General features: G+C 67.7%; 37 protein-coding genes. 21 read left to right on the top strand and 16 right to left on the bottom strand.

The genetic code is table 11. The annotated features are described in order from the left end of the window. Positions 1 to 564 (bottom strand): DUF47 family protein (locus LWW89_RS16855; protein WP_293266282.1); only part of this gene is annotated, 564 nt, incomplete at its 3' end. 288 nt (positions 565 to 852) lie between these two features. Between LWW89_RS16855 and fabI the strand changes: the two genes are divergently transcribed. From fabI to LWW89_RS16840, 3 genes are read left to right on the top strand one after another with little or no spacing between them, the layout of a single operon-like run. Continuing rightward, complete coding sequence (fabI, locus tag LWW89_RS16850) at positions 853 to 1,620, top strand: enoyl-ACP reductase FabI (RefSeq protein WP_293266280.1); 768 nt, start codon at positions 853 to 855, stop codon at positions 1,618 to 1,620. Between the two features lie 43 nt (positions 1,621 to 1,663). Further along, positions 1,664 to 3,082 carry a bifunctional enoyl-CoA hydratase/phosphate acetyltransferase gene (locus LWW89_RS16845; protein WP_293266278.1) on the top strand — a complete coding sequence of 473 codons (1,419 nt, stop codon included), beginning with the start codon at positions 1,664 to 1,666 and terminating at the stop codon, positions 3,080 to 3,082. Further along, a complete protein-coding gene (locus LWW89_RS16840; RefSeq protein WP_293266276.1) occupies positions 3,079 to 4,296 on the top strand; it encodes an acetate/propionate family kinase in 1,218 nt (405 codons plus the stop codon). Before LWW89_RS16845 ends, LWW89_RS16840 begins: the two co-directional genes overlap by 4 nt. 404 nt (positions 4,297 to 4,700) lie before the next feature. On the opposite strand, the gene LWW89_RS16835 is transcribed toward LWW89_RS16840, so the two are convergent. Next, positions 4,701 to 5,441, bottom strand: coding sequence for an ABC transporter ATP-binding protein (locus LWW89_RS16835; protein WP_293266274.1), 741 nt, complete (start codon positions 5,439 to 5,441; stop codon positions 4,701 to 4,703). A 10-nt stretch (positions 5,442 to 5,451) separates the two neighbouring features. On the opposite strand from LWW89_RS16835, the gene LWW89_RS16830 reads away from it, so the two are divergent. After that, positions 5,452 to 6,213 (top strand): arylesterase, encoded by a 762-nt coding sequence (locus LWW89_RS16830; RefSeq protein WP_293266272.1) that lies wholly within the window; start codon positions 5,452 to 5,454, stop codon positions 6,211 to 6,213. Between the two features lie 679 nt (positions 6,214 to 6,892). Here the strand turns inward: LWW89_RS16830 and selD are convergent. Further along, positions 6,893 to 7,948 carry a selenide, water dikinase SelD gene (selD, locus tag LWW89_RS16825; protein WP_293266284.1) on the bottom strand — a complete coding sequence of 352 codons (1,056 nt, stop codon included), beginning with the start codon at positions 7,946 to 7,948 and terminating at the stop codon, positions 6,893 to 6,895. Positions 7,949 to 8,027: 79 nt separating this feature from the next. On the opposite strand from selD, the gene mnmH reads away from it, so the two are divergent. Beyond that, the gene (gene mnmH / locus LWW89_RS16820; RefSeq protein WP_293266270.1) at positions 8,028 to 9,107 is read left to right on the top strand and encodes a tRNA 2-selenouridine(34) synthase MnmH; all 1,080 of its coding nucleotides are present in this window, start codon (positions 8,028 to 8,030) and stop codon (positions 9,105 to 9,107) included. 258 nt (positions 9,108 to 9,365) lie between these two features. On the opposite strand, the gene LWW89_RS16815 is transcribed toward mnmH, so the two are convergent. Together LWW89_RS16815 and LWW89_RS16810 are read right to left on the bottom strand one after the other, a co-directional pair. Beyond that, positions 9,366 to 10,241 carry a DMT family transporter gene (locus LWW89_RS16815; protein ID WP_293266268.1) on the bottom strand — a complete coding sequence of 292 codons (876 nt, stop codon included), beginning with the start codon at positions 10,239 to 10,241 and terminating at the stop codon, positions 9,366 to 9,368. A 261-nt stretch (positions 10,242 to 10,502) separates the two neighbouring features. Beyond that, positions 10,503 to 11,078, bottom strand: a complete 576-nt coding sequence (locus LWW89_RS16810; protein WP_293266266.1) for an SAM-dependent methyltransferase — start codon at positions 11,076 to 11,078, stop codon at positions 10,503 to 10,505. A gap of 309 nt (positions 11,079 to 11,387) precedes the next feature. On the opposite strand from LWW89_RS16810, the gene LWW89_RS16805 reads away from it, so the two are divergent. Continuing rightward, complete coding sequence (locus LWW89_RS16805) at positions 11,388 to 14,075, top strand: bifunctional acetate--CoA ligase family protein/GNAT family N-acetyltransferase (RefSeq protein WP_293266264.1); 2,688 nt, start codon at positions 11,388 to 11,390, stop codon at positions 14,073 to 14,075. Between the two features lie 478 nt (positions 14,076 to 14,553). Then, a complete protein-coding gene (locus LWW89_RS16800; RefSeq protein WP_293266262.1) occupies positions 14,554 to 15,033 on the top strand; it encodes a VOC family protein in 480 nt (159 codons plus the stop codon). Positions 15,034 to 15,270: 237 nt separating this feature from the next. Here LWW89_RS16800 and LWW89_RS16795 read toward each other — a convergent pair whose 3' ends face one another. From LWW89_RS16795 to LWW89_RS16785, 3 genes are all read right to left on the bottom strand, one after another. Beyond that, positions 15,271 to 15,555: a hypothetical protein gene (locus LWW89_RS16795; RefSeq protein ID WP_293266260.1), complete on the bottom strand. Its 285-nt coding sequence runs from the start codon at positions 15,553 to 15,555 to the stop codon at positions 15,271 to 15,273. Between the two features lie 84 nt (positions 15,556 to 15,639). Next, complete coding sequence (locus LWW89_RS16790) at positions 15,640 to 16,869, bottom strand: hypothetical protein (protein ID WP_293266258.1); 1,230 nt, start codon at positions 16,867 to 16,869, stop codon at positions 15,640 to 15,642. Between the two features lie 392 nt (positions 16,870 to 17,261). Continuing rightward, positions 17,262 to 18,695, bottom strand: a complete 1,434-nt coding sequence (locus tag LWW89_RS16785; protein WP_293266256.1) for a PLP-dependent aminotransferase family protein — start codon at positions 18,693 to 18,695, stop codon at positions 17,262 to 17,264. A 105-nt stretch (positions 18,696 to 18,800) separates the two neighbouring features. On the opposite strand from LWW89_RS16785, the gene LWW89_RS16780 reads away from it, so the two are divergent. After that, the gene (locus LWW89_RS16780; RefSeq protein WP_293266254.1) at positions 18,801 to 19,238 is read left to right on the top strand and encodes a carboxymuconolactone decarboxylase family protein; all 438 of its coding nucleotides are present in this window, start codon (positions 18,801 to 18,803) and stop codon (positions 19,236 to 19,238) included. A gap of 297 nt (positions 19,239 to 19,535) precedes the next feature. Here LWW89_RS16780 and LWW89_RS16775 read toward each other — a convergent pair whose 3' ends face one another. The 7 genes from LWW89_RS16775 to LWW89_RS16745 all read right to left on the bottom strand — a co-directional run bounded on the left by LWW89_RS16775 (position 19,536) and on the right by LWW89_RS16745 (position 27,347). Further along, complete coding sequence (locus tag LWW89_RS16775) at positions 19,536 to 19,760, bottom strand: hypothetical protein (RefSeq protein ID WP_293266252.1); 225 nt, start codon at positions 19,758 to 19,760, stop codon at positions 19,536 to 19,538. 132 nt (positions 19,761 to 19,892) lie between these two features. Next, positions 19,893 to 21,161: a PepSY-associated TM helix domain-containing protein gene (locus LWW89_RS16770; RefSeq protein WP_293266250.1), complete on the bottom strand. Its 1,269-nt coding sequence runs from the start codon at positions 21,159 to 21,161 to the stop codon at positions 19,893 to 19,895. Between the two features lie 12 nt (positions 21,162 to 21,173). Next, positions 21,174 to 23,318, bottom strand: coding sequence for a TonB-dependent siderophore receptor (locus LWW89_RS16765; protein ID WP_293266248.1), 2,145 nt, complete (start codon positions 23,316 to 23,318; stop codon positions 21,174 to 21,176). A gap of 244 nt (positions 23,319 to 23,562) precedes the next feature. Continuing rightward, entirely contained in the window at positions 23,563 to 23,766 is a 204-nt protein-coding gene (locus tag LWW89_RS16760; protein ID WP_293266246.1) for a DUF3460 family protein, read from the bottom strand. 95 nt (positions 23,767 to 23,861) lie between these two features. Further along, positions 23,862 to 24,098, bottom strand: a complete 237-nt coding sequence (locus LWW89_RS16755; protein WP_293266244.1) for a DUF3567 family protein — start codon at positions 24,096 to 24,098, stop codon at positions 23,862 to 23,864. 118 nt (positions 24,099 to 24,216) lie between these two features. Then, the gene (locus LWW89_RS16750; RefSeq protein WP_293266242.1) at positions 24,217 to 24,927 is read right to left on the bottom strand and encodes an exonuclease; all 711 of its coding nucleotides are present in this window, start codon (positions 24,925 to 24,927) and stop codon (positions 24,217 to 24,219) included. A 92-nt stretch (positions 24,928 to 25,019) separates the two neighbouring features. Next, positions 25,020 to 27,347, bottom strand: a complete 2,328-nt coding sequence (locus LWW89_RS16745; protein WP_293266240.1) for a TonB-dependent receptor — start codon at positions 27,345 to 27,347, stop codon at positions 25,020 to 25,022. Between the two features lie 350 nt (positions 27,348 to 27,697). Here LWW89_RS16745 and LWW89_RS16740 point away from each other — a divergent pair, with 350 nt between their 5' ends. The 13 genes from LWW89_RS16740 (at position 27,698) to LWW89_RS16680 (ending at position 40,352) form a co-directional block, all read left to right on the top strand. Continuing rightward, positions 27,698 to 29,065: a sialidase family protein gene (locus LWW89_RS16740; RefSeq protein WP_293266238.1), complete on the top strand. Its 1,368-nt coding sequence runs from the start codon at positions 27,698 to 27,700 to the stop codon at positions 29,063 to 29,065. A gap of 20 nt (positions 29,066 to 29,085) precedes the next feature. Then, the gene (locus LWW89_RS16735; RefSeq protein WP_293266236.1) at positions 29,086 to 29,637 is read left to right on the top strand and encodes a hypothetical protein; all 552 of its coding nucleotides are present in this window, start codon (positions 29,086 to 29,088) and stop codon (positions 29,635 to 29,637) included. A 193-nt stretch (positions 29,638 to 29,830) separates the two neighbouring features. After that, the gene (gene siaA / locus LWW89_RS16730; RefSeq protein ID WP_293266234.1) at positions 29,831 to 31,873 is read left to right on the top strand and encodes a biofilm regulation protein phosphatase SiaA; all 2,043 of its coding nucleotides are present in this window, start codon (positions 29,831 to 29,833) and stop codon (positions 31,871 to 31,873) included. A gap of 34 nt (positions 31,874 to 31,907) precedes the next feature. Then, positions 31,908 to 32,450 (top strand): biofilm regulation protein kinase SiaB, encoded by a 543-nt coding sequence (siaB, locus tag LWW89_RS16725; protein ID WP_293266232.1) that lies wholly within the window; start codon positions 31,908 to 31,910, stop codon positions 32,448 to 32,450. A gap of 2 nt (positions 32,451 to 32,452) precedes the next feature. Beyond that, on the top strand, positions 32,453 to 32,836 hold the full coding sequence (siaC, locus tag LWW89_RS16720) for a biofilm regulation phosphoprotein SiaC (protein ID WP_293266230.1): 384 nt from the start codon (positions 32,453 to 32,455) through the stop codon (positions 32,834 to 32,836). Between the two features lie 3 nt (positions 32,837 to 32,839). Then, positions 32,840 to 33,640: a biofilm regulation diguanylate cyclase SiaD gene (siaD, locus tag LWW89_RS16715; RefSeq protein WP_293266228.1), complete on the top strand. Its 801-nt coding sequence runs from the start codon at positions 32,840 to 32,842 to the stop codon at positions 33,638 to 33,640. A 156-nt stretch (positions 33,641 to 33,796) separates the two neighbouring features. Next, the gene (locus LWW89_RS16710) at positions 33,797 to 34,333 is read left to right on the top strand and encodes a flavin reductase family protein (protein WP_293266226.1); all 537 of its coding nucleotides are present in this window, start codon (positions 33,797 to 33,799) and stop codon (positions 34,331 to 34,333) included. A gap of 225 nt (positions 34,334 to 34,558) precedes the next feature. Next, on the top strand, positions 34,559 to 35,494 hold the full coding sequence (locus LWW89_RS16705) for an AraC family transcriptional regulator (protein ID WP_293266224.1): 936 nt from the start codon (positions 34,559 to 34,561) through the stop codon (positions 35,492 to 35,494). Between the two features lie 139 nt (positions 35,495 to 35,633). Continuing rightward, complete coding sequence (locus LWW89_RS16700) at positions 35,634 to 36,206, top strand: carboxymuconolactone decarboxylase family protein (protein WP_293266222.1); 573 nt, start codon at positions 35,634 to 35,636, stop codon at positions 36,204 to 36,206. Between the two features lie 2 nt (positions 36,207 to 36,208). Then, entirely contained in the window at positions 36,209 to 37,036 is an 828-nt protein-coding gene (locus LWW89_RS16695) for an ABC transporter ATP-binding protein (RefSeq protein WP_293266220.1), read from the top strand. A gap of 10 nt (positions 37,037 to 37,046) precedes the next feature. Then, positions 37,047 to 38,276 carry an ABC transporter substrate-binding protein gene (locus tag LWW89_RS16690; RefSeq protein ID WP_293266218.1) on the top strand — a complete coding sequence of 410 codons (1,230 nt, stop codon included), beginning with the start codon at positions 37,047 to 37,049 and terminating at the stop codon, positions 38,274 to 38,276. Continuing rightward, a complete protein-coding gene (locus LWW89_RS16685) occupies positions 38,273 to 39,103 on the top strand; it encodes an ABC transporter permease (RefSeq protein WP_293266216.1) in 831 nt (276 codons plus the stop codon). Before LWW89_RS16690 ends, LWW89_RS16685 begins: the two co-directional genes overlap by 4 nt. A gap of 43 nt (positions 39,104 to 39,146) precedes the next feature. Beyond that, the gene (locus LWW89_RS16680) at positions 39,147 to 40,352 is read left to right on the top strand and encodes an acyl-CoA dehydrogenase family protein (RefSeq protein ID WP_293266214.1); all 1,206 of its coding nucleotides are present in this window, start codon (positions 39,147 to 39,149) and stop codon (positions 40,350 to 40,352) included. A 221-nt stretch (positions 40,353 to 40,573) separates the two neighbouring features. Here the strand turns inward: LWW89_RS16680 and LWW89_RS16675 are convergent. Beyond that, on the bottom strand, positions 40,574 to 40,756 hold a 183-nt coding region (locus tag LWW89_RS16675; protein WP_293266212.1), incomplete at its 5' end, for a hypothetical protein.

Below are 40,756 nucleotides of genomic sequence, written 5' to 3'. Positions count from 1 at the left end.
TTCGTAGATGGCCTTGAGCTTGATCAGCTGGCGCACGTCCGGCTCGTCGCGGAACAGCCGCGAGATGGCGCCGCGCATGACCCGGTCGGCGTCGGATTCGAGCCGGTCGATTTCCTGGCAGGTCTTGAGAATGGCCTGGCCCTGGTCGAGGGTGGGCAGAAGCGACACGGCGTGGCGCACCCGCTCGCAACAGGACAGGCAGATCTCGGCCAGCTGCTTGGCTTCCGGCGTGCCGCGGCGGATGTCGTAGAGGGTCAGGGTCTGGGCGGCGTCCTGGATCAGATCGAGGATGTCGTCCATGCGGGTGATCAGCTGGTGGATCTCGTCCCGGTCCAGGGGGGTGATGAAGGTCTTGTGCAGCAGCGAGACCGTCTCGTGGGTGATCTTGTCGGCCCGGGTCTCGGCGATGTCCACCGCCTCGGCGTTGGCCCGGGTTTCCTCTTCGGACTTGCCGAGCTGGGTCATCAGCCCGACCAGCGCTTGGCCGCCCTGGACGATCAGCTCGGCGTGGGCATTGAACAGGTCAAAAAATTTGCCCTCTTGGGGCATGAAGCGACCGAACATGGGGGGTGTCGTGAAATAAAAAAGAAATATTTTACACCCTCCCCCACCGCCCTCGCTTCCCTCTGCCTGACTTTTGTTGAAATCGAAAAGCGGGACGGGCAAAAACACCGTATCGCGTTTCTTTGCCAACCGACTTCATGCCCTTGTCACCGTAATCGCTTATGATCAAGTTATTCTGCATTGCAAACTTCGATGTGGAATGTGCCTTGATCAATATCAAACCGGTCATGTTGCACTGCAACTAAAGTAGCCGAATAACCCCCGGACCATTTTCATAAGGGATACTCCATGTTTAACCTGAACGGAAAAAAAGGCCTCGTGGTTGGCGTCGCCAACGATAAAAGCATCGCCTACGGCTGCGCCAAGGCCTTTCGGAGCTGCGGCGCCGAAATTGCCCTGACCTACCTGAACGCCAAGGCCGAACCCCATGTTCGCCCCCTGGCCGAATCCCTGGGCGCAAGCCATTTCCTGCCCCTCGACGTGGAACAACCCGAGCAGATGGAGGCGGTTTTCGCAGCCCTCGAAGAAAGCTGGGGGAAACTCGACTTTCTCGTCCACTCCATCGCCTTCGCCCCGCAAAACGACCTGCACGGCCGCGTGGTGGACTCCAGCCGCGAGGGCTTCCTGCGCGCCATCGACATCTCCGCCCACTCCTTCGTGCGCATGGCCAAGCTGGCCGAGCCCCTGATGAAGGACGGCGGCTGCCTGCTGACCATGAGCTACCTGGGCGCCGACGAAGTGGTCGAAAACTACGGCATCATGGGTCCGGTCAAGGCCGCCCTGCAGTCCGCCACCCGTTACCTGGCCTCGGAGCTGGGCCCCCAGGGCATCCGCGTGCACGCCATCTCCCCGGGTCCCCTGCTGACCCGGGCCGCCTCCGGCATCGCCCACTTCGACCACCTGATGCAGGACGCCATCGAGCGCTCGCCCCTGCACCGCCTGGTGTCGATCGACGACGTGGGCGCCCTGGCGGCCTACCTGGTCAGCGACGTGGCCACCACCCTGACCGGCGGCACCATCTATATTGATGGCGGTTACAACATCGTCGGCGGCTGACGCCGCACAGCACCCGCTCCCGACCCCCTGACCCGGAGGCCCCATGCACAGCCAGAACCAAGACGACTTCATCGAGAACCGCACGTACGACGAGATCAAGGTGGGAGATTCCTCCCACCTGGTGCGGACCCTGCGTCCCGAGGACATCCAGCTCTTCGCCGTGATGTCCGGCGACGTGAACCCCTCGGTGGTGGACCCGGAATTCGCCGCCAGCGGCCTGTTCCGCGAAGTGGTGGCCCACGGCATGTGGTCGGGAGCACTCATTTCCACCGTGCTCGGCACCCAGTTCCCCGGCCCGGGCACCATCTACATCGACCAGACCCTGCACTTCTCCCGGCCGGTGACCATTGGCGACACCATCACCATCACCATCACCGCCCAGCAGAAGTTCGATCACAACAAGCACATCCTGTTCGACTGCGTCTGCATCAACCAGGAAGGCCTGCAAGTGGTGCGCGGCACCGCCGAGGTGCTGGCCCCCACCGAAAAGATCCGCCGGCCGCGCATGCACCTGCCGCAGATCACCATCGCCGACAAGGAAGCCCGCTACCAGGCCCTGATCGCCCGGGCCCGGGGCGACAAACCGGTGGAGGTGGCGGTGGCCCACCCCTGTGACCCCGAATCCCTGAAAGGCCCGATCCAGGCCGCCCGGGAAGGGCTGATCGACCCGATCCTGGTCGGCCCCGAAGCCAAGATCCGCCAGCTGGCCGAAGAACTGGGCCTGGACATTTCGCCCTACCGCATCGTCAACACCCGCCACAGCCACGAATCCGCCGCCCTGGCGGTGACCCTGGTGCGCAACGGCGACGCCGAGGCGCTGATGAAGGGCAGCCTGCACACCGACGAGTTGATGGGCGAGGTGGTGGCGCGCACCACCGGGCTGCGCACCGAGCGGCGCATCTCCCACGTCTTCTACATGGACGTGCCGACCTACCACAAGCCGATCATGATCACCGACGCGGCGATCAACATCGCCCCGACCCTGGAAGACAAGGTCCACATCACCCAGAACGCCATCGACCTGGCCCACGTGCTCGGCATCGAGCAGCCCAAGGTGGCGATCATGTCGGCGGTGGAAACGGTCAATCCCAAGATCCAGTCCACCCTGGAGGCCGCCGCCCTGTGCAAGATGGCCGACCGGGGCCAGATCAAGGGTGGTCTGCTCGACGGCCCCCTGGCCTTCGACAACGCCGTGTCGATCGTCGCCGCCAAGACCAAGGGCATCAAGTCCGCGGTGGCCGGCGACGCCGACATCCTGATGATGCCCGACCTGGAGTCCGGCAACATGGTGGCCAAGCAGCTCGAATACCTGGCCAACGCCCTGTCCGCCGGCATCGTGCTGGGCGCCCGGGTACCCATCGTGCTCACCTCCCGGGCCGACACCGCCGAGACCCGCACCGCCTCCTGCGCCATCATGGCCCTGATGGCCCAGGCCGCCCGCAAGAAGGGAGACGCTGCATGAGCCTGCCCCCGTACTATCCCGACAACGAGAAGCCCTGCGTCCTGACCCTCAACGCCGGCTCCTCGTCGATCAAGTTCTCCCTGTTCGAACTCAACGCCACCGCCCCGGCCCTGGTCGGCCAGATCGACGGCATCGGCGCCCAGCCCCACATCAAGGCCAAGGACGGCGCCGGCAACAAGCTCGACGATGTGGACCTGGACATCACCGGCTCCCAGGAGCGCCAGCACCACCAGGCCCTGCTCTACCTGGTGAAGTGGCTGCGCAGCCACGGCGAAGGCTGGAAGGCCAAGGGCGTCGGCCACCGGGTGGTGCACGGCGGCGAAAAGTACGCCGCCCCGGTGCTGCTCACCCCGGAAATCCGCCGCGAACTGGCCTCCTTCGTGTCCCTGGCGCCCTTGCACCAGCCCCACAACCTGGACGGCATCGACGCCATCGGCGAGATCCTGCCGGACGTGCCCCAGATCGCCTGCTTCGACACCGCCTTCCACCGCAGCCAGCCGGTGCTGGCCCAGACCTTCGCCCTGCCCCGGGCGCTGACCGACGAGGGGGTCAAGCGCTACGGTTTCCACGGCCTCTCCTACGAGTACATCGCCCGCAGCCTGCCTGCCCACACCGACCGGGCCGACGGCCGGGTGGCGGTGGCCCACCTGGGCAACGGCTCCAGCATGGCCGCCATGGTCGGGCGCAAGAGCGTCGCCTCGACCATGGGCTTCACCGCGGTGGACGGCCTGATGATGGGCACCCGCACCGGTAACCTGGACCCGGGCGTAGTGCTCTACCTGCTCGAAGAAAAGAAGATGGACGCCGCCGCCATCACCAAGCTGCTCTACAAACAGTCCGGGCTGCTCGGGGTTTCCGGCATCTCCCAGGACATGCGCGAGCTGCTGGCCTCGGACCACCCCCACGCCAAGGAGGCGGTGGACCTGTTCTGCTACCGCATCTCCCGGGAACTGGGTTCCCTGGCGGCGGCGGCCGGCGGCCTGGACGTGCTGGTGTTCACCGCCGGCATCGGCGAGCACGCCGCCCCGGTGCGCGAGCAAGTCTGCGCCCAGGCCGGCTGGCTGGGCATCAAACTCGACCGAGAGGCCAACAACGCCCCCTCCAAGCTGCCGCGCCGCATCAGCGCACCGGACAGCGCAGTGGAGGTGCTGGTGCTGCCCACCGACGAGGAATGGATGATCGCCCACCACACCCAGCACCTGCTCGGGCTGTAAGGGCAGCGCCCCCGTTGGGGACGCACCGCGGGGGCCGCCGGCGCAATCAGCCGGCGGCCCCCGCGTCGTTTACAGGAAGTGGGGCGGGCTGGCGGCGGGCCCGATGCACCGGGGGATTCAGCGGATTGGGGGGACTCGGAACGCTTTCGGCTGTCGCGCATGGTAAAGCCCATCCGGGCAGCGCTGCCGAACCGGGCCCCACGACGGCGCATTGCGACGCGAGGAAGGGCGAGCCTCATCGTCAAACCCCGCGCCAGTAGCCGATCTCCAGGCAACCGCTCTGCGCATCGAGCATCGGCGCCACTTTCCGAATGCCATGCCCGAAGGTCCGCGCCCCGCCTAGGTTTCCGGGCAGCGGCAAATTGGGGGAACAGCGGGCGGAGGCAACGAAAGCCCGCCCCGGTTCAGCCTTCCAGCCGCCCGGCGTTGAGCTTCAACACCCGGGAGCAGCGGGCCGCCAGGTGTTCGTCATGGGTCACCAGGATCAGGGTAGTGCCCTCGTCGGCGTTGAGGGCGAACATCAGGTCGATGATCTTCTCGCCGGTGGCCGCGTCCAGGTTGCCGGTGGGCTCGTCGGCCAGCACCAGCCGGGGCGAGGTGGCGAAGGCCCGGGCGATGGCGACGCGCTGCTGCTCGCCGCCGGACAGGTGCTTGGGGGTGTGGGAAAGGCGCTGCTCCAGCCCCACCCGGGCCAGCCAGCCCCGGGCCACCGCCGCGGCGTCGCGCCGGCCGGCCAGCTCCAGGGGCAGCATCACGTTCTCCAGGGCCGACAGGGCCGGCAGCAGCTGGAACGACTGGAAAACAAAGCCCAGATGCTGGCCGCGCAGGATCGCCCGGCGGTCCTCGGACAAGGGCGCCAGGTCGGTGCCGGCCAGGCGCACCTGGCCGCCGCTGGGGGTGTCCAGGCCGGCCAGCAGGCCGAGCAGGGTGGACTTGCCCGAGCCGCTCGCCCCCACCACCGCCACCGTTTCCCCCGGCCTCACGGCAAAGCTGATCTCGTGCAGAATGGGCAACGGCGCGCCTTCGGCGGTGGTCACGGTCTTCGACAACACCACCGCCTCGATCACCGGGGCCGGCGCCGACGCCGATGCTTCAGCCGCGCCGGAAGGCGTGGCGGCTTCCAACAGGGAACTGGCAGTAACCATGGATAAGGACATGAAGAGGATGAACGGCGGGGCGGATCGCCCCTCGGCCCGGAGCGGGCGGAACCCCGGCATTATCGCCCGGATCGGGCGCCGGCTGGCAGACGAGGCCGAGCGCCCCAGGCCGGGCCATTCCGCCCGCCGCGCCGCGCTGCGCCTGATCCTGCTGGCGGCCCTGCCCCTGATCGGAATCGCCCTGCCCGCCCCCGCCCTGGCGACGGGGGCCGCGCCGCGCACCGTGCTGGTGTTCGGCGATTCCCTGTCCGCCGGCTACGGTATCCGCCAAGATGCGGCCTGGCCGTCCCTGTTGGCCAAGCGGCTGAAAACCAAGGCGCCGGGCTACACCGTGCTCAACGCCAGCATTTCCGGCGAGACCACGGCCGGCGGCGTATCGCGTCTGCCGCCGCTGCTGGCGAAACACAAGCCGGCGGTGGTGGTGATCGAGCTGGGCGCCAACGACGGCCTGCGCGGCCTGCCAGTGGGCGAGATGAAGAAGAACCTGGTGACCATGACCCGGGCGGCCAAGGCCGCCGGCGCCAAGGTGCTGCTGGTGCGCATCGAGCTGCCGCCCAACTACGGGGCCTACGCCCGCACCGTGGGGGCGGCCTTCGATGAGGTGGCCAAGGCGGAAAAATTGCCGGTGCCGCCCTTCTTGCTCGATCAGGTGGCGAGCGACCGCCGCCTGTTCCAGGCCGACGGCCTGCACCCGGTGGCCGAGGCCCAGGGCCGGCTGCTCGACAACGTCTGGCCGGCGCTGGCGCCCCTGCTCAAATAAGGGAACGACATCCTTGCCTCGGGCGAGGTAAAGGCGAGGCGAACCGCCAGGACACCGAGGGGTACCACGTCGAACGGCGAATCGGCTTTCCTTGGTGTCCCGTGGTGCCCTAGTGGTTCGCTTTTCAGCGTTGCCCTCACCTGGCGCCGGCACAATCTGAACCGCCGGGTTTCGCCTGACGGCGAGCTACTTTCTGTCCGGCGACAGAAAGTAGCCAAAGAACGCCGTGCCCGCTTCCCCGCCCCCAGCAAAAGCGCTGGGGGTCCCCTGCGCTACTCGCCCGGGACGGGGGCTGCGGAACTCGGCCTGCGGCCTCAAACAGTCCTCGCCCTTTTCCGTCCCGGCCTGCGTTGCTCGGCGGGGGAGAAGGGCACATGGGGGCGCCTGGGTTGAGGCACTGCCCGGAAAGCCACGACTGGCGCGGCGTTTGAAGGTATGCCGGCCGAGAGCCTCGCCGGTATTGGCTTAGCGGGAAGGTGCCTTGTAGATCGAGTATTGGCGCGCCTTTCCAGGCCGGGCACAAAAACTGACCACTGCATAGACACCTGCCTTCCCGCCGCGCCTCTGCAACGCTGGTTGCTCGCGGTTCAGCCGGTTTCCCTGGTGCCCCCTTGGCGTCCTGGGTGCTCTGGTGGCGCGCTTTTCAGCGCTGGGCACGTCCAGCAGAGGCTTCCCTCAGTCAAACAAGCCGCAGCCGCGGCGCGTCGCTTGCCGTAGCGGCCAGCTCGCCGATGGCGGCGGCCTCGGCGAAGCCGGCCTCGCGGAAGGTTGCCAGCACCGCTTCGACCTGGTCCGGCGCGCAGGCCACCAGCAGGCCGCCGGAGGTCTGGGGATCGGTCACCAGCTTCTGTTCCCAGCCGTTGGCGTCCATGCCCGGGGCCAGTTCCACCTGGTCGCCGTAGCCGGCCCAGTTGCGGGTGGAAGCGCCGGTGGCAATGCCGTCCTTGACGTGGGTCACGGCCTCGTCGATCAGGGGCAGGTCGGCGAAGCGTACCCGGGCATCCAGCGTCGAGCCGCGGCAGATTTCCAACAGGTGGCCGGCCAGGCCGAAGCCGGTGACGTCGGTCATGGCATGGACCGCGTCCAGCCCGGCCAGGGTGGCGCCCACCTTGTTGAGAGTGGTGGTCCAGCGCACCATGGTCTGGTAGCCCTCGGGAGTCAGCTTGCCCTTCTTCAGCGCAGCCGAGAGGATGCCCACGCCCAGGGGCTTGCCCAGGATCAGCACGTCGCCGGCTTGGGCCCGGTCGTTGCGCTTGACCCGCTCGGGATGGACCACACCCAGGCCGACCAGACCGTAGATCGGTTCCAGCACGTCGATGGAGTGGCCGCCGGCCACGGGAATGCCGGCCTCGCGGCAGATGCTGGCGCCACCTTCGAGGATGCGCCCGATCACGTCCAGGGGCAGTTTGTCGAGGGGCATGCCCACCAGGGCCAGGGCCAGCACCGGGGTGCCGCCCATAGCGTAGACGTCGGACAGGGCGTTGGTGGCGGCGATGCGGCCGAAGTCGTAGGGGTCATCGACGATCGGCGTGAAGAAGTCGGTGGTGGCCACCAGGGCCTGGCTGTCGTTGAGCCGGTACACCGCCGCGTCGTCGCTCGATTCGGTGCCCACCAGCAGGTCCGGGGGAATCACCCCGGGAGGCATGGTGGCGAGGATTTTTTGCAGGACGGCGGGGGCGATTTTGCAGCCGCAGCCGCCGCCATGGGAAAATTGCGTCAGTTTGACTTCCATGATGTCCTCTCCCGGGCGTCCCACCGAGCCGAACCAAGTCGGCCACGTAATTGGCGGGCTTCACGCCACGGAATCTAAGTCCATGAAAAACGGGGTTGCCACCGTAGCACAGCTTGCGGAATTCGACGAAATCATCGACGTCCGCTCCCCCCTCGAATTCGCCGAAGACCACATCCCCGGCGCCATCAACTGTCCTGTGCTGAACGACGAGCAGCGGGCCGAGGTGGGCACCCTGTACAAGCAGGTGTCTCCCTTCGAGGCCAAGAAGCTCGGCGCCGCCTACATCTCGGCCAACATCGCCGCCCACCTGCGCGAACGCTTCCTCGACCGGCCCAAGGGCTGGAAGCCCCTGATCGCCTGCTGGCGGGGCGGAATGCGCTCCGGCGCCATGGTCACCGTGTTCCGCTCCATCGGCTGGAACGCCCAGCAACTCGAAGGCGGCTACAAGGCCTACCGTCACATGGTGGTCGCCGACCTGGAAACGCTGCCGCCGCGCTTTGCCTGGAAGGTGGTGGCCGGCGCCACCGGCAGCGGCAAGAGCCGGGTGCTGCACCACCTGGCCGCCGCCGGCGCCCAGGTGCTCGACCTGGAAGCCCTGGCCTGCCACAAGGGCTCGGTGCTGGGCGTGCTGCCCGGCGCCCCCCAGCCCAGCCAGAAATGGTTCGAGACCGGGCTGCGCCAGGCCCTCCAGGGGTTCGACGCGGCCCGGCCGGTGTACGTGGAGGCCGAATCGCGCAAGATCGGCAAGGTGCACGTGCCCGAAGCCCTGATCACCGCCATCCGCGGCGGCGCCTGCCGGGTGGTGTCGGCCAGCGTGCCGGCCCGGGTGGACTTCCTGCTGCGCGACTACGACTACTTCCTGGCCGATCCGGAATGGCTGGTGCAGCGCCTGGGCGGCCTCAAGGCCCTGCGCGGCGGCGAGACCATTGCCCGCTGGAGCGAGCTGGCCCGGGCCGGCAACTTCCGCGCCCTGGTGGAAGAACTGCTCACCGGCCACTACGACCCCCTCTACGCCGCCTCCCAGGACCGCAACTACACCGGCCTGGCCACCTCCCGGGAATTCGCCACCGACGACCTGTCGGAAACCGGCATCGCCGCCCTGGCCGCCAGCATCCTGGCGGCCGACACCCAGGACGCTGCGGACGCCACGGTCACGGCCTGACGCGGGTCGGATTGTTCTAGCAGGCGCCACCAGCTGCCGCTGCGTCCGCCACCGTGGCTTGCCCAGCAGCCCACGTTCACCTGAAGGACAGGGGGAGCGGCAGGCCCACCCCGCCAAAGTCCGCGCCAGGCGCTGACTTTCAGGCAGGCATCGTGGAACGCAAGAGCTGGCGCGGCTCTCCAGCCATGCCATGCGGAAAGCCAGGCTGGGCGCGGGGTTTCAGAATCAAGGCAATCCGCACGCCCGATCCCCCTTCCCTCAGGCCGCCGCCAGCCGGGCCGCCTGGCGCCGCCGGCCCCAGGCATTGAGCGCCAGGGCCGCCCCCATCACCGCGCCGCCGGCCAGCAGCCGGCCCAGGTCGGTTTCGTGGCGCCACACCAGCAGGCTCAGGGCCAGGCCGGCGGGGATGTGCATGTTGTTCATGATGCCCAGGGTGCCCGCATCCACCTGGCAGGCGCCCTTGTTCCAGAAGTAGAAGCCCAGGGCCGAGGCGCCCAGTCCCATGAAGGCGAGCACGCCCCATTGCAGGCCGGTGGCGGGCAGTTTGGCCGGATTGCCGAAGATCAGGAACGACGGCAGGGCCACCGCCAGGGCGCCAAGGAAGAAGAAGCCGAAGGTGCGGTAGGCCGGCCAGGGGCTCGGATAGCGCGCCACCACCCGGCGGTAGCCCACCTGGCCGGCGGCGAAGGTCAGGTTGGCCAGTTGCAGCAGGAAGAAGCCGGTGAGGAAGTGGCCGCTCAGGCCACCGTAACGGATGATCAGCGCTCCGCCCACCGCCACCAGGGCGGCGAGGCTGGCCCAAGGGTTGAAGCGCCGTGCCAGCAGGTCGTCGAGCAGGGTCACGTAGACCGGGGTGAAGATGGTGAACAGCAGTACCTCGGGCACCGTCAGGTAGCCGTAGGAACGGTACAGACACAGGTAGGTGACGCCGAACTGGAGCGCCCCGGCGGCCACGGTGCCCCACAGCAGGGGCGCCGGCACGCCGCGCCAGCGGGTGAAGGGCAGGAAGGCGGCGCCGGCCAGCACCACCCGGGTGAGCACGGCGAAGTCGCTGTCCACGCGCCCGGCGATGAATTCGCCGATCAGGTTGAAGGACAGGGCCCAGACGAAGGTGATGAAGATCAGGTAAGGCATGGCGGCAGACGATGGAGGCCGAGTGGAGACCGAGTGGAGGCCGAGGTGCAGGCGCCGGCCGGAGCAAAGCCGGCCATTATCCTCCTTCTGGCAGGCCGTCCTTGCCGGGGAGCAACGTGGGCAACGGGAACGACCAGAGCAACCGGGACGGGCGAAGCAAGCGGGGGGCGGCGGGATGCCGCGCCGAGGGGTTTCCCGGATAGGCGGGCCCGCCGGGAAGCGCTATCGTCCCGCCCCGTGGCTACGGAACCGGTGGGCAGGCTACAGCCGCACCGCCACCTCGCCGGCCACGGCGCACAGGCGCTGCACCACGGCCGGGCGCTGGCCCGCCGCGCCTCCTACCTCCCCCTCCTCGAAGGCCACCACCCGCCAGCCCAGGGCCTGGGCCCAGGCCAGCAGTTCCTGGGAGCGCAGCAGGAAATCGGGGCGGGACGGCTTGCCGTGGCGCTCGTTGCCTACCATGAAGGTTTCGTAGATGAGTACCCCGGTGGCGTCGAGCAGGGCCGCCAGGTCCGGCAGGCGCGGACGGTGCAGGTAGTTGGCGACGACGATGCCGGCAAAGCGCCGCCCGGCCAGGGGCCAGGGCGCATCCAGCGGGCCTTCCAGGTCGGCGGCCAGGGTCGTCACCCCCGCCACGCCGGCCAGGGACGCCAGGGCTGCGGCGTCCCGATCCACCGCCAGCACCGGGTGGCCCAGGCCGGCCAGGAGGCGGCTGTGGCGGCCGCCGCCGCAGGCCAGGTCGAGGGCGGTGCCACCGGCCGGAACGAGCGGGGCGAAGCGCGCCACCCAGGGCGAGGGCGCCGTAGCGGCGGCAGGAGAGAAATTATCCGTAATCATTGGCACAATCCGAAATTCAAACCACTTTCGAGCCGACGGTCGGGCCCGGCAGCGGCCCACGGCGGGAACCCCGCCCCGAAGCACGACTGAAACCCCAACCCGCCGGAAACAGGGGGCGGATTATGACAGTCCCGCGCCTCTTGATCTGGCGCAAACAAAACGACGTCATGGCCCGTTGCCCTATTCCCCGGTTATGGTAGATTGCTGCAACGCACAATTCCCATTTTCCGGGGCTTGGGCGGGCAGCGCCGACAATAATCAGCGCCCCTCGCACGACGGGCGTTCCGTGGAAAAGCTCAGAGTTCAGCTATGGTCGAAGAACACTATCTCACCCCCCTATTCGAACCCAAATCGGTAGCCGTGATCGGCGCCTCGGACCGGGAAAACTCGGTGGGCAGCGTGATCTTCCGCAACATGATCGGCGCCGGTTACAAGGGACGCCTGTTCGCCGTCAATCCCAAACACGCCGAGGTGCACGGCACCCCGTGCTACAAGACCATCGAGGACGTGGGCGTGCGGGTGGACCTGGCGGTGATCGCCACCCGGCCCCAGACCGTGCCGGGCATCATCGAGCAGTGCGGCCGCGCCGGGGTGAAGTTCGTGGTAATCATCACCGCCGGCTTCTCCGAGGCGGGCCACCAGGGCGCCGCCCTGGAGCGCAAGATGCTGGAGATCGCCCGCAGCTACGGCGTGCGCATCCTCGGCCCCAACTGTCTGGGCCTGATCCGCCCCACCCTGGGCCTCAACTCCACCTTCGCCAACGTCAATGCCAAGCCCGGCAACCTGGCCCTGGTGTCCCAGTCCGGCGCCCTATGCGCGGCCATTCTCGACTGGGCCAAGGTCAACGACGTGGGCTTTTCCTCGGTGGTGTCCCTGGGCAGCTCGTCGGACATCGAGTTCGGCGAGATCCTCGATTACCTGGTCTACGACAACCGCACCCACTACATCCTGCTGTACGTGGAAGGCATCCGTAACGCCCGCCGCTTCATGAGCGCGGTGCGTTCCGCCGCCCGCATCAAGCCCATCGTGCTGCTCAAGGCCGGCCGCTACGAATCGGGCTCCGCCGCCGCCCTGCTCCACTCCGGCGTCAAGGCCGGCTCCGACGCCGTGTTCGAGGCCGCCATCAAACGCGCCGGCGTGGTGCGGGTGTCCAACATCGGCCAGCTGTTCTACGCCGCCAAGGGCATGGCCACCAAGTTCCGCCCCCAGGGCAACCGTCTGCTGATCATGACCAACGGCGGCGGCCCCGGCGCCATGGCCGCGGACCACGCCGCCGAGCTGAAGATTCCCCTCGCCGAGCTGTCCCAGAACACCCTCGGCGCCCTCAACGGCTGTCTGCCCGCCAACTGGTCCCGGGCCAACCCGGTGGACATCGTCGGCGACGCCACGCCGGAACGCTACCAGGCCGCCATCGCCGCCTGCATGGACGACCCGGGCATCGACGGCCTGCTGGTGATGCTCACCCCCCAGGCCATGACCGACCCGATGGGCGTGGCCAAGGCGGTGATCGCCGCCATGGACGCGGGCAGCAAGCCCATCGTCGCCTGCTGGATGGGCGAGGCCCAGACCTTCGAGGCGCGCAAGGTGCTCACCGAGGCCGGCATTCCCGCCTTCCGCATGCCCGAGACGGCGGTGGAACTGTTCTATCACATCTCCACCTACTACAAGCACCAGAAGCTGCTGCTGCAAACCCCGGAACCCGTCTCCCGCCAGGCCAAGACCGAGACCGAAGGCGCCAAGATGCTGATCGAGGCGGTGCTCGCGGAACGGCGCAAGGTGCTCTCGGAAATGGAATCCAAGTCGGTGCTGCGCGCCTTCAAGATTCCCGTGGCCCAGACCATGGTCGCCCGCACCGCCACCGAGGCCCTGCTGCTCGCCGAGCAGATCGGCTTCCCGGTGGCGATGAAGGTCGATTCCCCGGACATCCAGCGCAAGACCGAGGCCGGCGGCGTGCGCCTCAACGTCACCAATGCCGGGGCAGTGCGCAACGCCTACCTGGACATTCTCGACACGGTGGCGCGCAACCATCCCAACGCCCGCATCAACGGCGTTTCCATCGAGCCCTTCGTCGCCCGCCCCAACGGCCGCGAGCTGATGGTGGGCGTGGTGCGCGACCCGACCTTCGGCCCGGTCATCACCTTCGGCGCCGGCGGCCAGGAATGCGAGATCTTCTCCGACCGCGCCGTGGCCCTGCCGCCGCTCAACGCGGTGCTGGCCGAGGACCTGATCCGCTCCACCAAGGTCCATGCCCTGCTCGGCGAATACCGCAACCAGCCGGCGGTGAACATGGACGCCCTGGAGGACGTGCTGCTGCGCATCTCCGAGATGGTCTGCGAACTGCCCTGGCTCCAGGAGCTGGACCTCAACCCGCTGATCATCGACGAGAACGGCGCCATCGCCGCCGACGCCCGCATCGTCATCGACTTCGCCCCGGTCACCGGCGACCGCTACTCCCACATGGCCATCCACCCCTACCCCAGCCACATGGTGGAGGAATGGGTGCTGCCCGACGGCCAGGTGGTTCACATCCGCCCGATCCGGCCCGAAGACGCGGAGATGGAAAAGGATTTCGTCGCCCACATGTCCGACGAATCCAAGTACTACCGCTTCATGGACACCATCCGCGAACTGACCCAGTCCATGCTGGTGCGCTTCACCCAGATCGACTACGACCGGGAAATGGCCTTCGTCGCCGTCACCGAGGAAGACGGCAAGGAGGTCCAGGTGGGCGTCTCGCGCTACGTGCTCAACCCGGACGGCGAGACCGTGGAATTCGCCCTGGCCGTGGCCGACGCCTGGCAGAAGCGCGGCGTCGGCCGCAAGCTGATGAGCGCCCTGATCGAAGCCGCCCGCCTCAAGGGCTACCGGGCCGTGGTCGGCGACGTGCTGGCCCTCAACTCCAAGATGTTCAAGCTGATGACCAGCCTGGGCTTCACCATCCACCCCCACCCCGAAGACCCGGCGGTGAAGCGCGTGATCAAGCCGTTGCAGAACTGACGTCCAGCGCAACCACCCGCGGGGCGCCGTCCCCGCGGCACTCCGTGTATAGGGGGCGGGATCGGGCCCGGCCGGCATGACCGTCCGGTACCAAGCATCCCGCCCCCGCCATTTTCAGGCCCTGTGCTACAGCCCGGTGCAACGCCGGGCCCGGTTACGGCCTTGCACCGTAGCGACCGGCGGCTACGCCCCGTTCTTTGGAACACCGCGCCAGTAGGGCATCTTCAGGCATCCCCTTCCGAATACCGCGCCGAATCTGGCGTTCCAGCACCATGGCCTGAAGCACCCCGCCAATCCTGGGGTTTGGCCATCCCCTTTCAGTGCCGCATAGATACCGTGCCCCCGGTAGCTGCCCACGACATCGCCATTGCCGACAATACAGCCGCCCCACCGGGCGCAACCCGGCAGCGATCCCATTGCCCAACCCATTGGACACCGCCGCAGCGGGGCCCAACGTTCCATCCCGTGGAGAAAGGCAATGGTCAGCAAAAACACGATCTGTCTGTGGTTCGACGGCACCGCCTTGGACGCCGCCCAGTTCTACGCCAAGACCTTTCCGGACAGCGCCGTGGGCGCCATCCACCGCGCCCCCGGCGACTACCCCGCCGGCAAGGAGGGCGACGTCCTGGTGGTTGAATTCACCGTGATGGGCATTCCCTGCATCGGCCTGAACGGCGGGCCGGGATGCCCCCACAGCGAAGCGTTCTCCTTCCAGGTGGCCACCGATAACCAGGCCGAAACCGACCGCCTATGGGATGCAATCGTCACCAACGGCGGCCAGGCCAGCGCCTGCGGCTGGTGCAAGGACAAATGGGGCCTGTCGTGGCAGATCACGCCCCGCGCCCTGATCGCCACCTACACCGACCCCGACCGCGCAGCGGCCAAACGCGCTTTCGAGGCGATGATGCAAATGGGCAAGATCGACATCGCAACGATTGAAGCGGCTCGGCGCGGCTGATGGTGATCGATTTGATGGCGGGGCGATTTATACGGTGGGGATTGGGAGGAACTGAGAACTGGCGATAGGTAGCTGTGGCATACGTTTCCGCAAAAGAGAAATGGCCACTTTTGCGAGTGGCCATTTCTCATACTGATTCGAGTGACTGCAATTTACCAAAAGCTCTCTGAGAAAGCAGACCTTTAACGTGGAGGTCACCGACCAAAGGGAGCGACCTTGACCGCACTGTTAGGTGCTTTACTCATAACCACGTCCAGCCCAAAGAAAAAAAGCCATAAGCACCCAAGGGTTTTCAGGTTTTGGCCCGGGACGCACGCCAAAGTCGGAATCATCAGCCCAAGACTTTGCAGTAAGTAGAAAGTCTTGAATCGTTTGATTTTCCCATTCACCCTGCAACCCATCTGTACTAAGTGCGGCCTTCTCTGATGTAGCACAATCTTCCGCCAGTAAGCCAACAAAACAGAGAAAGGAAGACTCGTCTTTCACCGTCTGCAAAGATTCAAAAAGTACGTCGCGGGACATATACGCCTAACGTTGAAAAAACCGGACTTGTGCAGCTTTATTTGCAAGATCTGGTGGAATTATAGGTTGGGCATATCCACTGGACTAGGCTGGAACGTCAAATGCCATAACAGTAAGTAGCAATTCGCGGTTGGAGTCATCACGGTGCGCAAATACATAGCGGAACATGGTTTCTGACGAAGATTCAACCTGGCGTTTGAAGTTGCCGTGTGCCTTGCTCATTTCTTGAATCGACTCCAATACCTTAGAGAAATTTTTGTTGCGGTTGAATACGATCACTGCAACCTTGGTGTCTCGCCATGAGCTGTAGCCGAGCAGCTGGTCTATCGTTTCGGTAAGCCTCTTTGGGCCAGACCAAAACTTGCACTCAGCAATGAAGATGTTTTTTCCTTCTGAGCGAATGAGAATGTCAGTCTTGCCTTGATAGTTGAAAGTTTCGCCCGTCGCTTGGCCTTCGTAGTGGCCGTTAAGCTGCACAAGGAAGTGGGAGCGAATTGACTCTTCATCCATCGACGTAAATGCCGAAGGGCTTCTTTCCATTACATGAACCATATTCTGGATGACGCTCAGAATGTGTTCATAATCAGCATCCGCCAGCACTGGCTCGGGTTTATAGGGGGTTGAACTTGCCGGCGGGAGTGTGGGAGTAAGCTTTCGCCGTACTTCAGGTGCTGCATAGGTGCGGAACTCACCTTCCCGTTCTTTTATCTTGAAACCAAGGTCTCCGAGTAGATTCCTATCCTTCAGCAACTTCCCACGCCGTTGCTCAATTGCCGAACGAGCGAGGGATCGTATTTTGGAGTTCAAACCCTGAGCGTTGGAACGCAATGTAACAAGGTATTCCTCAATCTCGGCGATGATTCTTTTTACTTCATTTCTGACCTGATCAGCTGCCAAGTCTACGCCCTCAATCTTTATGACGAGGTTATTGTTCATGATGTCCGCTCGAGGGGGACTCATCGTGTAGGTGGTAGGTTGCACCTTGAATGCTCTCCCATCACCTTCAAACGGTACGGATATTTCAACTATCGTCCCGTTCACATAAGACGGCTGCCCAGAATTGCTGAAATAGCGCCTCGGGTCACCACTTACGTCTATCTTCGTTTCGCGCTGATCTGCGACGATATCTTCTTGTTTTAGCGTAGGAATCTCGATTTTGTACTTCTTCTCGAAGTAGTCGCATAAATCGTCAACAGAAGTGTTTAACAATCTGTCGCCGTTGATGCTATCGATTTCCTTTGCAAGTTCCTGGCACTGATTCTGATCTACCGAGTACCAATCCAAATTATTGAATAGATAGTTACGGTCACGCATGGTGTCCCTCGATCGCTATTGATGATGCCCAACGTAAAGTAGACGTCAATTTTGCAAGATTTCTCGGACTCGTGACGGATAACTTGGCGGCTTTCATTGGTTCAATAAATTGTTTTAAAAGTGCATTTTTTGGTGCTGCCAGCCCGCATCCAGTACTAAACATTCCCCAAAACCCTGAAAACGCTCAAAAAGTGCCAATGGCATTATACGGCTGTTTTCCGGCGATTCGATCTCTGGCTGCTCTTGGCCAAGAGCAGCCTGCTACTGATGGATTTCGGCGCCCTCTAGGTTCCCAGGTATCAGCATTCATGTTCTTTTGAGATGGTGATACACCACGTTGGCTAGCAAACCCCGCGCCAGTCGTGGCTTTCCAGACAGCCACCTTCCCCACCTCACCCCAACCGCCCCCACACCTCCGCCAATTGCGCCAGAGCGGTATCGATCTCCGCCGCTGTAATCCCCCCATACCCGAACAGCAACCCTGGCACCGGGGGCTGGCCGGCGTAAAAGGCCGAGACGCCGTAGAGGCCGATACCGGCGGGGCGGGCGGCGGCGATCAGGGTGGCTTCGTCATGGCCCGGGGCTAGGCGGGCGGCGAGGTGGATGCCGGCGGCGGGTTCCAGGGCTTCCAGCCAAGGAGAAAGGGGGCCGTGCAGGTGGGTGAGTAGGCGGGCGCGGCGGTCGGCGTAGTGTTTGCGGGCCCGGCGCAGGTGGCGGGCGAAGTGGCCTTCGGCCATGAAGGCGGCCAGGGCGGCCTGGGTCAGGGCGCAGCCGTGCCAGTCCCCCACCTGGCGGGCCTTGCGCAGGGCGCCGACCAGGGAGGGCGGCGGCACCGCGTAGCCGATGCGCAGGTCGGGGAAGAGGGTCTTGGAGAAGGTGCCCACGTAGGCCACCCGGCCGGCCCTGTCCAGGCTCTTGAGGGCGTCCAGGGGGCGGCCGGCGAAGCGGAATTCACCGTCGTAGTCGTCCTCGATCACCAGGGCGTCGCGCCGGCCGGCCCAGTCGAGCAGGGCCAGGCGCCGTTCCAGGCTCATCGACATGCCCCAGGGGAACTGGTGCGAGGGGGTGACATAGACCAGCCGGGCGTTGTCCGGCAGACGCTCCACCACCAGGCCCTTCCCGTCCACCGGCACGTCCACCAGCACCGCGCCCTGGGCGGCAAAGCTGGCCCGCACCGGCGGGTAGCCGGGGGATTCCAGGGCCACCACGTCGCCGGGGCGCAGCATCACCCGGGCGAGCAGGTCGATGGCCTGCTGGGCCCCCTGGGTGACCACCACCTCGTCCCGGGCGCAGGCCACGGCCCGGCTGAAGGCCAGGTAGCGGGCGATCTCGCTGCGCAGGGAGGGGTCGCCGGCCGGATCCAGGTAGCCGCTGCGCCGCCGCACTTGGGCGGCCAGGGCCGTTTCCAGGCAGCGCCGCCAGGCGGCGAAGGGAAAGAGGCGCTTGTCGGTGACGCCGCCGCGAAAGTCGTAGGGGGCCAGGGCCTCGCCGGCGGGCAGGGCCAGGGCCTCGGGCAAGCCGGCCCAGAATGGAGACGGGGCCAGGGGCCGGACGACGGCGGCGCGGGCCGGTCCCGCTTCCCGGGCCAGGCCGGCGGCGACGTAGGTGCCGCCCCCGGGGCGGGTGGCCAGGTAGCCCTCGGCGATCAGCCGGTCGAAGGCGTCCAGGGTGGTCTTGCGCGACACGCCGAGCTGGGCGGCCAGTTCCCGGGTGGAGGGCAGCTTGGCCCCGGCGGCCAGGCGGCCGGCCAGGATGGCCTCGCGTAACTGGCGGAAGAGCTGGCCGGCCAGGTCGCGGCGGCCTTCGAGGATGAGGTGCAGGTCCATGAACTGGTCACCTGAAAAACACGTGAACTGGTAATTTTGCCAGACCGGTTGACGGCCTATGCTCCATCCATCGTCCCGCTGCGGGACCGCTCACGAGGAACCACCATGGAACATCGTCTCAACTTCTACCAGGCCAGCCCCGGCGCCATCCAGGCCATGCGCGGCCTGGAGACCCACCTGGCCAAGAGCCCCCTGGAAGCCCCGCTCAAGGAGCTGGTGCGGCTGCGCGCCTCCCAGATCAACGGCTGCGCCTACTGCGTGGATCTGCACACCAGCGACGCCCGCAAGGGCGGCGAGGACGACCGCCGCCTGGCCACGGTGTGCGTCTGGCGCGAGACGCCGTTTTTCAGCGAACGGGAACGGGCCGCCCTGGCCTGGACCGAATCCCTGACCCTGGTGGCCACCGACCGGGTGCCCGACGCCACCTGGGAGGCCATGCTGCCCCACTTCACCCCGGAAGAGATCGTGGACCTGACCCTGCTGGTGGGCACGATCAACGCCTGGAACCGCTTCGCCGTGGCCTTCCGCAAGGTGCCGGAATAAAGGCATAAGTCGCATTGGGTGCCGCCGATTTTCCAGCATCCCGGCCAAACCCCGCGCCAGTAGGGCATCTTCGGGCAGGCAGGGCCAAACCCAAGGACTGGCGCGGACTTTCATGGGCATATAGTGAAGGTCCGCGCCAGTATTGGGTTTCCGGGCAGCCGGTCATGACAGCGACGAACATCGCTACCGCCGCACCGGCCTCCCGACCCCGACCCGGCGGCACGGCAGCCCGAAGCCCGGCACAAAAAAAACGGCAAGGCCGAGCGCCTTGCCGTTTTTCGTCGTGCCACCGTGGGTTCAGGCAAGAAAGGTCTTCTGCTCCTTGAACAGCTTGCGCGCGTCGCTGTGGGCCTGGTCCAGGTTGCGCAGAGACGGATCGTCGTCGTGGGGGCTGAAGTATTCCTTGTCCTGGGCGGCCATCACCAGGGCAATCGCCGCCTCGTCGCTCAGGTCGTACTTCTCGGTGATCAGGGTGGTCACTTCGTCCAGGAACTCTTCGTAGGTCATCGGGCGTGGGGGCATGGCAGCGCTCGGAAAATAATGGGGATGATGGGCAAGGCGCCCCCGCAAACGACGGCGGGCGCCACGGCCGGCATTATCCCCCGGGAACGGGGGGCCGAGGGTGGCCCTGGTTGGCCAGCCCCCCCAGGGCATTCAGGCCGCCTCGGTTTTCGGTTGGGCGCCGGGTCCGCAGGATTCGACGGATACGGTAAATTCATCGCCGCCCCCCATCCCTGCCCGGCGCGCCGCCTTGCCCACCCGGGCACGGCGCTTCTTCAGCCAGATGATCAGGCCGGTGACGCACAAGAGGGCCACCGCCGCTCCGAGCAGGGACACCAGGATGCGCCCCGGCACGCCCAGGATGCGCCCCGAGTGCAGGGGGAACTGGGCTTGCAGGAAGATATCGCCGGCACTGCCCTCCCCCGGCACCTGGCGGCCCACCAGGCTGCCGTCCTCGACGTCGAAGTACAGCCAGGGGTTGCCCAGGCCGCCGTCGCCATGGCTGTTGCCCGGGGCGAAGAAGCCCACTCCGATCACGCCGAATTCCGGCGCCGCGAATACCCCGCCGGCGGGGCGGGTCCAGCCCAGGCGGCGGGCTTCGGCCTCGGCCCGGGTCACGGCCTCGGCCATGGTCAGGCGCGGTTCCCGGGCCTGTTCCGGCGGCAATGGCGTGCGGCTGGCGAAGGGCGACGGCGAGAGGGGCGATAGCACCGCCACCAGGGGCCGCACCACTTCCCGTTCCAGGTTCATCGACACCGAGGTGACCGCCAGGATCAGCAATAGCAGCCACAGCCATACCCCGCCGGAACGGTGCAGGTCGAAGGCCAGCTTGTAGCCGCCCTGGCGCCAGCGAAAGGCGAACGACTTGCGCCACTGGGCCGGATTGGGAAACGACAGCCACAGAGCCACCAGGCAGTCCACGGCCCAGCCCAGGGCGATCAGGCCCATCAACCAGATGCCCCAGCGGATGCCTGCCCCATCGGGTATGTGCATGCTGTAGTGCAGCTTGTAGAGAAAGGGCAGCAGATTTTCCCGGGTCAGGGACACCTCGCCCCACATGCGCTTGCCCAGCACGGCCCCGGTCACCGGGTCCACCGCCACCTGGTTGTAGCCGGGCGCAAACAGCTTGCCGGTGGACGGATCGACCCGGGGTTCCACCGATGCGGTGAAGCTGTGGCCGGGTTCGATATTCAGGGGCATGAAGCGCACCCGCACCCGGGGGTCCGCCGTCTCCACCGCCCGGGCCAGGGCGTAGGCCGACTGGGGCTGGCCCGGCGTGGCGGCGTGGAACAGGTGGGGATTGAGCCACTCGTCCAGCTCGTGGTCCCAGGAGATGACCGCGCCGGTGGCCCCGGCGACGAACAGGAACAGGGCGGCGGCCAGGCCGAACCAGCGGTGCAGACGGACGAGCAGGGGACGCATCGGCGGCAAGCCTTAGAACTTGACCGTGACCGACACGCTGCCGTTGATCGGCGCGCCGTAGTAGGCCTGGTCCCAGTACAGGCTGGTCAGGTACTTCTCGTTGGTCACGTTGTACAGGTTGGCGGACACGCTCACGTCCCGGCTCACGTCGTAGCGGGCCATCAGGTTGACCAGGGCGTAGCCGGGCTGGCGGGTGACGATGCCGTTGCCCTGGTTGCGGTAGATGGCGCCCTGCCAGTTGATGCTGGCCCCCACCTTGACCTGATCGGCGAATGGCAGCCGGTAGGTGGTGGACAGGCGCAGCAGGTTGCGCGGCACGTAGGTGCGGCTGTCGTTGCCCTGGTCGTCCTTGATGCGCAGGTGGGTGAAGCCGGCGCTGCCCTGGAGGCGGGAGGTGATGCTGCCCGAGGCGTCGAGTTCGTAGCCTTCCGAATTGGCGTCCACGCCCCGGTAGTAGGCCTTCGGCCCCAGGTAGCCGGCCTGCTCGGCGGCGTTGTGCTGCTTGGTCTTGAACACGGCCAGGGAGGCGTTGAGCTTCTTGTCGAACAGCTCGCCCTTGACGCCGGCCTCGTAGCTGCGGCCGGTGAGGGGCTTGAGGGGCTGGCCCTGGCTGTCGATCTGGCTTTGGGGATTGAAGATGTCGGTGTAGCTGACGTAGGCCGAGACGTTGGGCGTCAGGTCGTAGATCAGCCCCACGTAGGGGGTCACGTCGTGGGCGCTGGTCTGGCGGCTGACGCCGTAGCTGGCGCCGCTGCCCTGGGCGCTGGTGGAACGGGCCCCGGCAACCAGCTTCCAGTCGTCCGCCAGATTGAAGCGGGCCGCCGCGTAGGCGCTGCGGCGCCGGTCCACGAACGAACTGCCGTCCGTGGCGGCGTCGAAGGACGGTTCCGGGTAGCTGCCGTTCCAGCCTTGCAGGGGCGGCAGGGCGGTGCCGATGCCCACGCCGTAGCCCGACAAGTCGCTCAGGGAGGCCCGGGACCAGCTCACCCCCAGGGTCAGGTCGTGACGCCGCCCGCCCAGGGTGAATTTGCCGCTGGCGTAGAGGTCGGCGATGGTCTGGTTGCTGTCCGACTGGTAGCTGGACGGATAGCTGTAGAGCCCCAGGCCGGTGGCCCGGTCGGGGGTACCGTACACATAGAACATCTTGCTCGACGAGGTCTGCACGGTGTGGGTCAGGACGAAACGGGCCTGCCAGCTCTCGCCGAGCTGCTGGGCGAGCTCGGTGAAGGTGGTGGTGGTGCGGTTGTTCCAGTAGGACCAGTCGGCGGCGGTGCTGGTGGAGCGGGAATAATTGGTCGGCGTGCCGTCGGTGTAGTAGAGCGGCAGGGCGCCCCACAGGGGACGCTTGGCGTAGCCGTCCTGGATGCTGTGGCCGAAGGCCAGAGTGGTGCTGTCGCTCAGGTCGGCTTCCAGCACGCCGTAGAACACGTTCTTGGCCAGGGAGTAGCGAGCCAGGTAGGAATCCCGGTCGGACACGGCCCCCACCAAGCGGGCGCGCAGGGTGCCCGCCTCGTTGAGGGCGCCGGACACGTCCGCATCCAAACGGCGCTGGTTCCAGGAACCCACGGTGGCAGTGGCCGCCCCCTGGAAGCCCAGGGTCGGGCGCTTGCGCACGAAGTTGACGGTGGCCGAGGGGTTGCCGGTGGCCGACATCAGGCCGTTGGCGCCGCGCACCACCTCGACCCGGTCGTAGATCGCCGTATCCAGGTCGCCATAGAGGTTGCCATAGACGAAGGGGACGCCGATGCCGTCCACCTGGAAGTTGGTGATGTCGAAGCCCCGGGAAGTGTAGTAGGTGCGATCGGTCTCGACCCGTTCCACCGTCACCCCGGTGGTGCTCTCAAGCACATCGTTCACGCTGTCGAGCTTGAAGTCGTCCATCTTCGCCCGGGTCACCACCGACACGGACTGGGGCGTTTCGCGCAGGGACAGGTCCAGCCCGGACGAGGCGCGGCTCTTGCGCACCGTGTAAGCGCCGGTTTTTTCCGACGAAACGTCGCCCCCCTGGGCATCGGTGACCACCACTTCGCCCAGGGTGCGGTCCCCGGCGGCGGTGTCGGCGTGGGCTTGCGCAGCCAGGGCAGCCCAGGAAGCGGCAAGCAGAATGGAAACAGGACGCCGCGCAAAGGCGCGCGGCAGCGCATCGGCCAAGGCCATGAAGACTCCCGAGAGATAGCGAATGCGATCTGGCGAGCGGCCTGGCGGGTGCGTGGGTGGCTGGCGTGACGCGGTGGCGTTGTGTTGTGGTGTAGGCCGGGCGTAAAGCCCGAGGGTGAGCATTATACGAGAACAATTCGCAAACAGGAATCGTTCTCAAAAAAACACGTCACCGGCAAAAGAAAAACGGCAAGGTCGAAACCTTGCCGTTCTCGCTGCAAACCCGCTGTGGAACTTGGTGGGCTTACTTGGTGGTCACGTCGTAGGGGTAGGACTTCTGCGCCACCTTGGATTCGTCGCTGCGCTTCAGCTCATCCAGGGTCTGCGGGCGGTCCCACCACAGGGCGCGGCCCTTGGCCTGATCCTCGACCCAGGCCGGGTTCTCGGCCAGCGCCTCGTCGATGAACTTGGTGTGGTCAGACACGTAGTCGGAAATGACGCGTCCCATCGATTGTCCCCTCGATCGTCGAAAAAAGCGGAATTATACCGGCTCCGCGCTGCTTTTCCGGCAATTGGGCAGGAGCATAAGCCCCGGCGCCGGATTCAATGGAAACTGATCGGTTGGGTCGTGCCTTCGCAATAGTCGGCAAGGAAAGCGTCAATCTCGTCGCTGTCGCCCTGCTGTTCGGTGACAACCTGGCGCATGGCGGCATGGAAGTGATCCGCCCGCGCTCCCTGGATGAACAGCATGCGGCCGGAGTCCTTCTCCACCAGCTCGTAACCGTGCTGGGCCACGTAGGACACCACTGCATAGTGCTCGCTGTTGAAGACCACTTTCATGACGGCTCCTTTCCGAAACGACTGCTCAGTCTCCAAGATGGGGCGCAGAGGGTCGTTTTCAAGGGTTCGGACTTTTCCACCGGGAAAAAGTGCCGGGCCGCCGTGAGGAAAAGTGTGCCTATTTGTCGCCGGACGTAACGGCGGGGCCGTCCGCCACCGCGGCAGCCGCCGCCAGGGCTTCGGCTTCCGCCTCTTCGGCGGCCCGGGCCGCGGCCCGCTCGGCCTTCCAGGCCTCCACATAAGCGGCCAGATCCTCGCCGATGCCCAGGCGCTCGCGCTGTTCCTTCCAGAAGGTCCACATGTTGCAGAACAGGGCGCCCTGCTCCAGGGCGTCGTCCAGGGCCACGTGGGTGTGGGGAAAGTCCTCGAACCAGGCTTGGGGCAGGCGCGGCTTGACCGTCTTGCGGTAGGGCAGCCCGGTCAGGCTCATGGCGAAGGTCTTGATGTCCAGGGCCGACCAGGAGAACGGGCAGCATCCGGCGAAGCGCATCAGGTACCAGAACATGTAGGTGAAGTCGAAACCGGCCGGGTAGGCGACGAACACCGGCTTGCCCGGCAGCGCCTCGACCCACTTGGCGTACTCGGGCATCACCTCTTCCGGCGGCCGGACGTTCTCCCGGTGGGCGGCCCAGGCGGCCGGCTCGCTCTTCCACCAGCGCATGGTCTCTGGATGGCCGGCGGCGCCGGGGAGCAGTTCCAGGTTGGCGCTGTAGGTGGCGATCAGCTCCTTCTCCTGGGTGTAGACCGCCGAGGCGAAGGACAACATGGAATGGGGACCGGGGATGGGGCCGTCCGCCTCCACGTCGGTACTGACGAAAATCTCTGCCATGAAAAAACGCCCTTGAATCGTTTGAAGCGACGACAAGGGCGCATTGTAAGGGACAGCGGCCTTTGCCGCCGTCCCGCCGAGCGATCGTGCGCTCAGTAGTCAAACTTGAGCTTGGCGAAGAAGGTGCGCTGCGGGTAGGGGTGGGGGCTGACGAAGTACTTGTAGTTGTTCAGGTTGTCCACGCCTACCGAGGCGCTCCACTGCCGGGCCAGCTGGTAATTGACCTTGGCGTCCACCACCAGGAAGCGGCTAGCGCCGCCGTAAGTGTCGGGATTGCCGTCGGTATTGCCCAGGGAGTTGTACTGGCGGCCGCTGTAGCGGGCGGCCAGGGTGTAGGACAGCCGCGCCGAAGGCCGGTAGGTGCCCACCAGGGTGGCCCGCCAGTTGGGGATGCGGGGCTGGATGTTGCCCGCCACCGCCGGGTTGCGGGCGTCTTCCAGGATTTTCGAGTGGGCATAGGTGACGCTGCCCGCCAGGTCCAGCCCGCGCACCCACAGGTCGGTCATTTGCAGGGCGGTTTCGACGCCCTGGGTGCGGATCTTGTCGATGTTCTGGATGCTGGTCACGCTGGGCGACACCGTGGTGTCGGTCTGGGAATACAAGGCGTCGCGCTTGTCCTCCTGGAACAGGGAGACGCGCCACAGCCCGTTTTTCAGCCCGCGCATCGCCGTCAGTTCGGTGGACACCACCTGTTCGGGCTTCAGGTTGGGATCGTTCTGCAAGGTGGTCTGCCCCCCCTGCGCGGAGCTCTGGAACAGCTCGCTGACCGTGGGGTAGCGGTAGGCTTTGCCCAGGGAGGCGCGCAGCTCCCAATCAGGCGTGGCCTGGAAGAACAGGGCCAGCTTGGGCGAGAAATTGGTCTGCTCCCGGTTGTCGTAGCTCAGCGCCTTGGGGCCGAGCTTGACACTGGTGCTGTAATTGCTGCCGCCGTAGGCGCTCCAGTTTTCCAGCCGGCCGCCCAGCACCACCTTCCAGTCGGGCTTGAAGCGCCAGGCGTCCTGGAGATAGACGGCCTGGGTGCGGGTGTTGCCGAACGAGGAGGACGTCAGGGCGCCCAGGCTGCCGCGCAGCCAGTCGGAAGCCACGTTGTAGGTGCGCGAACGCAGGGCGTAGAGGTCGTAGTGGTAGCCGAAGCTGACCTGGTGGGTGCTGGCCAAGGAACCGCCCGGACGCCATTCGCCGCGCAGGTCGAGGGTGTCCCAGCCGGTGCCGTCCATGTAGATGGCCTGGCCGCCCGGACGCACCGTGCCCAGGCCCGAATCCGTACCCACGTTGGCCGCCGTGCGCGACACGTCCTTGTCGTAGTGGTAGGTGCTGATGAGCGCCTCGCCGTCCCATTCGCCGCCGGTGTTGGACTTGAGCGAGAAGGCCTGCATCAGGTGCTCGCTCTCGCTGTGGCCCGGGTTCACGCCGGAAACGGTGTAGTTCTGCCCGCCGATGTTCACGTACTGGCCGGTCGGGGTGTTGTAGTAGGCGTTGCCGTGAGAATCGCGCAGGTAGGTCTGGGCGGCGGTATCCGAGGTGTTCTGCCACAGGCCCAGGGTGTAGGTGGCGCGCAGGGTCGGGGAGAAATCGTAGGCCAGCTTGAGCTTGCCGTTGTCCTGGACGGTGTGGTCGATGCTGTAAGCGCCGGTCACCACCCGGGGCGCCCCGTTCTGGTCCAGGTCCCGGTAGGCGCCGGTAACCGTGGTGCCGCCGGCGCCGCCCTTGAAGCCGGCGGTGCCGAAGCTCATGGGATGGCCGTGGGTGTTCAGGTGGTCGGCACTCAGCCAGAACGACAGGTCGCCCACCTTGTTGCCCAGGGAGGCGGTGGCGTGGGTGCCGTTGTTGGTCTCGTCGGTGCCGTAGAGCTTGAAGCGTTCCTGGAAGCCCTGGATGCTGGCGTGGGCCTCGAACTTGGTCGGCATGCGGGTGCTCATCAGCACCACCCCGCCCATGGCGTTGCCCGGGTAAAGGGCCGAGAACGGGCCGTAGATCATGTCCACCCGGTCGATCTCTTCCGGCGACACCATGCCCCAGCGCGGCGGGTTGCTATAACCGTTGCCGAGGAAGTTCGACAGCAGCAGGCCGTCGGCATAGACGATGGTGTTGGCGCTGGACACGGTGCCGCTGGTGCGGGTCGAGACGATGCCGTTGCGGTCGCCGATGTAGCGCTCGCGCACCACGATGCTGGGCAGGTACTTAAGGGTTTCGGCGGCGGTCACCGCGTTCACCTGCTGGTCGATCTGCCGGGCGGTGACGCTCTCCACCGTGGCCGGCAAGTTGGCGGGCACCGCCGGCGCACTGTCCTTGCCCCCCTGGACGACCATCTCGCCCAACTGTTTTTCCATGCCCTCATCGGCCGCCCAGGCCGCGCCCAGATGCCCGAAGGCCACCGCCACGGCCATGGCCAGCCGCGTTTTTTGCAGATGCTTCCCCACGTTGTTCCCCGATTCTTTCGACTGCTGATTTCTGAATTGCTGTGTTGCCTGCCCCGCTTCCGGCACCAATCCCGGCCGGAGCGGCAGCAGCGGCGCAAGACGCGCCCTCCCCCCGCCGCGCACCCCGTGCGACGTCGGGCGGGGCGCATGATGCGCGCCGGCGCCGCGGCCGCACATGTGGCATTTTGTCGCGCGGGCAGGCCGCCCCCCGGCTGTTAGCATGGGAGCATTGGTCGGCGGGCAGCCTGCGGGTTGCCTTCTTCGGCAGCTCCTCTCCTTGCCCCGCCCGGCTTGTCCGTATTTCTCCCGCCCGTGCTTTTCCCGCTCCCGCGCCACCCGGTTTCACCGCCATGCCCGCTCCCCTGTTCCGCATCGTCGCTCCACGCCCTCTTTCCGTAGGGAGCGCGCTCTTCGTCCTGCCCCTGCTGTCTGCGCTGTTCGCGGCAACCATCCCGCCGGCCCGCGCCCACGAGGGCCATGAAGGCCACGGCGCACCCACGGCTTCAAAGGGCGCCAAGGCGCCCCGCCCGCCCCTGGCGGTGGGCGCCGCCTTCGACGGCAGCGGACGGCTGTGGCGGGTGCGGGTCGCCCCGGAGCAAGGCGGGCGGCTGGTGGTGGACCACTCCGACGACCTGGGCGCCCACTTCTCGGCGCCGGTGGCCGTCAACGCCGTGCCCGAGCCGGTGGCGGCCGAGGGCGAACTCCGTCCGGACATCCTGGCGGCCCTGCCCGACGCACCGGCAGGCACCGCTCCCCCGCCTGCTCAGGTCTGGGTGGCCTGGACTTCGCCCCTCGCCAACGTGCCCTACGCCGGCCACGTGCGCTTCGCCCGCTCCACCGACGGCGGCCACAGCTTTTCCGCGCCGATCACGGTGAACGACGATACGGCCCCCATCACCCACCGCTTCCAGACCCTCTCCCGGGGACCGGACGGGCGCCTCTACCTGGCCTGGATCGACAAGCGCGAGGGCGAGGCGGCCAAGCGCCAGGGACAGGCCTACCGGGGCGCGGCGATCTACTACGCCGAATCCCGGGACGACGGCGCCACCTTCGGCGCCAACGCCCGCCACGCCGCCCACACCTGCGAATGCTGCCGCATCGCCCTGGCCAACGACCCCGCCGCCCCTGCCGGCAGCCGCCCCCTGGCCCTGTGGCGCCACGTCTATGCCGACGCCCAGGGCAAGAGCATCCGGGACCACGGCCTGGCGCCCTTGGGCGGCATCGCCGATGGCACCGAGCCGCCCAAGGGCAGCGACGACCGTTGGCAGGTGGATGCCTGCCCCCACCACGGCCCGGCCCTGGCAGTGGCCGGCGACGGCACCCGCCACCTGGCCTGGTTCAACCTGGTGGGCGCGGCCCCGTCCCTGCAATACCAGGCCCTGGATCGCAACGGCGCCCCCCTGGCGCCGCCCCGCCGCGTCGGTGGCGAACTGGCGTCCCACCCGGCCCTGTTCGTCCGGGGCGACGCGGTCTGGCTGGCCTGGAAGGAATTCGACGGCCAGGCAACCCGGGTCTTCGCCCAGCACTCCACGGACGGCGGCCGCACCTGGGACACCCCCCGCCCCCTGGCCGAAAGCGGCGGCGCCTCGGACCATCCCCAACTGATCGGCGACCGGGGCCGCCCCTACCTGTCCTGGAACAGCCAGCCCGAGGGCTACCGCCTGATCGCCCTGGAATCCCCAGAACCTCCGGCTGCCCCGGCGCCCCACCGCCACTGACGCCGACACGCCCCCCGACGATGTCCGCCCTCCGCTCCCGTCCTACCCTCCGCCGCCTCGACACCATGACCCGCCTGCTCGCCCGCTTCGCCGCCCTCCTGCTGCTCGGCGCCGCCCTGCCGGCCCTGGCCGGCGCCCTGACGCCGCTCCAGCCCGGCGACTACGCCCGCATCAAGTCCGCCCGTAGCGGCAAGCCCTTCATCGTCACCCTGTGGGGGCTGGACTGCCCCTACTGCAAGGGCAACCTGGCCATGCTGGGCGCCGCGGCCAAGGCTAACCGCCAGCTGGACCTGGTGGTGATCGCCACCGACACCCCGGACGACGCCGCGGCCCTAGCGCCGCTGCTGCGCCAGGCCGGGCTGGGGGAGCGGCGCACCTGGGTGTTCGGCGACGCCGCCCCGGAGCGGTTGCGCTTCGAGATCGACCGCCAGTGGCACGGCGAAATGCCCCGCACCTACCTGTTCGACGCCGACCACCAGGCCACCGCCGTGAGCGGCTCCCTGGCGGCGGAAGACTTCCACCTGTGGCTGCGGCGCAACGGCCTGGAAGCCCCCCGGGCGGTCCGTCCCTGATCTTGCCCAGGCCGCGCCCGGCAAGGCGCGGCGAATGAAACGCCATGGCCGCCGGCGCCATCCCAGGGACAGCGCCGGCCCGCATCCCTGGAATCCCATTCGCGAAATCCCCACCCGCGAAATCCCTTAAGATAGCCCTCTGTCCCGATGCAGCCCCAGCGCCGCCCCGCGACATTCCACAAGGGGGTCTCCGTTGTCACAAGAACAAACCGAACAATCCGCCCAGGCCGGTGAAAGCCGCATCCGCTGGGGCCTGCGCGCCCGCACCGCCCTGCTGCTGTTCGGCCTCGCCGCCGTGCTGGTGGTGGCCGGCCTGCTGGTCGGCCGTCAGGTCACCGACGACATCCGCGGCCACTTCGGCGCCGCCTTCGCCCGCAACAACGCCCTGCTCACCCAGCAGCGCATCCTGTCCCTCCTCGGCCGCGAGCTGGCCCTGGCCGAGCGCCTGGCGGATTCGGCCCTGCTGCGCGAATGGATCGAGGACGAGAACAACCCGGAAAAGCGTCAGCGCTTCTTCCGCGACGGCGACAGCTACCGGCGCGGCTTCGCCGACCAGAACTTCTTCCTCGCCAGCGCCCTGAGCGGCCACTATTACCTGAGCGACAAGGACGCCGACCTGAGCGATCGGCCCCGCTACACCCTGCACCGGAATTCCCCCGACGATGCCTGGTTCTACGCCACCCTGGACAAGGTCAAGACCCACGCCGTCAACGTGAACCCGGACGAGAAGCTGCGGGTCACCAAGGTGTGGACCAACGTGGTGGTGCACGACCGGGCCGGGCGGCCCATCGCCCTGACCGGCACCGGCTTCGAGTTTTCCCGCTTCCTCCAGGATTTCGTCACCTCCCCGGAGCCCGGGCTGACCACCCTGGTCATCAACCAGACCGGCACCATCGTCGCCCACCCGGACCCGTCCAAGGTCGAATACGCGGCGGTGAGCAAGGCCGATTCGGACAAGAGCATCTTCCGCCAACTCGACGACGATGACGCCCGCGACGCCCTGCGCGCCGCCCTGGCCGAGAGCGCCGCCGACAGCGGCCGGGCGGTCACCTTGCAGACCCGGCTCGACGGGCAGGACCGGCTCCTCGCCCTGGCCTACATCCCCTCCCTGGACTGGACAGTGGTCACGGCGGTGGACCTGGCGGCGAGCAAGGTCCTCGACCAGGGGATGATCGTCGCCGTGGGCATCGGCGGCGCCGTTTTGCTGCTGCTCATCTTCGCCCTCACCACCGCCGGCTTCGACCGCTTGGTGCTGCTGCCCCTGGCCCGCCTCACTGGCTCGGTGCGGCAGATCGCCGCCGGCCGCTACGACGTGCGGCTGCGCTCGCGCCGCCGCGACGAGATCGGCGAACTGACCCGGGCCTTCGACGCCATGGCCCAGCAGGTGCGGGCCCATACCGAGGAACTGGAACGGCGGGTGGAGGAACGCACCGCCGACCTGGCCGACGCCAACCGCAAGATGGCCGAAACCCACCGCAAGCTCACCGACAGCATCCGCTACGCCAGCCTGATCCAGAGCGCCATCCTGCCCGACCGGGACCTGTCCCAGGCCTTCCACGGCGAATACTTCGTCCTGTGGCTGCCCCGGGACGTGGTGGGGGGCGACCTCTACCTGTACCGGGCCAACGACGACGGCTGCCTGTTCGGCGTGGTGGACTGTGCCGGCCACGGCGTGCCCGGCGCCTTCATGACCATGATCGCCCACGCCGCCATCGGCGTGGCCGCCGCCGACACGCCATGGAACGATCCGGCCGCCCTGCTCGCCCGCACCGACGAGGTGGCCCGCACCATGCTGCCCAGCGACGACCGCTTCGGCCAGATCGCCACCAACATGGACATGGGCCTGTGCTACGTGGACCTGCGCCGCGGCCTGGTGCGCTTCGCCGGGGCCAAGCTGTCCCTGTTCTGGAGCGACGGCACCCAGTGCCACGAGATCCGCGGCCAGCGCCGCGGCCTCAACGACCGCAAGCCCGGCACCTACGAAAACCGGGAGGTGGGGCTGGAACCGGGCCGCACCTTCTACCTGGCCACCGACGGCCTGCTCGACCAGGCCGGCGGCGAACACGGCTACGGTTTCGGCGAGCGCCGCCTGAGCGACTGGGTCCAGGCCAACGCCGAGGCACCCCTGGCCGAGCAGCGCGACCGCCTGGCGGCCTATCTGGAAGCCTACCGGGGCGCCCTGCCCCAGCGCGACGACATCACCGTGATGGCGTTCCGCTTCGACAATCGCCCGTAACCATTAAAATACCGCGTCCCCTGGGGAGTCATACATGGAGCAACTGGACGTTTATTCGCTGCGCGAGGTCTTCAACCGGCAGAAGATCATGCTCTGCTTCAACGGGCCGTTCACCGCCACCTTGATCGAGGAAATCGGCAAGGCCCTGCGCAAGCACATGGAAGGGTTGCAGGAATCGCCCTCCTCGGTGTCGGACGTGTTCTCGGTGTACATCGAACTGACCCAGAACATCCGCCGCTACACGGTGCTGAACAACCTGCAAGAACATGCCGCCACCTCGACCATCGTGGTTTCCCACGACGACGAAGGCCGCCACGTGGTCAGCGCCGGCAACGTGGTACGGGCCGGCGACGGCGCCACCTTGGCCGCCCGCATCGCCAGCCTGGCCGGCATGGACAAGAACGAATTGAAGGCCGCCTTCAAGGCCCAGTTGCGCCAGCCCCGGGACGAACTCAACAACAACAGTGCGGGCCTCGGCCTGATCGACATGGCGCGCAAGGCCTCCCAGCCTTTGATCTGCTCGCTGCGCCCGATCGACGGCGAGTGGTCCTTCTTCAGCCTGCGCGTGGTCCTATAAAAATGACAACCGACAACCTGAACATCAGCGAAACCAGTTCCACCCCCGCCATCCAGGCCAACTGGGAGGACGGCACCGTCCACATGCAGGGCGATTCCTACCCGGAAAATTCCTTCGAGCTGTTCCAGCCGGTGATCGACTGGGTGGAACGCTTCCTCCGGGAGGCCAAGCGCCCCCTGCGCCTGGAACTGGACCTGCTCTACCTCAACACCAGCAGCATCCGCGCCCTGATGGACATCCTCGACATGCTCGAGGAAGCCCACACCCGGGGCACCGGCATCAGCGCCGTGTGGCGCTACGACGCGGCCAACGAGCGGGTCGGCCAGCTGGCCGAGGAATTCAAGGAAGACTGCACCTTCCCCTTCGAAATCACCGCCCGGACGTAAGCCGTGTCCAGCCGACCCGACGACGACGAACTCGACCAGCGCATCGAGACCCTGCTGCGCGCGGAGCACGACGGCAACCCGTTGCGCCCGGCGCTGGAGGCGCTGTTCGACCGTTACCGGACCCAGCAGCGCCTGCTGGATCGGCTGACCCGCATTTCCGACCACTTCCAGCAGGCCGAGCGGGACCGGGGCCTCAACTACGCCGACCGCTACCAGCGCAAGGTGCGCCAGATCGAAAAGATCGTGCGCATCAGCGACCGCTACCAGACCATGCTGCGGGAGCTGAACGACCGGCTGCACCTGATCTCCACCCGGGACGAGCTGACCGGCCTGCCCAACCGCCGCTACCTGCTGGAGCGCTTGGACACCGAGATCAGCCAGGTGGCGCGCAACGGCGGCACCTTCTCGGTGGGCCTGGCCGACATCGACCACTTCAAGTCGGTGAACGACACCCGGGGCCACGCCGCCGGCGACGCGGTGCTGGCTCACACCGCCCGCTGCATCCAGGACAGCATCCGCGACTACGACGTCTGCGCCCGCTGGGGCGGCGAGGAATTCCTCATCCTCTTCCCCCAGTGCGCCGAGGACGACGCCTTCCGGCTGGCGGAACGGGTGCGCCACGTGGTCGAGGACCAGACCCGGGCCCTGGGCCTGTCGCCGGCCATCACCCTGAGCATCGGCGTCACCGAGTTCCAGCCCGGCGAATCCCTGGACGCCACCCTCAAGCGCGCCGACGACGCCCTCTACCGGGCCAAGGAAGCCGGCCGCAACCGCACCGTCGGCAGCGCCCCCGACGGGGCCTGATTCGCCTCTAATCCGGGCTTGGCGTGGGTCTGATCCGTAGCCCCGCTCCAGCCTCGCCCCTCCCAGCTCCGCCCCCACGGCGGGCCGCCCGCCTTGGCGCCGTGCCCGCCGCCGTCCACAATGCCCCCAGGCACCGACAACGCGACGGAGGCGGCCATGGCCAAGCGAAAACTCCCCCTGGGCAAGGTCTACGCCCTGCTCGAACCCGGCCCGGTGGTGCTGGTCAGCACCTTCGACGGCGAGCGGCCCAACGTCATGACCCTGTCGTGGCACACCATGATGGAGTTCGAGCCGCCCCTGGTCGGCTGCGTCATGAGCGGCCGGGACCATTCCTTCGCCGCCCTCTCCGAGCAGGGCGAATGCGTCATCAACATCCCCACCGCCGACCTGGCCCGCCAGGTGGTCGGCTGTGGCAACTGTAGCGGCCGCGACACCGACAAGTTCGCCCGCTTCGGCCTCACTCCGGTCCCGGCCGGCCAGGTTGCGGCACCGCTCATCGCCGAGTGCTACGCCAACCTGGAATGCACCGTGGCCGACACCGCCCTGGTGGAGCGCTACAACTTCTTCGTCCTCGAAGTGATCCAGGCCTGGATCGACCCGGCGGTGAAGGACCCACGCACCCTGCACCACCGGGGCCACGGCACCTTTGCGGTGGACGGGGAGATCGTCAAGCTGCGCTCGCGCATGAAGTGAGGCAGCCCCCCCCGGGCGCCGGCATCCATCCCCTAGGCTGCCCACCCGGCCGACGCCCCGCAGCCTCTACTCACCTGCCCGCCTGCTCACAACCCATTTTCCAGGCGGGCATAACCATATCGGTTTTTCTTCCTTAACCCCCGGGCCGCCCCTGCCTACCATGCCCCCCTGTTCAACCGCCGCCCGCCGCTCCGCCGCGCGGGCCCTCCGGCTTTGGGGAGCGCCATGTCGTCACGTCAGGACCGGCTCATCCACTGGCTGCTCGGCAGCCTGGACCTGGATACCACCCTGTTTCACCTGGGCCAGTATTGCGGCACCTGGAAGGCTTCGATCACCGGCCTTTCCCGGGCCGGCTTCCACGTGGTGCTCAACGGCCGGTGCTGGCTGCACCTGCCCGAAACCGGCGAGCGCCGCCCCCTCCAGGCCGGCGACGCGGTGTTCTTTCTGCGCGACGTGCCCCACGTGCTCAGCCCCGAGGCCGACCCGGCCCGGGCCGCCGACGCGCCCCGCGCGGCCATGGCGCCCCTGGACCGCTCCGTCCCCGGCAGCGTGGCCCTGGCCTGCGGCTTCTTCGAATTCCGCACTCGGCTCACCGACCTGCTGCTCGGCTCCTTCCCCGACTACGTGGTGATTCCCGACGGGGACGGCGAACTGGCCGAGGCCCGGCCCCTCTTCGACCTGATCCTGGCCGAGGCGGAACGGGCCGGCGACGCCCCCTCGCCCCTGGTGGCGCGGCTGGTGGAGCTGCTCTTCTTCTACGTCGTCCGCCACCTGTGCCGGCGCCGGGAAGTGAGCGCCGGGCTGTGGGCGCTGCTCGCCCAGCCCGGCTTCGCCCCCCTGCTCGACGCCCTGATCGCCGCCCCGGAACGGGAGTGGACCGTGGAAGCCATGGCCGATCTGACCCACATGTCCCGGGCCACCTTCTTCAAGCGCTTCCAGCACGTGTGCGGCACCTCCCCCAGCCAGTTCCTGCTGCAACTGCGCATGAAGGTGGCGAGCCAGTTGATCCGTCAAGGCACGAGCCTGTCCCGGGCGGCGGAACAGGTCGGCTACCAATCGGACGCCGCCTTCTCCCGGGCCTTCAAGAAGGCCACCGGCGTGCTCCCCGGGGCCTACCGGCGCCGCTGCCAGCCCGAGGCCGCAACGCCCCAGGCGGCCTGAGCGCCCGGCCACGGCCGGGCGAGACGAACGAGCAAAAGATGCGGACGGCCACGCATTGAGGCCATCCCGGCCCGGCCGGGACAATCCCCGTAGCGTATCGACGCCCTGCCCACCGTCCGCACTCCACAAAGGAAGCCCCATGTCCCGCCTCACCCTGCAAACCCTCGAATCGGCCCCGGAAGCCAGCCGCCCCTATCTGGAAAAGGCCCTGGCCAAGAACGGCTTCATCCCCAACCTGCTGGGGATGCTGGCCAACGCCCCGACGGCCCTGGAAACCTACCTGACCGTGGGCGAGATCAACAGCCGCAGCAGCCTCACCCTGGCCGAGCGGGAAACCGTGCAGATCACCGCCGCCGTCATCCACGGCTGCACCTTCTGCGTCGCCGGCCACACCGCCATCGCCTACAAGCAGGGCAAGCTGGCCGAGGACCTGGTGGAGGCCCTGCGCCGGCAACAGCCCCTGCCCGACGCCAAACTCGACGCCCTGGCCGTGTTCACCCGGGCGGTGATCGCCCGCCGCGGCGCCGTCACCGGCGCCGAGCTGGACGCCTTCCTCTCCGCCGGCTATGGCGAGCAGCAGGTGCTCGAAGTGATCCTCGGCGTCAGTCTGGCCACCCTGTGCAACTTCAGCAATTCCCTGGCCCAAACCGAACTCAACCCGGAGCTGGCGGCCTACCGCTGGCAGCCGCCGGGCGAGAACGGCGCCGCCTGACCATGCGCGCCGCCGCCCCCGCCCCTTTCCCCCTGGACGACGCCCCCCTGCTCGACGCCCGGGGGCTGTCCTTCGCCTACGGCCCCCAGCCGGTGTTCGCCGGGGTGGACCTGACCATCGGGCGGCGGGAGATCGTCTGCCTGATCGGCGCTTCGGGCTGCGGCAAATCGACCCTGCTGCGCCTGCTGGCCGGCCTGGCCGAGCCCGGGGCCGGCGAGGTGCGCCTGCACGGCGAGGCCACCGGTAATAGCAGCGGCAAGGCCCGGGCGGCGGCGGCCAGCGTGGTGTTCCAGTCCCCGGCCCTGCTGCCCTGGCTGACCGTGGCCGGCAACGTGGCCTTCGGCCTGGATTTCGCCTGCCGCGCCAAGGAATCCCGCACAGTCCAGGCCGCCCGGGTGAACAAGGCCCTGGCCCAGGTGGGCCTGGCTGGCCACGCCGCCAAGCGCCCTCAGGCCCTTTCCGGCGGCATGGCTCAGCGCGTCGCCCTGGCCCGCGCCCTGGCCCGGGACCCGGAAATCGTCTACCTGGACGAGCCCTTCTCGGCCCTCGACGCGGTAACCCGGGAGGCCATGCAGGACCTGCTGGTGGAACTGGCGCACCAGCGCCAGGCCGCCGCCCTGCTGGTTACCCACGACATCGACGAGGCCCTGCGCATCGGCGACCGGGTGCTGCTGCTCGCCGGCCACCCGGCGCGCATCGTCGGCGAATGGCGCCCGGACGGCCGGGCGCCGCGCCTGCACCGCTCCGCCGCCCTCAACGCCCTGCGCGAGGAAATCCTCGACACCCTGGCGGCCCCGGCCGCCGCCCGCCCCTGTATCCACTCCACTTGAGGCCCGCTCCATGCTCGATCTCGACCCGACCGCCCCGGCCCACGCCGCCGACCCCGACGCCGCCTTCGACCGCCAGTCCCTCTCCCGCCGCGACTTCCTGCGTCTCTCCGCCCTGCTCACCGGCGCCGTGGCCCTGCCCGGCCTGGCCCGGGCGGCCAATCCGGACGACCCGGTGCGCATCGGCTACCTGCCCATCACCGACGGCGCCCCCCTGCTGATCGCCCACGCCCGCCAGCTGTTCGAGGCCGAAGGACTCAAGGTCGAGGCGCCGCGCCTGTTCCGCTCCTGGGCCCAGATCGTCGAAGCCTTCATGGCCGGCCAGGTGAACGTGGTGCACCTGCTCTCGCCCATGACCGTGTGGGCCCGCTACGGCAGCCGCTTCCCGGCCAAGGTGGTGGCCTGGAACCACATGGCCGGCTCGGCCCTGACCGTGGCCCCGGGCATCCAGCAGGTGAAGGACCTGGGCGGCAAGAAGGTCGGCGTGCCTTTCTGGTATTCGATCCACAACGTGGTGCTGCAACACCTGCTGCGCGAGAACGGCCTGACCGTGGCGACCAAGCCCACCGGCGCCCTCAAGCCCAACGAGGTGGCCCTGGCGGTAATGGCCCCGGCAGACATGGGGCCGGCCCTGGCCAACGGGGCGATCGCCGGCTTCATCGTCGCCGAGCCCTTCAACGCCGCCGCCGAGACTAACGGCATTGGTCGCATCCTGCGCTTTACCGGCGACGTGTGGCGCGACCACGCCTGCTGCGTGGTGACCATGCACGAGCGGGACCTGAACGACCGGCCCGAGTGGTCCCAGAAGGTGGTCAACGCCGTGGTCAAGGCCCAGCACTGGCTGCGCGACCACCGCCAGGAAGGCGCCCAGCTGCTGGCCAAGGACGGCCCGGGCAAATACACCCCCTTCCCCCTGCCGGTGCTGGAGCGGGTGCTGGTGAACAACCCGGAGCTAGAGCAGCGCTACATCGCCGAGGGGGCCATCCGCCACAAGGAGTGGAAGGAAGCGCGCATCGACTTCCAGCCCTACCCCTTCCCCTCCTACACCGAGCAACTGGTGAAGCTGCTCAAGCACACCCAGCTCGAAGGCGACAACGGCTTCCTCGCCACCCTGGACCCGGCCGCCGTGGCCAAGGACCTGGTGGACGACCGCTTCGTGCGCAAGGCGGTGGCCTCGGTGGGCGGCCTGAAGGCCTTCGGCCTGCCCGAGAAGTACGTGCGCAGCGAGACCCTCCAGGCATGAGCCGCTTCGCTCCGGCGGACGGCGGCGCGGCCCCGGCCGCGACCACGGCCGCCATCCGCCTCGCCGCACAGGGCATCCGCCTGGCCGGCTGGCCCCTCCTGGGGCTGGCCGCCAGCGGCGCCCTGTGGTGGCTGGCGGTCCACAGCCTGGGGCGGGACACGCCCCTCGGCCTGATGGCCGGGCGCTTCTCGCCGGAAAACACCTGGCGCGCCGCCCAGTCCCTGTGGCACGGCGGCGAGATCTGGCACCACGCCCGGGTCAGCCTGCAACGGGTCGGCCTGGGGCTGCTGCTCGCCCTGCTGGCTGGGGTGCCCCTGGGCCTACTGGTGGGCACCCTGCGCCGCTTCGAGCAGGCCACCTCGGTGGTCTTCCAGTTCCTGCGCATGATCTCGCCGCTGTCCTGGATGCCCCTGGCGGTGATGGCCCTGGGGGTGGGGGACGCCCCGGTGGTCTTCCTGCTGGTGTGCGCCGCGGTGTGGCCCATCGTGCTCAACGTGGCCGCCGGCATCGCCGCCATCGACCCCCAATGGCTGACCCTGGCCGACAGCCTTGGAGCCAACCGCCGCGAGCGGCTGTGGCGGGTGGTGGCCCCGGCCATCGCCAGCCACCTGCTCACCGGCATCCGCCTGGCCATCGGCCTGATCTGGGTGGTACTGGTGCCTGCCGAAATGCTCGGCGTGGACGCGGGCCTGGGCTACTTCATCCTCGACACCCGGGACCGGCTGGCCTACGGCGAGCTGATGGCCACCATCCTGTTCATCGGCCTGCTCGGCTTCCTGCTCGATTGCCTGGCCCGCCAGGCCCACCGGCGCTGGGCCGGGGCCTGAGCTTCGCCCTTCCCGCCCTCCCCCGTTTCACGAAAGACCCGCCATGACCGCCTCCGCCGCCTCTTCCACCCGTGCCACCGACCTGCCCACGGCAATCCCCGGCGTCGATCTGAACGCCCTCGACGCCCTGATCGCCCGCCAGCTGGCGCCCCGGGTCAACCGGATCGACCAGGACGGGGAATACCCGGAAGACTTCCTGCGCGAACTGGGCCGCCTGGGCGGCTACGCCCGGGTGGCGGCGCCGGCCTGGGGCGGCGCCTGGCGGCAGGGCGGCAGCGGCCTGGCCGAGACCATCGCCATCATGGCCCGGGTGGGCGAAACCTGTTTGTCCACCGCCTTCGCCGTGTGGTGCCAGACCGCCTGCGTGCGCTACCTCCAGCTTTGCGACAACGCCGCCCTGCAAGCCGAACTGCTGCCGGACCTGGCGGCAGGCCGGCGCCTGGGCGGCACCGGGCTGTCCAACACCTTCAAGGCCTGCTGCCGGATCGAGCGCTTCCTGCTCGGCGCCCGGCGCGTCGAAGGCGGCTACGAGATCAACGGCACCCTGCCCTGGGTGTCCAACCTGGGGCCGGACCACGTCTTCGTCACCGGCTGCCCGGTGGAGGGCGACGATGGGGACGGCGGGCTGGTCTTCTTCGCCGTGGACTGCGGCCAGCCCGGCTTCAAGCTCGCCGACGGGGCCAACTTCACCGCCCTGGAGGGCACCCGCACCTTCGCCTGCCAGTTCCGCAACGTGCGCATCGACGACGCCCGGGTGCTGGCCCACCCGGACTGCGCCGCCGACTACCTCAAACGCATCCAGCCCGGCATGATCCTGGCCCAGCTGGGCATGGGCCTGGGACTGGTGGAAGACTGCATCCGCCTGGTGGACGGCACCGCCCGCACCCACCAGCACATCAACCGCTTCGAGGACGACCAGGCCGACGACCTGCGCCGGGTGCTGGCCGCCGCCCGTAGCGAAACCCGCCGCCTGGCCGAGCTTGCCGACACGGTGCCCGACGGCGCGGCCCAGGCCGAGCTGCTCACCGACATCCTGCGCCTGCGCCTGGCCGGCGGCGAACTGTCCCTGCGCGCCGCCCAGGCCGCCATGCTGCACCAGGGCGCCCGGGGCTACCTGCGCAACGCCACCGCCCAGCGCCGCCTGCGCGAAGCCTACTTCGTGGCCATCGTCACCCCCTCGCTCAAGCACCTGCGCCAACAACTGGCCCTGCGCGAGGGTGAGGCCGGCACCGCCCACGCCACGGCCTGACGCGGCCTGATCCGGCCTGATGGGGTTCGGCGTGGTCTGGCGTGGTCTGGCGCAACCGGGCACCGCCTCTCGGTGCAGCTGCGGGACGGGGAAACTCGCAGCTTGAGGCTGCCACGCAGGCGATACATGAAAAAAATTAATACGTTTCTACAGAAAAAAATCAAATGTCCGCGCCAGTAGCCGAGTTTCAAAAAACGCCCGGCGTAAAACATTAAAAAAATTCAAGTATCGGGGTCAGTTCTAACGGCAGCGGCACCTGGGCGCTTACCCCCCCGCGACGCGCCTTTCGCCGTCCCCCCCTTCTCGCCCCCCTTCTCGCCCCCCTTCTCGCCCCCTTCCACCTTCTTTCCCACCTTCTTTCCCACCTTCTTTCCCACCTTCTTTCCCACCTTCTTTCCCACCTT

The sequence above is a fragment of the Oryzomicrobium sp. genome (assembly GCF_021287045.1).
Taxonomy (GTDB): Bacteria; Pseudomonadota; Gammaproteobacteria; order Burkholderiales; family Rhodocyclaceae; genus Oryzomicrobium.
Note: the sequence above shows the minus strand (reverse complement) of the source record. Positions and strands in the feature narration are given on the sequence as shown.

What these genes read in the sequence shown, in the direction of transcription:
- LWW89_RS16710 (WP_293266226.1), top strand. Translation starts at nt 33,797, where the DNA reads ATGGCCAAGCGAAAACTCCCCCTGGGCAAGGTCTACGCCCTGCTCGAA.
- siaB (WP_293266232.1), top strand. Translation starts at nt 31,908, where the DNA reads ATGGAGCAACTGGACGTTTATTCGCTGCGCGAGGTCTTCAACCGGCAG.
- LWW89_RS16695 (WP_293266220.1), top strand. Translation starts at nt 36,209, where the DNA reads ATGCGCGCCGCCGCCCCCGCCCCTTTCCCCCTGGACGACGCCCCCCTG.
- LWW89_RS16680 (WP_293266214.1), top strand. Translation starts at nt 39,147, where the DNA reads ATGACCGCCTCCGCCGCCTCTTCCACCCGTGCCACCGACCTGCCCACG.
- LWW89_RS16805 (WP_293266264.1), top strand. Translation starts at nt 11,388, where the DNA reads ATGGTCGAAGAACACTATCTCACCCCCCTATTCGAACCCAAATCGGTA.
- LWW89_RS16690 (WP_293266218.1), top strand. Translation starts at nt 37,047, where the DNA reads ATGCTCGATCTCGACCCGACCGCCCCGGCCCACGCCGCCGACCCCGAC.
- LWW89_RS16795 (WP_293266260.1), bottom strand. Translation starts at nt 15,555, where the DNA reads ATGTCCCGCGACGTACTTTTTGAATCTTTGCAGACGGTGAAAGACGAG.
- LWW89_RS16790 (WP_293266258.1), bottom strand. Translation starts at nt 16,869, where the DNA reads ATGCGTGACCGTAACTATCTATTCAATAATTTGGATTGGTACTCGGTA.
- LWW89_RS16760 (WP_293266246.1), bottom strand. Translation starts at nt 23,766, where the DNA reads ATGGGACGCGTCATTTCCGACTACGTGTCTGACCACACCAAGTTCATC.
- LWW89_RS16810 (WP_293266266.1), bottom strand. Translation starts at nt 11,078, where the DNA reads ATGATTACGGATAATTTCTCTCCTGCCGCCGCTACGGCGCCCTCGCCC.
- LWW89_RS16780 (WP_293266254.1), top strand. Translation starts at nt 18,801, where the DNA reads ATGGAACATCGTCTCAACTTCTACCAGGCCAGCCCCGGCGCCATCCAG.
- LWW89_RS16700 (WP_293266222.1), top strand. Translation starts at nt 35,634, where the DNA reads ATGTCCCGCCTCACCCTGCAAACCCTCGAATCGGCCCCGGAAGCCAGC.
- LWW89_RS16785 (WP_293266256.1), bottom strand. Translation starts at nt 18,695, where the DNA reads ATGGACCTGCACCTCATCCTCGAAGGCCGCCGCGACCTGGCCGGCCAG.
- LWW89_RS16765 (WP_293266248.1), bottom strand. Translation starts at nt 23,318, where the DNA reads ATGGCCTTGGCCGATGCGCTGCCGCGCGCCTTTGCGCGGCGTCCTGTT.
- LWW89_RS16845 (WP_293266278.1), top strand. Translation starts at nt 1,664, where the DNA reads ATGCACAGCCAGAACCAAGACGACTTCATCGAGAACCGCACGTACGAC.
- mnmH (WP_293266270.1), top strand. Translation starts at nt 8,028, where the DNA reads ATGAAAAACGGGGTTGCCACCGTAGCACAGCTTGCGGAATTCGACGAA.
- LWW89_RS16705 (WP_293266224.1), top strand. Translation starts at nt 34,559, where the DNA reads ATGTCGTCACGTCAGGACCGGCTCATCCACTGGCTGCTCGGCAGCCTG.
- LWW89_RS16735 (WP_293266236.1), top strand. Translation starts at nt 29,086, where the DNA reads ATGTCCGCCCTCCGCTCCCGTCCTACCCTCCGCCGCCTCGACACCATG.
- fabI (WP_293266280.1), top strand. Translation starts at nt 853, where the DNA reads ATGTTTAACCTGAACGGAAAAAAAGGCCTCGTGGTTGGCGTCGCCAAC.
- LWW89_RS16685 (WP_293266216.1), top strand. Translation starts at nt 38,273, where the DNA reads ATGAGCCGCTTCGCTCCGGCGGACGGCGGCGCGGCCCCGGCCGCGACC.
- LWW89_RS16800 (WP_293266262.1), top strand. Translation starts at nt 14,554, where the DNA reads ATGGTCAGCAAAAACACGATCTGTCTGTGGTTCGACGGCACCGCCTTG.
- LWW89_RS16750 (WP_293266242.1), bottom strand. Translation starts at nt 24,927, where the DNA reads ATGGCAGAGATTTTCGTCAGTACCGACGTGGAGGCGGACGGCCCCATC.
- LWW89_RS16740 (WP_293266238.1), top strand. Translation starts at nt 27,698, where the DNA reads ATGCCCGCTCCCCTGTTCCGCATCGTCGCTCCACGCCCTCTTTCCGTA.
- LWW89_RS16770 (WP_293266250.1), bottom strand. Translation starts at nt 21,161, where the DNA reads ATGCGTCCCCTGCTCGTCCGTCTGCACCGCTGGTTCGGCCTGGCCGCC.
- LWW89_RS16835 (WP_293266274.1), bottom strand. Translation starts at nt 5,441, where the DNA reads ATGGTTACTGCCAGTTCCCTGTTGGAAGCCGCCACGCCTTCCGGCGCG.
- LWW89_RS16840 (WP_293266276.1), top strand. Translation starts at nt 3,079, where the DNA reads ATGAGCCTGCCCCCGTACTATCCCGACAACGAGAAGCCCTGCGTCCTG.
- siaC (WP_293266230.1), top strand. Translation starts at nt 32,453, where the DNA reads ATGACAACCGACAACCTGAACATCAGCGAAACCAGTTCCACCCCCGCC.
- LWW89_RS16775 (WP_293266252.1), bottom strand. Translation starts at nt 19,760, where the DNA reads ATGCCCCCACGCCCGATGACCTACGAAGAGTTCCTGGACGAAGTGACC.
- LWW89_RS16755 (WP_293266244.1), bottom strand. Translation starts at nt 24,098, where the DNA reads ATGAAAGTGGTCTTCAACAGCGAGCACTATGCAGTGGTGTCCTACGTG.
- LWW89_RS16815 (WP_293266268.1), bottom strand. Translation starts at nt 10,241, where the DNA reads ATGCCTTACCTGATCTTCATCACCTTCGTCTGGGCCCTGTCCTTCAAC.
- LWW89_RS16830 (WP_293266272.1), top strand. Translation starts at nt 5,452, where the DNA reads ATGAAGAGGATGAACGGCGGGGCGGATCGCCCCTCGGCCCGGAGCGGG.